Genomic DNA, 57671 nt, shown 5'->3' on the forward strand with positions numbered 1-57671 from the left:
AACATTTTGTAAATATATAAAAAAACATCCGTCAATACAAGCACCAAAATATTTAGAAAAGGTAATGAGGATTTATAATTTAATTTAAATATTGCTGTATTTTTATATTTTTTAAAAGCAATTAAACTTTTTTAAAAATAAAAATTTTTTTGTTGTCTTCTTTTGGAATTTTAAAATGGGAATTTTGAAAGGTAAAAAAATTTTAATAACTGGTATATTAAATGAAAAATCAATTGCTTTTGGTATTGCAAAATCTATGTACAAACAAGAAGCTGAATTAGTTTTCGTTTGTCAAAATAAAAAAATAATTGATAAAGTTAAACATTTAATTGAACCTATCAATCAGAATACTGTTTTTTTTTGTGATGTATCTCATGATGATAATATTAAAAAATTATTTTTTAATTTGAAAAAAGTTTGGAAAAATTTTGATGGACTAGTTCATTCAATTGCTTATTGTCCTAAAAAACAGATGCATGAAGATTTTATTCAAAGTAGTAGTAGACAATCATTTAATATATGTCATGAAATTACATCGTATAGTTTTTTAGGTATAGTAAGAGAATGTAAAAATATGTTAAACGATTTTTCCTCTTTAGTAACATTGTCTTATTTAGGTGCACAAAGAATAGTTCCTCATTATAACATGATGGGTTTAGCCAAATCTTCTTTGGAAGCCAATGTTCGTTATATGGCTCATTCATTAGGTCAAAGAAATATTCGAGTTAATGCAATTTCATCTGGACCTATTAAAACTGTGTCTTCTTATCAAATTAAAAATTTTAATAAAATAAAAAAATTTTATAAGTCATCATCTTTAACAAAAAATCACATTACAAGCGAACAAATAGGTAATATTGCATCTTTTTTATGTTCTAATTTATCAATTGGTATTACCGGTTCAGTGATTAATGTCGATCATGGTTTTAATTTAAATGGAATAAATGCTATAATTTAAAATTATTTCTTATATATAAATTTTTTTTAAAATAAATTTAATAAATATAAATTACTTTTTCACAAGACTTGTGTAATAAAATTTTAGTAAAACTAGTTTATAATATTTTGTGAAAAAATTGTATATAATAAAATTATTTTTACTTATTTTCCTACTATAATAATTAGGTAGTATTATTATGTTTCAAAACAATCCATTGCTTGCACAGTTAAAAAGAAACCTACATGCTAAAATACCCCGGGTTGAAGGAATAGTAAAAAGTACTGAAAGAGGATTCGGATTTTTAGAAGTTGATGCTCAGAAAAGTTATTTTATACCTCCTAAAAACATGAAAAATGTCATGCATGGAGATAAAATTTCCGCTATATTAAAAATTGAAAAAGATCGTGAAATAGTAGAACCTGAAAAATTAATTGAATCTTTTTTAAATCGATTTGTTGGAAAAATTGAAAAAAAAGATAATAAACTGTTTATTTTACCTGATTATCCTTTTTTAAAAGATTTTATAATTTGTAGACTTCATAAAAATTGCATTGATGTTTTTGAGACAGGAGACTGGGCTGTAGCTAAATTAATTCAACACAAACTTAATGGACATCACATTTTTTGTGCCGAATTAGTCGAAGAAATAGTTAAGTCAAGTAGTCCATTTATACCGTGGTGGGTTACTCTATCACGTCATAATATTGAAAAAAAAGCTCCTAAAATAGAAAAAGATGATGTTCTTCTTAAAGAGAATTTTAATAGAAAAGATTTAACATATTTGGATTTTATTACAATAGATAATATCAACACAAAAGATATTGACGATGCTCTTTTTATCGAAGAAAATAATCATGGTAATCTTTGCTTAACTGTAGCTATTGCAGATCCAACTGCGTATATAGAAAAAGGCAGCAAATTAGATGTAATTGCTTTAAAAAGAGGATTTACAAATTATTTTCCCGGTTTTAATATCCCCATGTTACCTCGACGTTTATCTGAAGATATTTGTTCTTTAAATCCAAATGAACGAAGACCAGTTTTAGCCTGTTGTATTACTGTTTTAAATGATGGTAATATTTCTAATACAGTAAATTTTTTTTTAGCATGGATTAAATCAAAAGCAAAATTATCTTATGACAACGTATCAGATTGGATTGAAAAAATAGGCGATTGGACACCAACAAAAAAAACTATTGAAAATCAAATATTACTTTTACATCGCCTATGTTTATTGCGTATGAAATGGAGAAAGTTAAATGCTGTACTATTTCAAGACAGCACCGAATATAGATTTCAATTCTCTGAAGCTGGAATAGTAGAAGATATTGTTATAGAGAAAAGACGTATTGCGCATAAAATTATTGAAGAATCAATGATAATAGCTAACATATCTGCTGCTAAATTTTTATCCAAAAACCTAGGTTATGGGATATATAATATACATGCTGGTTTTGATGCTGTTAATGCTGAAAATGTTGTTACGTTTTTAAAAAATTATAACTTAAAATTTACGGCAAAAGAAATTACTACATTGAAAGGTTTTTGCAATCTTCGACGTGTTTTAAATGTTTTATCTAATAATTATATTAATAGTCGAATTCGACGTTATCAGTCTTTTGGAGATTTTAGTATTACGCCTAGCCCTCATTTTGCATTAGGTTTTTTAGAATATGCCACTTGGACTTCTCCAATTCGCAAATATAGTGATATGATTAATCATCGTTTATTGAAATCTATTATCAATAAAGATCAGAATATTGTAAAACCTACTGAAAATATAAAATTAAAAATTAGTGAAAAAAAACGTCGTAATAGAATTGCAGAAAGAGATATTTCAGATTGGTTATATGTTTTGTTTCTACAAAAAAAAGAATTTAAAAATAAAAAATTTAATGCTGAAATTATAGATATTTCTAGAAGTGGAATAAGAGCTAAATTAATAAAAAATGGAGCAAATGTATTCATCCCAGCTCTCTTTTTACATCCTTGTAGAGAAGATATGATTTTTAATCAAGAAGAGGGAATAGTTTTTATTAAAGGTGCTATATGTTATAAATTATCTGATTTAATAACAGTTATTATATCAGAAGTTCGATTACATACGCGCAGTATTATTGCACGAATTGATAGATAAATATAAATATTAAAAATATTTCAATTATCTTATCAAAAAATTTTTAGATAATATTTTTTCAATATTTTAGTATATTAAAAAATAACTATAATTTTATATAGTTATAAAAATTTTAATACAAATATAAGAGTATAATATGCATATTTCAATATTTGATTTTTCTATATATATAAAATTTTTTGTAAGTTTGTGTGCTTTAGTTAATCCAATTGGAATGATTCCAATATTTACAAGTATGACTAGTCATCAATCTGATATAGATAAGAAAAAAACTAATTTAGTTGCTAATTTTTCTGCATTTCTTATTTTATTTATATCTTTATTTTTAGGTAATAATATTTTAAATGCTTTTGGAATATCTATTAATTCATTTCGTATTGCAGGAGGTATATTAATTATTAGCATTGCATTTTCTATGATCAGCGGAAAATTTACAAGAAACAAAAAAAGAAATATAAGTGAAAAAGAAAACCAAGAAAACATTAGTGTTGTACCTTTAGCTATGCCTCTAATTGCAGGACCAGGAGCTATTAGCTCAACTATTGTTTGGAGTACTTATTATCCCACTTGGATTAATTTATTAGGCTGTAGCATCTCAATTTTTTTCTTTTCTATAGTTTGTTGGCTATGTTTTAGAGCTGCTCCATGTGTAGTTAATATTTTAGGAAAAACAGGCATTAATATTATTACACGTATTATGGGTTTATTGTTGATGTCTTTAGGAATAGAATTTCTTAGTATTGGTATAAAATCTATTTTTTTACACTTGTAAATTAATAGTTGTATTTAATGCTAATTATTTTTCTTGTTTACATGTGAAATTAAAAGATGGATAATTTATTCAATAATAAAATTATTTTTTTTCGAAATTTAGGTTTAAAAAATTGGATAGAAACTTTTAATAAAATGCATTTTTTTACTAAAATACGAGATAATAAAACATTTGATGAAATTTGGTTTTTAGAACACTATCCGATTTTTACTCAAGGTTTATTAAACAAAAAGTATACAAACAAATCGAATCAAAATTTATTATATAAAATACCAATAATAGATGCAGATAGAGGTGGTCAAATCACATATCATGGTCCCGGACAACAAATATTATATTTTTTAATTGATTTAACCCGTCGAAAAATTAATATTCGTACTTTTATAGATATAATGCATAATTCAGTAATATCTACTTTAAGGTTTTTTTCTATTGAATCATATATAAAAAAAAATTTTCCTGGAGTTTATGTAAATGAAAAAAAGATATGTTCTTTAGGATTAAGAATAAAAAAGGGATTTACATTACATGGTTTATCATTAAATGTTGATATGGATTTAACTCCCTTTAATTATATCAATCCTTGTGGAGACGCTAATATAAAAATGACACAAGTCAAAGAATTTAATTCTTTTTTGACATTACAAGACATTCGTTACACTTTGATTAAAACATTATCTCATTTGTTGAATGTTAGAATGATTGAAAAAAAGTCTATATCAAATATTTTTTAGATTAATAGTATGGTACTCATAAAAATTTTAAATTGAAATAGTGTATTTTATGAATAAAAAAAAAGATTCGTTCTTAAAAATTATGAAAAATAATGTAATTTTAAAAAAATTAAATGTTATTCCTATTAAAAAATTTTCTAAAAAAAAAATAATACTTAATAAACCTAATTGGATAAAAGTTAAATTACCTACTAATACATCGCGTATCCACGAAATAAAAAATGCTTTACGAAAAAATAATTTGTACTCTGTTTGTGAAGAAGCATGTTGTCCTAATTTACAAGAATGCTTTAATAATGGTACTGCAACATTTATGATTCTTGGATCAAAATGTACTCGTAACTGCCCATTTTGTGCTGTTAAGCATGGAAAACCAAATCCTATAGATATAGAAGAACCAAAAAAATTAGCACAAACTGTATTGGATATGAACATTGACTATGTTGTTATTACATCAGTTGTACGAGATGATTTATATGATGGAGGTGCACATCATTTTGTGAAATGTATTCAATCAATTAGAAATAAAAAAAACAAAATAAAAATTGAAATATTAGTTCCTGATTTTAGAGGTAGGGTAGAATTAGTTTTAAAGATTTTTAGTTCTGGATTGCCTGATGTCTTTAATCATAATTTAGAAAATGTTCCTCGTCTTTATAAAGAAATACGGCCTGGAGCTAATTATAAAAAATCTTTATTTTTATTAGAAGCATTTAAAAGAAAATATAATGACATTCCTACAAAATCAGGTTTAATGTTAGGATTAGGTGAAAAATATTTAGAAATAGTTCAAGTTATGAAGGATCTTTATTCTAGTGGTGTTACATTATTAACAATAGGACAATATCTTCAACCTAGTCTTAATCATTTGCCAGTAAAGCGTTATATACCACTTTCAGAGTTTGAAAATATAAAAAAAGAAGCATTATCTATTGGTTTTACTAATGCATTTTGTGGCCCTTTTGTACGCTCATCATATCATGCTAGTTTTCAAACAAATTTATCTATTAAAAAATAATAAATATATTAAAACTTAAGTATTTTAAAAACTAATATTTTTATTATCAGGTAATTAGCATGTTTATATTTTAAAAAAATACACATTTTTTCAAGATATTTTTTAATAGAGGTTAAATAGTGTTAAATCCTAATATTTTCAGTATTCCCAAAATTATCATTGCTTTAGATTTTTGTAATAAAAAATCTGCTATGAAATTAGTAGATCTTCTTGATCCATCAATTTTTTATTTAAAAGTTGGTAAAGAAATGTTTACAATTCTAGGTTATAAATTTATCAAGGAATTACATAAATTGGGATTTAATATATTTCTTGACTTAAAATTTCATGATATTCCCAATACTGTATTTAATGCTACAAAAGCAGCTGCTGATTTAGGAATATGGATGCTAAGTATTCATGCATGTGGAGGGAAAAATATGCTTATTTCAGCAAAAAAAGCCGTAAAATATTTTAAAAATGCTCCTTTATTAATTGCTATTACTACCTTGACTAGCCTTAAAGAAAAAGATTTAAGAGAAATTGGTATTAAACTATCATTAAGCGATTATATTTTAGTATTATCACAATTATCTAAGGAATGTGGACTAGATGGAATTGTATGTCCTGGACAAGAAGCAAAAAGAATGAAATTATTATATGGAAAAAAATTTAAAATTGTTACTCCAGGCATTAGATGTTCTACTGATTCTTTATTTGATCAAAAAAACATTATCAGTCCTAAAAAAGCAAAAGAATACCAAATAGATTATATTGTTATAGGTCGTTCCATTACTACTTCAACAAATCCAATTAAAAAATTAAATTCTATCATAAAATCTATGCAATAATAATTTTAAACGAATGTATAATATAAAATATTCATATATCTTTTTATTATTGGCGAATATTTTTTTTAGGTAATTAAAATAATACAATTGGAGAATTTATGCAATTAATTCAAATAGAAAAAGCTATTTTACCAACTCCCTGGGGGGACTTTTTAATATTTGGTTTTGAAGAAAAAAAGAATGGGAAAAATCACATTGCTCTTGTATATGGAAATATAAAGAACAACGATCCTATTCTTTCTAGAATACATTCTGAATGTTTAACAGGAGATGCTTTTTTTAGCTTAAGATGTGATTGTGGAGTTCAATTAGAAATAGCAATGAGAAAAATTGCTTCTGAAGGTAATGGCATATTAATATATCATCGTCAAGAGGGGAGGAATATTGGCCTTCTTAACAAGATTAAAGCATACTCTTTACAAGATCAAGGTTTAGATACTGTAGAGGCTAATCAAAAACTTGGTTTTTCTGCAGATGAACGAGATTTTTCATTATGTGCAGATATTTTTAATATTTTGAATGTAAAAAAAATTCGATTATTAACAAATAATCCATTTAAAGTTGAGATGCTAATGGCATCTGGGATAGAAGTTGTAGAAAGAATACCTATTATTGTAGAAAAAAATGATAAAAATGCATTTTATTTGAAAACTAAAGCTGAAAAAATGGGACATTTATTATTTAAGTAAGAAGTTTTCTAAAAATATATATGTATTTTAATCTTTAAAAATCAAAAATGTTTTATGCAAATATAATTTTTACATGTATATTTTTATAAAATTTTAATTTTATTAAAAATATTAGGGGTTTTTTAAATTAAACCCCATAAAAAAATTTTTTATACTCTATCCTCATCATTTGATAATATTTTTAGATAATGCATAATTATAGTAATGGACTTAGAAAATAAAAAATTTTTTCCACAACTCTTGTCCAAGATGCTCTCATAGACCAAATATTTTTATCTAATAATTGAGAATCAGAAATATATTCTTTTTGTATAGAAGATAGATTATGACCAAATTGAGTATCATCAATCACTAAAGTAATTTCGAAATTTAACCATAAACTTCTCATATCTAAATTTACAGTACCTATTAAACTTAGTTGTCTATCAATTAATATACTTTTACTATGTAACAGTCCTTTTTTAAATTGATAAATTTTAACTCCTGCTTCTAACAATTCACTAAAAAAAACTCTACTTGCCCATTTTACTAAAATAGAATCATGATATAAGGGTATGATAATGCTTACTTTTACACCTCTTTGTGCAGCGGTACAAATAGCATGTAACAAATCATCGCTAGGTACTAAATACGGCGTAGTAATAATTAATTCATATCTAGCTGAGTAAATAGCAGTTAGTAATGCTTGATGTATAACGTTTTTAGGAAAACCTGGTCCTGATGCAATTACTTGAATACTAGAATTTTGGTTACATTTTTTTTTTAGCATTTCTTTATTTGGTAATTTCGGTAAAATTTTTAAACCTGTTTCAATTTCCCAATCGCATGAGTAAATAATACCTATCATAGTAGCTATAGGACCCTCTATTCTTGTCATTAAATCAATCCATTGACCCACTCCTGAAGATTTTTTAAACAAATATGGATCTACAAGATTCATGCTACCAGAATAAGAAATAAAATTATCAATCAATATAATTTTTCTATGTTGTCTCACATCTAAACGTCTTAAAAAAATTCTGATAAAACTCACCTTTAATGCTTCGACAATTTTTATACCCGATCTTTTCATAATTGAAAACCATGGACTTCTAAAAAAATCTACACTTCCCGCAGAATCTAACATTAGTCTACAATTAACTCCACGTTTAGCAGAATGCATTAAAGCAATAGCGACATCATCAGCAATACCACCTGGTTTCCAAATATAAAAAACCATTTCAATGTTTTTACGTGCTGAATAAATATCGCGTATTAAAATTTCCATGGTTTTTTTTGTATTAGTTAAAAGACTAATTTCATTATTTTTAATTCCAGAAATTCCCTGTCGATGTTTACATAATTGAAATAAAGACCTAGCTACCTCACTATTTTTTATTTGAAAGATATATTTACAAGATTTAAGATCATTAATATAAGTATTAGATATTGACCAAATTTTGTTTGCAATTTTTTTTTGTCTTTTCCCTAAGTATAATTCTCCAAAAAAAAACCAGATAGTAATGCCTATAAATGGAAAAATATAAATTGTTAACAGCCAAGACATAGAGGAAGGTATACTACGACGTTTAATTAAAATACGATAGGTAATATTAGCAACTAATAACCAGTATATAAAAAAAACTAGCCATTTTATTAAATCATAGAAAATATCCATTCATTTGAAGGTCCTATTCATACTTTTTTTATAAAAGTTTTTTTATATTTAATTGAATATTTTTATAATTTTTTAAAAAAAATAATTTGTATAAAATGTCAAACAATGAAGTATTTAATTAAAAACTAATGTTTTGTAAAAAATTAAAAAAATAAAATTAATTAATTTAAAAAAAATATATAGTATAATTATTTTTTCAACACTTTAAATAAAGAAAAAATAATTTATTGAATACATTTTTACGTTATTTTGTTTTTAAAGTGCTGATATTTTTTATTTAAAATTTTTATTAAACTATATTTAAATTTTATTTTTTTAGTACAATCAAAAAATACTTGTAGTTTTTTATTTTAAATAAGACTCATAGGTAATAATTCACGAGGTTTTCCTTTTTTATCAATTGCTACATAAATAAAAACAGCCTCTGTAGCACAATAATATTGACCTAACGGTTTAGAATAAATTTTTTTAATCCAGACCTCAACATTAATAGTAATAGAACTTTTTCCAATTTTAATACAGTTTGCATAGCAACTTACAATATCACCGACTGATACAGGTTTGAGAAAGGTAATTCCATCTACGCGTACTGTTACTACCCCCCCACCTGATATTTCTTTAGCTAATATAGCTCCGCCCATGTCCATTTGAGACATGATCCACCCACCAAATATATCACCGTTAGCATTTGTATCTGAAGGCATTGAAAGAGTTTTTAATACTATCTTTCCTTTTGGGAATTTATTTGTTTTTTGCATTATTAACATTTTCACTCTATTATACTGCAATCATTTTTAATTTATTTTTTCTTTAATACTTTAAAATTTATATATAAACTTGTAATTAAAATCGAGAAGAACATTAAAATTGAAAGACCAAAAACTTTAAAACTAACCCAAGTTGTTTCTGATAACCATAATGCTATATAAATATTTAAGAGAGAACAAAATAAAAAGAACAATGCCCAAAAAATATTAATTTTTTTCCAATCTAGTTTAGATAGTTTGATATCTTTTTCTAAAAATCTTTGTAATATCGGTTTTTTTGTACAAAATTGACTAATAAACAAAATTAAGGAAAAAAACATATAAACTATTGTTATTTTCCATTTAATAAATTGGCTATTATGAAAAAATATTGTGAGAGAACCAAAAATTGTAATTGTAATAAAACTAAATAAATTAATTTTATCTATCTCTTTATATATCATCCAATAAATTATACATGTTAAACCTGATGTAACAATTAAAGCTGCTGATGCTACAAAAATATCATAAAATTTATAAAATATGAAGAACGTTAATATTGATAATAAATTTAGTAATTTTTTCATATTACAAACCTAAAAACATTTAATTTTTTTCAGAACGTATACTAAGCATATAAAAACGAAATAAATATATAATTAAAATTGAAAAAAATATGTTCATATTAATATTAAGTATTAAAAAAATAAAATTTTTTCCTATTAAATAATTATTAGACAATATTGTTGTAAAAATAAATTTAATACATATCCAAAATAAAATACTTGTCCCAATAATATTTAGATTTTTATAGGAAACAGAAAAACTTAAACGTATAGAATCTATTAAATTATTGTTTTTAAAAGATAAAATAATAGGTGATAATGATAATAAAATTGATAAAAATATACCTGGTAAGATAAAGAACATAAAACCTATTTGAATAGCTATTATTGTAATAAAATTTAATATAAATAAACTAGGTAAAAATTTAATTAAATAGTATATAGAAGATACAAACGATTCTTTTTTCCCATTAGATAAATATTTAATAAATGTAATTATACTTCCTAATAAAAAAGTTTTATTAATTAAAAATTCAAGCATTTTAAATATAGAATATTTTAATAATTCTTTCTTTTCGTATAAATTCATATTATGAATTAAATCAAAAATTGAATGAGAATTTTCAAAATTTTTATTTTCTATTATCGAAATAATATGTAGATCGGGTTTAATTAATATATTTATTAAAATACTAATAAATGTAGCTAATATAGAAATAAACACTATAGTTTTTATTTCTTTGGACACAAAATGATATGTATCATTACATAATTCACGTATTGTAATAGACATATGTATATTCCTTATAAATATTGTATAAAATTTAAAGATTATACATATTATTTTAAATAAATATTTTTTAAAAAAATATTCATAGAGATAAATTAAATTTAAATATTTTATAAGAAAAAACTAACCAAATTTAGTGGCTTGTTTTAATTGTATAGTTAAATTTTTTATTTTATTTATTAGTTTTTCTTGGTTAGTTAAATTTTTTTCAATTATATCTATAATAGATGAACCACATATAACGCCATTAGTACCAGATAAAAGTGACCTTTTAATTTGTATAGGAGTGTGAATCCCAAATCCTTGTAATAATGGAACAGAATTATATTTCTTAATTTTCTTTATAAATTTTTTTGACAATGATATTGTACTTTTGTCTATACCGGTTACTCCTGATCGAGATAACAAATAAATATATCCCTTTGCATACAAGGATATTTGAGATAAAAAAGTATCATCTGCATCTGGTGGACATAAAAAAATAGAATCAATCTGATATTGGTTCGCTATTTCATAAAAATAATTATATTCCTCTATAGGTACATCTGCTATTAATACAGAATCGATATCACATTTATGACAATTATAATAAAATTTTTTAATTCCCTGATTATATATAAGATTAGCATATATCAATATACCAATAGGTAAATTATAATATTTTTCACGTATTTTTTTAATGAATTGAAAACATTTTAAGAATGTATTTTTCCTGGATAAAGAACGTAAACTTGCTTTTTGAATTGTAGGACCATCTGCCAATGGATCTGAAAAAGGTATTCCTAGCTCTAAAGCATCTGCTCCATTTTGAACTAATGTTTCTACAATTTTTAATGATATTTCTAAAGTAGGATCACCTATAATAACAAATGGGACAAAACATCCTTCTTTGGATAAAGATAATTTTTGAAATATATTTTTGTAACGATTCATTTTTTTATACCTGTTTTTTTAAAAGCTCATGTACTGTAAATATATCTTTATCACCACGTCCAGACAAATTAACAACAAATACTTGTTCCTTATTGGGGGAAAGACGCATTAATTTTAATGCATATGCTAATGCATGAGCAGATTCTAAAGCAGGGATAATACCTTCTTCTCTGGATAAAATTTTAAATGCTTCTAGTGCTTCTTTATCAGTAATAGAAACATATTGAGCACGATTAATACTATTTAACCAAGCATGTTCTGGACCAACAGATGGAAAATCTAAACCAGCCGAAATAGACCAAGATTTTTTTATCTGACCTTCTTGATCTTGCATTAAATAAGATTTCATACCAAAATAAATACCTGTTCTGCCATGACTCAATGGTGCTCCATGTTCTCCCGTTTGTATACCCTTTCCTGCTGGTTCTACACCAATTAATTTTACTTTCTCATCTTTTAAAAAATCAGAAAAAATACCAATTGCATTTGATCCACCTCCTACACATGCAATGATTGCATCTGGTAATTTTTTTTCTTGCTCGAAAATTTGTTTTTTTGTTTCTTCCCCAATTACTTTTTGAAATTCTTTTACTATTGTTGGATAAGGATGTGGACCTGCTGCTGTTCCTATCATGTAATGCGATTTTTTATAATTACTAGACCAATCGCGTAAAGCTTCATTACATGCATCTTTTAATGTTCCTGAACCATTTTTTACTGATACTACCCTTGCGCCCATTAGTTTCATGCGAAAAACATTAGGATTCTGTCTTTCTATATCTTTACAACCCATATAAATCTTGCATTTTAAATTAAATAATGCACAAGCAATAGCAGCAGCAACACCATGTTGTCCAGCTCCAGTTTCAGCAATAATTTCTTTTTTTTTCATTCTCATTGCTAACATGGCTTGTCCTAATACTTGATTAGTTTTATGTGCTCCACCATGTAATAAATCTTCTCTTTTTAGATAAATACGTGTTTTTGTCCCTTTTGTTAAATTACTACATAAGGTTAATGGAGTAGGTCTCCCGGCATAATTTTTCAAAAAATAAGAAAATTTTTTTTTAAAACTTAAATCAGATTGAGCATCAACAAAATGTTTTTCTAATTGATATAGTGCTGGCATTAATATTTGAGGAACGTACATACCTCCAAAACGCCCAAAATAGGGATTGAGTAAAGTCATGTTAAATGTATTCTCTATTATATTTTTTTGAAGAAAAAGATTTATTAAAATATTATTTTTTTAAAAATAGATTTTATTTTTTTATGATCTTTAATTCCAGGGGATTTTTCTACTCCAGAATTTAAATCCAATCCCGAACAGTTGAGTCTAGATGCAATAAGACAGTTATTAATATTAATTCCACCTGCTAAAAGAACATGATCTAAGACACGTCCTTTTAAAAGATTCCAATTAAAACTCGTATTACTACCCCCCGAACTTGAATCAAGAATATATTTGTTTACATTATGCCAATTTAGTAATGGTATTTTTGATTGAATAGAAAAAGCTTTCCAAATTTTTATTTTTTTAGATAATTTTTCTCTTAATATATTAATATAATTTTGATTTTCAGAACCATGTAATTGAATTGCATGTAAAGATATTTTTTTTGTTATTTCAATGATTGTTTCGATATCTTGATTTTGAAAGATTCCTACAAATCTTAATTTGTTTTGAAAAATAATATTTTGTGCTATTTTTGGTGTAATTTTCCGCGATGATTTTTTGACAAAAATTAAGCCTCCATAAACTGCACCACTTTTTTCTGCAATTTTTGCATCAATGATACGTGTTAAACCGCATACTTTGTTGTCACCTATTATTAAAGATTTGACATTTGTTTCTAAATCTTTCTTAGACATTAAACTTGAACCAATTAAAAAACCATTAACTATTGTACTTAATTCTTTTATTTGACGATTATTTTTTATCCCTGATTCACTAATAATTATTCGGTCTTTAATCAAAGATGATAGATTTCGTGTCCGATTTAAATCTATTGATAAATCATGTAAATTGCGATTATTAATCCCAATAACAGAAGATTTTAATTCAATTGCTCTTTTTACCTCTTCAATATTATTAACTTCAGTTAATATACCCATTCTTAATTTTTTTGCTATCTTAGATAACGCAATATATTGCACGTTATTAAGAACAGATAACATCAATAAAATAGCATCTGCATTATAGTATCGAGCTAAATAAATTTGGTATGGATCAATAAAAAAATCTTTACATAAAATTGGTTGAGATACGCATTTTCGTACGATATCTATATATTCCATTTTTCCATGAAAATATTTTTCTTCCGTTAAAACTGAAATAGATGTAGCATATTTTTTGTAAATGTTAGCAATATGAATTAAATTAAAATCTTTTCTTATAATTCCTAAAGAAGGAGAAGATTTTTTGCATTCTAAAATAAAAAATGGCGATTTTTTTTGTAAAGATTTATAAAAATCGCGTGTTTCTTTATTAATCTTTTGCTTAAATATATTTAATGGTTGTTTTTTTTTTCTGTATTTTATCCAATCTATTTTATCTTTTATAATTTTATTTAATATTGTTTCTTGCATATTCATCTTCTTTTGACATATTTGAAACTTTAATTATATGTTTGTAAACGTCTCCACTACGAATTTTTTTTAGTGCCATTTCTGTATTTTCTTTTAAATTTTCATACCCAAAATTTTTTAATAATAATGCAACATTAACTGCAATGAGTTCTTCATGTAATTTTTCTCCCTTTCCTTTCATTGTTTTCTTAATAATATTATAATTCTCTTCTAATGAATACTTTATTATTGTATTTTGTGAATAGGTTTTTAGTCCAAAATCTTCGGGTGTTAATTCATATGAATAAATTTTTTTATTTAATAATTCAGCAATATATGTTGTACCATGTAATGTTACCTCATCTGTTTCATTGCCGTGTAAAACTATAGCACGTTGGTACTTTAATTTTTTTATAATTTGTATTATAGGAACAATTAATTTTTTTTTATATACACCAATTAAAGTGAGTGGAGGTCTCGCGGGGTTAAGTAATGGTCCTAGCAAATTAAAAATAGTTTTAATTTTTAAAATTTTTCGAACATTTTCAGCATATTTGAAACCATTATGATATCTAGGTGCAAATAAAAAACAAATATTTAGTTTATCTAAAATTTTTTTGGAATTTTTTAATGATCCATTTAAATTAATTTTAAATTGATTTAATAAATCAGATGAACCAGATTTACTAGAAACTCCTTTATTACAATGTTTAACAATTTTAAATCCGCATGAAGAAGCAACAAATGCACTGGCGGTAGAAACATTAATAGTATTTTTTCTATCTCCCCCTGTTCCAACAATATCAGAAAAAAGATAATTAGGCTTAGGAAAATACTTCATTTTTTCTAGAAATGCGTATGTTGCACCTAATATTTCTTCAGTTGATTCACCACGTATTTGCATAGCTGTTAAAATAGATGATAATTGTATTTCATTAAATTCTCCAGAGGAGATTGATCTAAATAATTGATAACTTTCTAATTCATTTAAGAAATTCGATTCATAAATTTTCTTTAAAATATTTTTCATTGATTACCTTCAAAAACATCAAAATGAAATATTAATGTTCTTTATTGTTTTTATAATTTTTCACAATAATCTATTGATGAAAAGAATTCAATATTAAATTTTAAAAAAACAATCTTTAATGTTAATAAATATTGAGTTATAAGTTTATAAAAATAATATATAACTATTACTACAGTTTTATACAGTATAAATTTTTTTATTTGGAATTTTAAACATGCATAAGTTAATAGTAATATTATTGTTTTCTATAGTATCTGTTACTTGGGGGACAACTTGGATAGCAATGAAAATTGCAGTAGAGACTATTCCACCATTTTTTGCTACAGGGATAAGATTTTTATCTGCTTCTCCATTATTAATTATATTGTCTTTTTTAACAAAAACACCACTTTTATTTCCATATGGACAAAGGCGTTTTCAAATTTTTATTTCTATTTTTTATTTTTTAATACCTTTTACATTAATGTTATATGGTGGTAGTTATGTTAATTCTTCTATTTCTTCTATGATTTTTGCAAATATGCCTGTTGTAGTTCTTTTAATCTCACATTTTTATTTTAAAAAAAAAATAAATTTTGTTCAAAAAATTGGTATATTAATAGCGTTAGTTACATTAATTTTTGCACTTTTTATAGATTTAGAATCAAAATCTTTTTTTCAATGGAAAGGTGTTTTAGCTTTACTTATAGCTTTATTTAGTCATGCTATAATTTATGTTGAATGTCAAAAAAAATGCTGTAATGTTTCTGTAATTACATTTAATGCGCTACCATCTTTAATATCTGGAATATTTTTAACTATGATATTTTGGTTCATTGAAACTCCTCATATTCACTTTTTTTCTTATAGATCTATTTTAGCAATTTTTTATTTGGGTAATTTTTCTGGAATTTTTGGTATTTTGTCTTATTTTTATTTGCAAAAAATGGTGAATTCATTTTATGCTTCTATTGTGTTTTTAATTTTTCCAGTAATTACAGGTTTATTGGAAATGTATATTTACAGACAAACAAATTTTTTATGTGAATTATCTTTTATTTTGCCATTATCATTAGGAATATTGTTAACTTTAGTTCCTATAAATTTTTTTAAAAATTTTTTAAGGCACTTAAAATGACCGAAAAAATACAAAAATTCTTATCTAATTTAGGATATGGTTCCCGTCGTTTTATAGAACATATGATTAAAGATGGTAATATAGTAGTTAACGGAAAAAAAGCCAAAATTGGAGAATATTTAAATAAAAAAAATCCTGGTGAAATTTTAATTAATAAAAAAAAAATTTTAATTAATAAAAAAAAAATAGAATCTAAAGTTTTAATTTATAATAAACCTACAGGCGAAATTTGTAGTAAAAGAGACAATCAAAAAAGAGCAACTGTATTTGAAAAACTACCTCTTCTTCATTTTAATAGATGGGTTAGTATTGGGAGATTAGATATTAATACTAAAGGATTGCTATTATTTACAAATAATGGAATGTTAGCACATCAACTCATGCATCCGAGAAATCAAATTGAGCGAGAATATTATATTCGAATTTTTGGAGAGATTAATGAAAATAAAATAAATATATTAAAAACAGGCGTTAAAACTATACATGGTCATGTTCATTTTAAAGAAATAAAACCGTTAAATAACAAAAAAAAAGCAAAAAATAAATGGTTTAGAGGTATTTTATGCGAAGGTAAAAATCGCGAAATTAGATTAATGTTAAAAGCTGTAAAATGTCAAGTAAGTCAATTAATTAGAGTTCGATATGGCAATATTACCTTGCCTAACAGTTTAAAAGAAGGTGAATGGGTTATGTTAAATCAAACATTGTTGAAAAATTTATATCAATTAATCATTCCTAAAAAAAATAAGATTTTATTAAAAACACAAAAATAAAATTCTGTTATAAAAATGAATGTAAGTTTAAATTATATATAATTATTCCGTATTTTTATGAGAAGTAAAATCAATACTACTAATATATTTTTTTAATTTAACAGAATTTTAAAAAATTAAATTATATTTAAAATATTAAAATACAATACTCTTTTAAGAAATAATAGATATTTTATATCTGTATTAATTATATTAATTAATTTATTTGTTTAAATATATTCCAAGATCTTATTTCTTAAAAATAAAAATATTTTTATAATATATCTATAATTTTTTAAAGTAAGACAATTTATTAAATGTATTAAAAATATAATTTGTCAGAGAAAATTATATATAAAAAAACAATAAAAATTTGAATTTAGAATTAAATAAAAAAGTTTTAGTAGAAAAACTGAAGTCAATCTATATAAACATTAGACGAAATAACACAAGATGATAAAAAAAATTATTTTTCACTATCACTATATAACAAGATAAACTCTCTCAAAGAAAAAATAATAGCATTACGTATTGCTTCTAGTTTATAGTATATTTTAATATTAGTTTTAAATATACGTAAAAAAAACGATATTTTAAGATAAAAAATTATATAAATAGGGATGTATAACTTATATAAGAACTGATTTCTTTTAAAGAAAAAGAATCAATTAAAAAACTTAGCATGTATATAAAAAAATAGTATATAAGTAATTGTTCTCATGAAAAAAGGGGCATATTTTAAAATAAAAAAATGTTTTTTTAGAATTGTACGAAGCTATTGAATTATCAGATATAAAAATTATCAATATTAATCATTCTTATCAATACACTAAAAAAGATATGAAGTAATTTAAAATTATTTGCATTAAATATTTAATAATTTTTACCATGATTTAGGAAATTATCTTTAGTTTTAGAGTTAAAAAAAGAGCAGTTTGAAAACTTTTTATTTATGTTAATATAAAAAATAAGAAAATAAGAGTATTTATAAGTTAAAAAAAATAATTTTTATACTATATAAAAATACAAATTCTTATAGCTTTGTTGAAAATTTTTATATGTACTAATCATGTATGTAAAAAATATTATAAATATTTTATCTAATGATGAAATATAAAAACTAAAATCAACACCTATTCTATTTTCTTTTTTAATATTATTTATAATTTAATACATAGTTTTTTAAGAAAAAGAATAGAAGGGATATTTTATTTTTTAGATATATTAATTATTTAAAAGTATATTTCTTTTTGCAGAAATCTTTTTTAATTTTAAATATTTATTTAAAAAATATAGTATTGAATGTACAATTTTTAAAAATATAACAGGAGATATAAAATATATAATTTTTTAAAAAAATTAAATAAAAAAATAATAGTTTATTTGAGAGAGTAATATTCACCTATTTTTTCACTAATCAATCTAATTAATTTCGGACTACTCGTTAAACTTGCAATTTTATTATTATTTTTTTCATCATTTTTGTTTTTTTGAGCAAAATTACTTGTTAAACAACCTGATTCTCTAGTTTGTAGTTTTCCTGCAATAAGATCAATCGGTTTTAAATTAAAATCAAGTAATCCATCTATTCTACCAGAAGCTACGTAGGCTAAATCTAATACTGTTGAACCTGTAGATCTAAATGAAATTCCGGATAAAAGCAATTTTTTATATATATTTAAATAAGAAAAATATTCTTGGTGAGTCTTAGAGGGTAAATGAATAGCTATTGTAGTATAATTTAAACTATTAATATCGCTGCATCGAATACGATAACCATTTAATTGTGAACCTTGCCCTTTAACAGATGTAAACAAATCATTTCTAATAGGATCGTATATTACTGAAATTTCTGTATTATTTTTGATTACAACTGCAATAGAGACACAAAAATGAGGAAAATTTTTAAAAAAATTGTTTTTTCCGTTAAGTTCATTAATTACCCATAAGGTATGTTTTTTATTTTTTTCAAAACTATTTTTTTTATTTAAAATAATATGATTGGGGTAAGATTTATAAATGACTAAACTAATAGTTTTATATGTTTTTTGAAGTATATTTTTAATGAATATTTTCTTTTTATCTATATCTTCTTTAATAAATTTTTGAGTATCATAATTTTGTGTAATAATATTACCACCCTTTCGTACCGCACGAATAGCAATATTTAACATTGGATGCATGATATTCTCCTAAAATTTTTAAGAATAGATTTCTATTAAAAAGATGTTAAATATTATTTTAACATAATTTGTACTTGTTTAAAATTTTTAATTGAATTAATTTTATATATATATTCTGTATATAAATACCCTATAATACAGAGTATTATTACGTTACTTAATTAAGGTTTTTTGATGGATAGAAGTATTAATTTTTTAAATATTAACAATTATAAAATTAATCTATTAGATCTAAATCGAAAAGAAATAGAAACCTTTCTTTTCTCTCTTGGAGCAAAAAAATTTGTTACAGAACAGATAATGAAATGGATTTATCATCATAATTGCATCGATTTCAATTTAATGTCAAATCTTAAAAAGGATATAAGAAAGAAGCTGATTAAAAAATCCTATATTTTTTCATCACATTTTATAGAAGAAAAAATATCTTTTGATGGCACTATAAAATGGATTACGTTAATTGATAAACAAAAAATAGAAACTGTTTATATCCCTGAAAAAAAACGTTCTACTCTGTGTGTTTCTTCTCAAATTGGCTGTGCTTTAAAATGTGAATTTTGTGCTACTGGCAAACAAGGTTTTAATAGAAACTTAAGAGTATCAGAAATTGTTTCACAAATTTTGCAAGCAAATAGAGTATTAAAAGAAAAAGGAAATAAAAAACTTATTACGAATATAGTTTTTATGGGGATGGGCGAACCTTTGTTAAATTTAAATAACGTTATTTCTGCAATAAAAATTATCTTAGATAAAGATGGTTTTGGTCTATCGAAACGTCGTATTACTCTTTCTACTTCAGGAATTGTACCAGCATTAGATAAACTAAACAAAAAAATTGATGTTGCTTTAGCAATATCGCTACATGCACCAAATGATGTTATTAGAAATTCTATTATGCCTATTAATAAAAAATATAACATAAAATCTTTTTTAAATGCAGTTTCACGGTATTTAAAATATTCAAATGCTAACAAAGGTGGTGTTACTGTAGAATATGTAATGTTAAATGGCATTAATGATTCAAATAAGAACGCAGAAGAATTAGCTAATATTTTAAAAAAAATACCTAGTAAAATTAATTTGATTCCTTGGAATTTTTTTAAAGATTCACATTTTTTATGCAGTAGTATCAGCAGAATTAACACTTTTGCAAATATTTTAAGAAAGAAAGGATTTAATACTATGATTAGAAAAAATAGAGGTCAAGATATTTCTGCGGCATGTGGTCAACTAACTGGTGAAGTAATTAACCGTTTTAGAACTTTCTTATAGATCTATAAAAGTATTATATTTCTTAAAAAATAAGCATAAAAAAATCATTTATTGAAATGTATTTTTAAATTTTTCTAAGATATAAAAATATTTTCTTAATTTATAAAATGTACATAAAAAATATGAAAGAATATAAAAGTATTAAAAGAAGAAAATCTAATCGTATCTATGTTGGGGATGTCCCCATTGGGGGCGAATCACCTATTTCTATTCAGTCTATGACTAATACACAAACTACAAATATACCAAAAACAATACAACAAATTATGCAGTTAAAAAAGGTAGGAGCAGATATTATTAGAATTTCTATTCCTACCTTGGAAGCAGCTGAATCATTTAAAATTATTAAATCTAATGTTAAAATACCATTAATTGCAGATATACATTTTGATTATAGATTAGCAATTAAATCAATAAAATATGGTGCGGATTGTTTAAGAATCAACCCTGGAAATATTGGTAATAAAAAGAGAATATCTGAAATAATTAATTGTGCAAAAGATAATAATGTACCCATTCGAATTGGTGTTAACGCAGGTTCATTAGAAAGTGATATTTTAAAAAAATATACATCACCTACTCCTGAAGCTTTAGTAGAATCAGCAATTAGACATGTTGAATACTTAGATACTTTAAACTTTTATCAATTTAAAGTTAGTGTCAAAACATCAGATGTATTTTCAGCAGTACAAGCTAATAAAATATTAGCTAAAAAAATTATACAACCAATACATATTGGAATAACTGAGTCAGGTGCTTTACGTAATGGAATAGTTAAATCTTCTATCGGTATTACTTCCTTATTATTATCTGGTATCGGAGATACATTAAGAATTTCACTTGCTGCTGATCCATTAGAAGAAGTGAAAGTAGGATATGATATTTTAAAAACTCTAGGAATTAGATTTAGAGGTGTAAACTTTATTGCTTGTCCTACTTGCTCAAGACAAGAATTTGATGTTATTAGTGTAGTAAATCAATTAGAAAAAAATTTGGAAGATCTTTCCACTCCTATGGATGTTTCTATAATTGGCTGTCTTGTTAATGGAATAGGTGAAGCTAAAGTATCAACTTTAGGAGTTGTTGGAGGATCTAAAAAAAGTGCATATTATAAAGATGGTATACGCCAAAAAAACAAATTAAAAAACGAAAAAATAGTTAAAGATCTTGAAATTCAAATTCGAAAAAAAGCAAAAATTTTAGAAAAATTGCAGAAAAATAAAATTTAATCGCGTTATTGATACTATTAAAAAATATAATAAGAGAAAATAGTGGATAAAAAAATTAGTTCAGTAAGAGGAATGCATGACTATCTTCCTGAAGAATTAAAACTTTGGACAAAAGTGGAAAATATTTTAAAAGAAATATTAAACAGTTATTGTTATGAAGAAATTAGGTTACCTATATTAGAAAAAACTAACATTTTCAAAAGGGCTATTGGAAATGTTACCGATGTAGTACAAAAAGAAATGTATTCCTTTAATGATCGAAAGGGCAATAGTCTAACTTTACGTCCTGAGGGTACCGTAGGTTGTGTACGTGCTATTATAGAAAATAATTTATTTCGTAAAAAAAAACAAAAATTTTGGTATTTAGGTCCTATGTTTCGTTACGAAAGACCGCAAAAAGGGAGACATCGTCAATTTTATCAATTAGGAGTTGAAGTATTTGGTTTAAAAAGCGAAAATATTGATTTGGAAATAATATTATTAATAAATCGTATATGGAAAAATTTGGGTATTCACCTTCATGTAAAATTAGAAATTAATTCAATTGGTTCAAGATCCGATCGTCTTGAATATCAAAAAAGTTTACTTTTTTTTCTCGAAAAAAATAAAAAATTTTTAGATGAGGATTCTAAAAAACGTTTATATACTAATCCATTTCGAATTTTAGATTCAAAAAATCCGAATTTACAAAAAATATTAAAAAATGCTCCATTATTAAATAATTATATCAATTGTTCTGCAATAAATCATTTTAATAATCTTTGCAATATGATGAATTTATATGGAATTAAATATGTACATAATACTAATTTAGTACGAGGATTAGATTATTATAATAATACTGTATTTGAATGGAAAACAAATCAAATAGGAACACAAAATACTATTTGCGCTGGTGGGAGATATGATAGTTTAGTTGAAGAATTAGGTGGTAATAAAACCTCTGCAATCGGATTTGCTATAGGTATCGAACGTTTAATTTTATTAATAAAATCATTAAAAATTATGTCTTCTAAGGAAAGAGAAATTGATGTTTATATTATATTTATAGGAGAATCAAGCAAAATTCAAGCAATAAAATTGTCAGAAGATATAAGAAGCATATATCCCAAATTAAGAGTATTTGTAAATTTTATATCTTGTAATCTTTCAAAGAAATTTAAACACGCTGTAGAATCTCTAGCTAAAATTGCTATATTAATAGGTACAGATGAAATTAAAAAAAGTTGTTTTTTGTTAAAAGATTTAAAAAATAAACAAGAGTATTTTTTAAAAAAAAATGAATTAATATTAAAAATTAAACAATTTTTTTAATAAATAGTTTTAATAATAAATTTATTTCACACAATTTTATCAAATTTGATTACATCTTCTTTTAAATTATAGGAAAATATGTTTAATAAAAAAATAGAATTTGCACAATATGATCCAGAATTATCAGAAGCAATTAATCAAGAAAAAAAAAGACAAGAAAATCATATAGAATTAATTGCATCAGAAAATTATACTAGCAAATACGTTATGTATGCCCAAGGCTCTCAATTAACAAATAAATATGCAGAAGGTTATCCCGGAAAGCGTTATTATGGTGGTTGTGAATACGTAGATTTAGTAGAACAATTAGCTATAAATCGAGCAAAAGAACTTTTTAATGCTGATTATGCTAATGTCCAACCGCATTCAGGATCTCAAGCAAATTTTGCTGTTTATACAGCATTACTAAACCCTGGTGATACAATATTAGGAATGAAATTATCTCATGGAGGACATTTAACACATGGTTCTTCTGTAAATTTTTCAGGAAAAATATACAATGTAATTGCTTATGGCGTAGATAAAAATGGCGAAATTGATTATCAAGAAATATCAAACTTAGCAAAAAAGTATCAACCTAAGATGATTATTGGTGGTTTTTCAGCATATTCTGGTATTTGCAACTGGTCAAAAATGAGAGATATTGCTGATGAAATTAATGCTTATTTCGTAGTTGATATGGCACATATTGCTGGTTTAATAGCTACTAACCTTTATCCTAGTCCAATAAATTATGCACATGTTGTAACAAGTACAACACATAAAACTTTAGCAGGCCCACGTGGTGGATTAATTCTTGCAAAGAATGGAACTGATACCTTGTATAAAAAAATCAATTTATCTGTTTTTCCAGGTACACAAGGTGGGCCGCTTATGCATATTATTGCAGCCAAAGCTATTGCTTTTAAAGAAGCTTTAGAGCCAAGTTTTAAAATATATCAAAAACAAGTAATTAAAAATGCTCAAACTATGGTGAGATATTTTTTAAAAAAAGACTATCAGATTGTATCTGGAAATACTTTCAATCATTTATTTTTAATAAATTTAGCAAATAAGGGAATAACAGGGCAAGAAGCAGATATAGCATTAGGAAAATGTAATATCACTGTTAATAAAAACACTATACCAAATGATCTAAGAAGCCCATTTATTACTTCTGGGATTCGTATTGGAACACCTGCTGTTACAAAAAGGGGGTTTAAAGAAAATGAAGTATTACAAGTAACTGAATGGATAATTACTATTTTAAATAATATAAAAAATAAAAATAACCTTCTTCAAATAAAAAAAGAAGTGCTGGATCTTTGCTTTAAATATCCTGTTTATATTTAAAATAAGGTATTTTAATTATATCCATCTTTGTTAGATATAATATTAATTTTTATTTAAATAAATTTTCATAAGATTAATTATTTATCTTTCTTTCATTCAAGAAACTGAATTTTTATTTTTTTAATATTCACTTTATTTTTATTTTTTAAATAAGGAATTGTTCCTAATAATGGTGACTTAATATAACTTAACAAAGTTTGGATATAATATGGGGTATATTTATTTGGTGGTAATATATTATTAGCAATCCATCCTAAGCATATTAATTTTTCTGAAAGAATTGCTTTTTCGGTTAAAATAGCATGATTTATACATCCCATTTTTATTCCAACTACAAAAATAATTTCTAATTTTTCTTCTTTTATCCAATCTGAAAACAATACTGTTTCAGATAAAGGTGTATACCAACCACCAGCTCCTTCTATTAAAATCCAATTAGATTTTTGAGAAAGATTTTGTAATCCTAAAGATAAATCTTTTTTTTGTATAGTTTTCTTTTTAATTGAACTGATTATGTGAGGAGGAACATTTTCAGAAAATAAAATAGGATTAACCTCTTTAATATCTAACGTGATAGAGCTATTCTTTTGTAAAATCAAAGCATCTTGATTGATAAATTGATATTCTTTATTTTCCTTTTTAAAATTTATAATTTTTTCTTGTTTTATTCCAGAAGATATAGGTTTATATCCTGCTGTTTTATATCCTAGTTTATTTGCTTTTTTTAATAAAATACTGCTGACAACAGTTTTTCCTACATTAGTGTCGGTACCGGTAATAAATATTTTTTTTATCATAGTATCTTTAATTTATATCAAATTGAGAAAAATATTTTATTTTTTTTATAGTTAAGTATTAAATATTTTGCAAAAAAATTTTATATTGGGTAACTCAACACAATTTATTCTATGTATTTCATTCATAAATACAAGAATATAATAGGTTGGTTACTCAAATTAAAAATATTTTTTTTAATCAATTACAATGCTGCATTGTAGTACTGTTTTTTATTTAATTTTGAGGTATTTAAATTATTATTTTTTATTTTTTCTGCATCAATATTTTGTATTTTATAATCAGGATACAAATTTAATTTTTTAAAAAGATTTTGATCTTTTTCTTCACTTGGATTACCTGCAGTTAATAATTTACATCCATAAAAAATAGAATTTGCTCCAGCCATAAAACACAATGCTTGAGTTTGTTCATTCATATTTTCACGTCCAGCTGAAAGTCTAATGTAAGATTGTGGCATCATAATTCTTGTAGCAGCAATAACTCTAATAAATTCGAATGAATCTATATCTTCGGTATTTTCCATTGGTGTCCCCGGTATTTTAACTAACATATTAATTGGAACACTCTCTGGTTGAATAGATAAATTAGATAATGTCATTAAAAGCTCTATTCGATCCTGTATTTTTTCTCCAAGACCCATAATTCCACCCGAACAAATTTTCATACCAGAATTTCGTACTTTTTTTAGAGTATTTAAGCGTTCTTCATATGTTCTAGTTGTGATAATGCTACTATAAAAATTTGAAGATGTATCTAAGTTATGGTTATAAAAATCCAAACCCGCTCCAGCTAATCTTTTTGCCTGAAAATTATTTAAAGTTCCTAAAGTCATACAAGTTTCCAATCCTATTTTTTTTACTTCTTTAATAATCTTCTCTAAATATGGCATATCTTTTTCTTTGGGATTTTTCCATGCTGCACCCATACAGAATCGAGTTGAACCTAAAGATTTAGCTTTTTTTGCAGCTTTTAAAATCTGATCTATTTTTAATAAGGGCTCTTTTTTTAAACCTGTTTTATATCTAGAACTTTGTGGGCAATATTTACAATCTTCTGGACATGCACCAGTTTTAATTGATAGCAATGTACTAATCTGTATTTTATTAGGATTAAAATATTTTCTGTGTTTTTTTTGAGCTTCAAATAAAAGATCAAAAAAGGGTTTTTTAAAAAGTTTTTGTGTATCTTCTAGATTCCATTTTTGATTCATATAAACTCCAAAAAAATATGATTTTGTTTCATTAAAAGTTTATAATAACTTATTTAATATTTTTTATATATAAATTATGATAAGTCAATCCGATATATTATTTGATTATAAACATATTTGGCATCCATATTCTTCTATAGTTAATCCTCTTCCATGTTATTCTATAATATCAGCTAAGGGCGTTTATTTAAAATTAAAAAATGGAAAAAAAATAATAGATGGAATGTCTTCATGGTGGTCTACTATACATGGTTATAATCATCCTATATTAAACAAATCTTTAAAAAAACAAATTAGGAAAATGTCTCATGTGATGTTTGGAGGTATTACACATCCTTCTGCTATTCTGCTTTGTAGAAAATTAATAAAATTAACTCCAAAAAAATTAGATTGTGTATTTCTTTCAGATTCTGGTTCAGTATCAATTGAAGTTGCAATAAAGATGTTAATACAATATTGGGAATCATTAGGACAAAAACGAACCAAAATTTTAACTATCAAAAATGGTTATCATGGTGATACTTTTGCTGCTATGTCTATTTCTGATCCTAATAATTCTATGCATGAAATATATAATAAATTTTTACCGAAAAATTTATTTGCAGATGCCCCTACTTCTTCTTTTCATAAAGAATGGAATCCCTTTGACATAGAGTCTTTCAGAAAGATAATAAAAGAAAATTCTTTAAAAATAGCTGGTGTTGTATTAGAACCTATCGTACAGGGAGTTGGTGGAATGAATTTTTATCACCCTATGTATTTAAAAAATGTGAAAAAATTATGTCAAAATTATTCTATCCCATTAGTTTTTGATGAAATTGCTACTGGTTTTGGCCGAACCGGAAAATTATTTGCTTTCCAACATGCTGATGTTGTACCAGATATATTATGCATAGGAAAAGCGATGACAGGTGGGACTATTACATTAGCTGCTACTTTAGCTTCACGAAATATTGCAGATGCAATTAGTACAAGCAGTAGAAAGTGTTTTATGCATGGACCTACTTATATGGCCAATCCGTTAGCCTGTGCTGCAGCTAATGCTAATATAAAAATTTTAGAAAAAAATGAATGGCAAAAACAAATTAGTAGTATTGAAAAACAACTTCACGAAAATTTATTACCATTAATTCATCATGAAAGGGTAATAGACGTTCGTATATTAGGTGCTATTGGTGTAGTAGAATGTAGGCATTTTGTTAATATGCCGCTCATACAAAGTTTTTTTGTTAAGAATGGTGTTTGGATCCGCCCTTTTAGAAAAATAATTTATATTGTGCCACCATATATCATCAATTCAGATGAAATAAAAAAACTAATTAATGCTATTAAAAAAGCTTTAGATAATGATGTATTTTTTATGTAAAAAAACTATTATTTACTAATTTTAATTAAAAATGGAGTTATCCATAAAGGTCCTAAACCAGTTAAATATTGATTTATTTTTTTTAATTCGCCTGTTTTTTTACATATTTTATATATACTTAATTTATTAGATTTTTGACCAGTTACTATTAAATACTTATTATTTAAATCTATACAAAATGAACGCGGTTGTTCTTCTGTATTATATTCTTTAATAAAAATTAAGGTATTATTATGTTTGTGAATATGAAACAATGAAATAGTATTAAGATGTCTGTCAGATGCATATAAAAATTTACCACAGGAAGTTACATGAATATCTGCAGACCAATATTGTCTTTCAAGATTCTGAATTGATAATTTAATATTTTGTATATTTTTTACTTTTAATATAATATTTTCTTGGCATATTTTCCATACATCAATTGTACCGTTGAGTTCATTAATAGTATAAGCAAAATTTTCATTAGTATCAAATGTAATGTGACGTGGTCCAGATTGACTTTTACTTGAAATAAATTTTTGTTCAGTACTTTTTAATATCCCAAAATCTGTTAAATAGTATAAATAAATACGATTGTTTTTTAATGAAGTAACAAATAAAATTTTGTATTTTTTATTAAATTGAGATGCATGACAGCCCTGAATATTATGAATAATTTGTATTGGATTTTTAGGTATGCCATTTTTGTTTAATGGACTTACACTAATACAATTAGAATGATATGAACTACAAAATAAAAAATTTTTTTCGGTGTTAAAAGAAATATGATTAGGACTCCCAGGAATCATACTTTCTCCCTTCTTTTTAAGTAAACCATTGTTATCTATAAGATAAGTAATAATACGATTATTAGGACGTACTCCAGCATATAATAAATTTTTATCTTTTATTATGGCAATCGGTTGAACGTGACCCATTGTTTCTATTTTTTGTATTAATTCCATATTTCCATCTTCATATAAATTCCATGCTTCTATATTTTTACTTTCTGAATTAGAAATATAAATTATTTGTTTCATATAATTTCCTCAAATATTTTTTAATAAAAATTTAAAAAATGTACTTTATATAATTTTTTTTAAAGAGATTGTTAAAAATGGTGTTCATTTATTTTAAAATATTATATTTTTTAAATAATTTTTATATTTAAATTAATTAATAAATTCTTAATCCATTTAAGGCGTGTGTTATTTTCATCAAATTGATGAAAAAATTTTATTTTTTTTGAATTTTCCATTTTCCAAAGATTAGGTTCTTTTTTAAATAAATTTAATAAATATTCTGTATTAATAGAATTACATGAATTAAATTCTATAATTCCCATTTTTTTATTCGATTTAATTCGCGAAATACCTATTTTTTTTGCTAATAATCTAATTTTAGAAATTAAAATTAGATTTTTTGTAAAAATAGGCAATTTTCCAAATTGATTAACTAGATTAAATTGAATTTTTTCTATTTCTCTTTTAGTTTTAGCATTCGCAATTTTTTTATAAAAAAATAATCTTGTATTTACATCGAAAATATAACTTGAAGGTATTAAAGAAGGAACATGTAATTCGATATTTATATTTTTCACTAATTCATCTAATAAATCTTTTTTTTCGCCCTTTTTGATTATTCTAATTGCTTTTTTTAATAATTTTATATATAAATAAAAACCAATATTTTGTATATGACCGCTTTGTTCTCTGCCTAATATTTCACCTACTCCTCTAATTTCTAAATCTTCATTAGATAAAGTAAAACCACCTCCAAAATTATTTGTTGATGAAATTGCATCTAATCTCTTTTTTGCCTCTAAGGTCATTTTTTTTAAGTTATTAACTAATAAAAGAGCATATGCTTGATGATTCGACCTTCCAATTCTCCCCCTAAGTTGATGTAATTGAGATAAACCAAAATGATCTGCATTTTCAATAATAATTGTATTTGCTTTTGGTATATCAATACCACTTTCAATAATTGTTGTACAAACTAAAACATTAAAATAATAACTTTGAAATTCATACATAATTTTTTTTAAATCAATATTATGCATTTTTCCATGTCCTACTTTAATAATTGCTTCGGGAATTAAATTTGACAAATTCCTTGCTATATTGTCAATATTATTGACTTTATTATAAATATAATATACTTGTCCACCTCGATTAATTTCTCGTAAAATAACCTTTTTAACTAAAATAGGATTATATTCTTCTATAAATGTTTTTATTTGCAATCTTTCTTTTGGTGGTTCAGAAATAATAGAAAAATCTTTAATACCAGTCATCGCCATATGTAAAGTGCGAGGTATCGGCGTAGCTGTTAAAGTTAATATGTCAATATGAGGATAGATTTGTTTTATAATTTCCTTATGATTTACTCCAAATCGATGTTCTTCATCAATAATTAATAGACCAATATCATACCAATTTATTTTTTTAAATAGAATTTTATGTGTCCCTATTAATATATTAATATTCCCATTTTTAATGTTTTTCAAAATTTTTATTTGTTCTCTTTCACTCCTAAATCTAGATAAAATATCAATTTGAATTGGCCAGTTCTGAAAACGTTGTTTAAAATTTTTAAAATGTTGTTGCGCCAACAAAGTTGTTGGAACTAAAACAACGACTTGTTTATGATTTAATATAGATATAAAAGCTGCTCTCATAGCAACTTCTGTTTTTCCAAATCCTACATCTCCGCAAATTAATCTATCCATAGGAATAGATTTTTTCATGTCATTTAGTACAGATATTATTGCATTTTCTTGGTCTAAAGTCGTCTTAAATGGAAACGTTTTACAAAAATTTTGATATTCTTTTTCATTTATTTGAAATGAAAATCCGTTTTTATATATTCTTTTCGAATAAATGTCTAATAGAATTGCTGCGTGATCATATATATTTTTATTAATTTTCGTTTTTTCTTTTTTCCATGTATCACATCCTAGTTTATGCATAGGAATATGTTCTTGTGAAGTACTTACGTAGGGAGAAACAAGATGTAAATTAGAAACAGGTACATATAATTTATTTTCGTCTGCATATAAAATAATCAAATATTCAGATTCGATACTAGAGGTTTCTATAGTAGTTAATCCTTGATATCGTCCTACACCATGTTCAATATGAATAATAGGGTCATTAAATTTTATATTTTCTATATAATTCTTTTTTTTTTGAAAAGTATTTTTTTTTTCTAGCATCAGATATTTTTTAATTGTAAGCAATGAAAATATTTTTTATAGAAATAAAAAAATTGTTTTTTACATCTATAAATTCGTCATGTAAATCTAGCATTATATAAAAATAATTAAACTTTTGATTAATATCAATAATATTTTTTACATATTTTAGATAAATTTTTTTTAATTCTAAAATTTTTAAAAAATTTTTCAAAAACGAAAAAAATTTTATTAAATTTTTTATCATAAAAACAAACAGATAATTTTTTATAATAATTAATTAATAATTTAGTATTAATATTTTATTCTAATGAAATTTTAATAGAGGAGTATTTTTTTAAATATAAACTCAACTCATTTTTTTAACTACATTTTTTTTAATAAATTATATCTCTCTATAATTTTTTTCCAAATATTATTAGTACAGTTTTGATACCCATGTGAATAAACAATTAAAGTATTTTTAGATAAATAGGAAAATAATGTTGATAGAAAATGTTTAAGCAAAAACAGTTGAAAATAATTAATGTTCTTTTTACAAAAAATATTTTATAAAAATATTGAATATAATTTTTTTAAAATATTTTTTAAGTACCTGTATTTATTAAAAATTCGTTACTAGGTATAATAAAAGCTACATTTTTTCTTTAAAATTACAATTTTTTTAAATTAAATGATTGTACATTAATAACTTTGTTTTCTACAATATAGACTCTATATGAAAATTTTTCTCTGGTAAAATAAATATCAGGAAATACTTTTTATACTAAAATTACGCATTTTTTACTTCATTTACTTAAAGGTAACCAATTTTTTTACTTCTTTTATATTAGAATTTATAAAAACAACTATATCTAAATATTCTTCAGAAATATCAGCATATTTAAATATAATTATTAATGAAATTGATTTGTCTAATACAAATATTTTTTATTTTCTTTTATCATATATTATTTTTTAATTAAAAATTTTATTAAATCCTTTAAAATAGATTAAACAGACGATATGAAGACTATTTTTTTATGAAATAGAAATGAGAATAATAATTTATTCATAAATGCTTATATAGACTTTTTAAAAAATTAAAAAATTATGTTAATATACGGTTAAAAAAATTATTAAATATACATCTTAACTATAAAGATATTATTAATGTATAAGCCTATATATATATTTATTGGTTTACGTTACTTATATAATCACAATTTACCCAATTTCAAAAAAATGTTAATTATTTTGTCAATTGTAGGTATAAGCATTAGTATTTCTTCAATTATCATTACTATATCTATAATTAATGGAATTCAAAATAAATTTAAAAATAAAGTTTTATCTTTTATTCCACATATAATTATTACTAATCAATACGAAAAAATGAAAAAATCGGATTTTCCTGAAAAAATGTTAAAGTTAAAAAATATTGAAAATATTACCGATTTTATCAGCAAAAAAGTTATTATTAAAAGTAAAAATGAAATTAATATGGGAGAGATAATTGGGATTAATAAAAAAGATAAAAATATCATAAAAAATTACAATATTAAAAATATTTTCAATACTCTTAATTCAAAAAAAAATAATATAATTATAGGGATAGAATTATTTAAAAAATTAAATATTCATATTAACGATAAAATTACACTTATTCTGTTACCTAAAAAAAAAGAGAATTTTTTAAAAAATCATATTTCTGTTAACTTGTTTCAAGTTACTGGAGTATTTTCAACTAATAGTGAAATTGATAATTATCAGATATTGATGAATCGAAAAAATGCTTTAAATTTTTTTCATTATAATAAAAATTATATTACGGGTTGGAGAATATGGTTAAAAAATCCATTAAAATTAGATACTCAAAAAATAAAAAATTTAAATAAAAATTTTATAATATTAGACTGGAAAATGAAAATAGGTGAGTTATTTCAATCTATAGAAATTGAAAAATATATTATGTTTTTTTTCTTAATATTAATTTTATTAATAGCCACTTTAAATATGGTTATATCTTTAATAATATATGTATTAGAAAAAAAATATAGCATTGTAATTTTTCAATCGCAGGGATTGTCTAATTATAAAATTATGTTAATATTTATTATATTAAGTTCGATTTTATCTATAATTGGCAACTTTTTTGGTACAATACTCAGTATTATTCTAATAATAGAAAGGGATTTTTTGAAATTTTTAATAAATATATTTTTTTTTGATGTCGACATTCCTATAATAATCCTACCTACTCAAATTTTAATAATTAATCTTATATCTATATTAATTACAGTTTTTTCAACTTTATATCCAATTTGGCATATTGTTAATTCTACACCATCTAAAATATTATCGCATGAATAATAATGTAATTTTACAATGTATTAATTTAAAAAAATCTTTTTATATAAAAAAAGAAGAAATAAAAATTTTAAAAAACATATCATTAACAATAAAAAAAGGTGACATAACTATTATTACTGGAAAATCAGGTTCTGGAAAAAGTACATTTTTGAACTTATTAAGCGGACTTGATAAACCATCGTCTGGAAGAATATTATTTAATGGTATATTATTAAATTCTATGTCATCTAATGAAATAGCAGTTTTAAGAAATTTAAAACTGGGATTTATATTTCAATTTCATCATTTACTTTTAGATTTTAATGTTCTTGAAAACGTAGCTATGCCTATGCTAATTGCAAAAAAAAGTATTAAAGAATCAAAAGAAAAATCATATGAAATATTAAAAAAAATTGATTTAGAGAAAAAATTAAATCAATATCCATCTCAATTATCTGGTGGTGAAAGACAACGTGTCGCTATTGCTCGAGCAATGATAAATAAACCTAATTTAATAATTGCAGATGAACCAACAAGTCATTTAGACGAAAAAAACAAAAAAATTATTTTTAATTTAATATTAGAATTGAATAAGGAATTAAATACTTCTTTTTTGATTGTAACACATGATCTTATTTTTATAAAAGAAGCACCTATTTTACTTGAAATGAAAAATGGTCAGTTACTTAATAACAAAAATTAATATAAAAAGAAATATTCAATGAATTTTTTATCTTTTTTAATAGCAAAAAGATTACATCAAAAAAATAATACTACATTATTAATTTCTATTTTATCTAAAATAGGAATTTCTATTAGTATATTTGTTTTAATCTTAAGTTTTAGCGCTTTAAATGGATTTCAAATATTAATTAAAAAAAATATTTTATCAGCTTTGCCTCATGGGATTATTGTGTTGACAAAGAAATCAATATTAAATTGGAAAGATATTACAAAAAAAATAAGATTTATACCTGGGATTATTTATTCTGAGCCCTATATTTTTATGAATAGCATTTTGTTAAAAAACAATGAAATAAAATTTTTTAATATTAAAAGTTTTAAAAATATACAATATATAAAAAAATATTTTTCTTTTCAAAAGAAATTATTTAATTTTTCTAAATTATCTCATATGAATAATAATGAAATTATTCTTTCTTCTGATTTAGCAGAAAGTTTTTCTATTAGAGAAGGAGATTTTATTAATTTAATTATTTTAAATAAAAAAATTAATTTTAATGTTAAAAAAGTAAAAAATTATACTTTTAAAGTAAAATCTATATTTTATGCAAATAAAATATCAAATTCCAATATTGGATTAATACCTTTCACTTTTTTTCAAAAAAAACTAAAAATAGAAAAAAAAATTGATGCAATTGAACTATATATGTTTGATCCATTTCAAGCAGAAGAAATTATTTCTAAAATAAACAAAAAAGTAAAACAACCTCTTTTTTTTTATACATGGATAAACAATTATAAATACATATATCATGATATTAAAATAATTAAAACAATAATATATCTAACAGTATTCTTAATAATAATAATTTCATTTTTTAGCGTGATATCTATTTCTTTAAGATTAATAGATAAAAAGACTAAAGATATAGCTATTTTAAAAAGCATAGGTGCCAGCAATATTTTAATTCAATTGATTTTTTTTTTCTATGGGATGCGTTTTATTTTTGTAGGAAATCTAATCGGTTTAATCACAGGTGTGATAACAGTAGTAAATTTTAAAAAAATTATGTTTTTTTTAGAAAAAATTTTTAAAGACACTTGTTTATTAAAAAATATTTATTTTAAAAATTTTTTATTATTGAAATTAGAATTATTAGATTTAGTTATAATTTTTATAAGCACTTTAATGATTGCTGTAATTACAAACTGGTATCCATCGTACTATGCGTTAAAAATAGGTCCCAATAAAATATTAAAAGAATATTGAAAATGTTATTTTTAAAAAAAGAAAAAAATTTTTCATTAAAATATATAATTAATTATACATAATTAAAAACAACGGTGAAATAATGACTATTAAAGTAGGTATTAATGGATTTGGTCGTATTGGACGTGTTTTATTTCGACTAGCTCAAAAAAGAAAAAATATTGAAATTGTAGCTATAAACGATTTATTAGATCCTAAATATATAGCTTATATGCTTAAATATGATTCAACTCATGGAATTTTTAATGATAAAATTAAAGTTAAAAATAATGATATCATTCTTAATGAGAAAAAAATTAGAATTACTTCAATAAAAGATCCTGAAAAATTAATGTGGGGTGAATTATCAATTGATGTAGTAATTGAATCTACTGGTCTATTTTTAACTCAAGATACAGCTTATAAACATATTTTATCTGGTGCTAAAAAAGTAGTGATAACTGGTCCGTCAAAAGACGATATACCAATGTTTGTAAGAGGTGCTAATTTTAATAAATATAAAGGGGAAAAAATTGTATCAAATGCATCTTGTACAACTAACTGTTTAGCTCCATTAGCAAAGATAATAGATGATAATTTTGGTATTATAGAAGGTTTGATGACTACCGTACACTCTAGTACTGCTACTCAAAAAATTGTTGATGGTGCTTCAAAAAAAGACTGGAGAGGAGGGAGAGGGGCATTACAAAATATTATTCCTTCTTCTACTGGAGCAGCTATCGCTGTAGGGAAGGTATTACCAAATTTACATGGTAAATTAACAGGAATGGCATTTCGAGTGCCTACAGCGAATGTTTCAGTGGTAGATTTAACAGTTCGTTACAAACAATCAGCATCATATAATGAAATTTGCGAAATAATCAAATCAGCTTCTGAAAATGAAATGAAAGGTATTATGGGATATACGAAAGATGAAGTTGTATCAACAGATTTTAATGGTCAAGAGTTAACTTCTATTTTTGATGCAAAAGCAGGTTTATCTCTTAATAAAAATTTTTCTAAATTGATTGCTTGGTATGATAACGAAACAGGTTATTCTAGTAAAGTACTTGATTTAGTTTCATTAATCTCTTCTAAATAAAAAAATTTGTTTTTTATATAAAGTATATTTTATTGTTCTAATATGGCAGTATTAAGATCATACTTAGTACTGCCTTATTAATATTTTATTGTTATTTTATTGTCTAGACAATCTAACAAGAGAAGGTGTGAAAATAGTATTACTACGCCATGGATTTATATCAATTCCACCTCGTCGTGTATATCTTGCATATACACTTAATTTATTAGGTTTACAAATATTTTGTATGTCATTAAAAATTCTTTCAACACATTCTTCATGAAATTCATTGTGCATACGAAAAGAAATTAAATAACGTAATAATGAATTGTGATCAATTTGAAATCCATTGTATGAAATGTATATTGATGCCCAATCAGGTTGTTGAGTAGAAGGACAATTAGATTTAAATAGATTTGTATACAAATTTTCCTGAATTATTTTTTTTTTAGAAGATAGCATAAGAAATGATGGATTATATTTATATGATGTTATTTGAATATCTTTTTTATCTATACAAATACCGTGAAAAGATGCTATTTTTTGATTTCTAATATCATCTACGTCAAATATTTTAACTGTAATATCACCGCAAATACATCTCGTAAGATCAGCAGTTAAAGTATTAATAAAATCAATTTCTTGATTAAATTTAATTTGATTAAAACTATTAATATAAAGTTTAAAACTTTTAGATTCAATAATATTAATACTATTACTATCAAATTCTATTTGAGCAATAGCAATCTTTGGCAATCCATTATAATTTAACCAAGATAATTCATATAAAGTCCATACATCTTTTCCTGAAAAGGGTAAATTAATGTAATTTATTTGAATTTTTTTGCGATGTTTTTTTCTAGATATAGCTTGTAAAAGATTAAAGTGATTATTTTTGAAAATCATATTTTTTATTTAATAGATGTATTATATTTCGATATAAGATTTTTTTAAACGAATTTATCAATTGATAAAAATTTTATTATTCATTGAAATAAGGTAAAATTTCTTTTACCCATGTTTTTATTCTGTCCTTTGTTTTTTCTGATTGACGATCTTCGTCTAATACTAGTCCTACAAAATAATCTTTATTTAAAAGGGATTTTGAAGATTCAAAATTATATTCTATTGTAGGCCATTTTCCAACTATTTTAGCTTGCTTTTTTTTTAATATTTTATATATCAAACCTAATGCATCGCAAAAATATTCTCCATAGTCCTCTTGATCACCACATCCAAATAGTGCTACTGTTTTATTTAAAAAATTTATTTTTTTAAAAAAAGGTAAAAAATCGTCCCAATCACATTGTATTTCTCCATAATACCAAGTTGGTATACCTAGTATTAAATAATCAAAGTTTTCAATATCCTTTTTAGAAACATTACTAATATCATGCAGTATAGCATTATTTTTACCAATTTCTTTGTAAATCAATTTTGCAACTTTTTCTGTGTTTCCAGTATCACTTCCAAAAAAAATACCTATTTTTTTCATATTTCTATGCCTATTTTATCAAAATTTGCCGTCTTTTAATAAAAATATATTTATATTAAAAATAAAAAAAATATTTATCTAAATAAACATTTACTATTTTAAAAAATTGAAATTAAATTTATTTTATATTTAAAATTAGTCAATGAATTAAATTAAAAAATGATTTGTTTTTTTTTATTCATGTTATAAAATATATATAACTTTTTTTATTTTGTTAAAAAAATAAAACTTTAAATTTTTAAAAATTTTTTTTAAAAATATAAAAAACTATAACATATATTTTTTAACATAAAGTAAATATATTTAAAAAAATATGAAAACTAATTTAGTTTGGTTTCGCAATGACTTGCGTGTATATGATAATGCTGCATTATACAATGCTTGTATATCCAATGACGAAAAAGTTATCGGATTATTTATTTCCACTTCAAAGCAATGGAGAGATGATTTTTTTTCCCCAAAAAAAATATCATTTATTTATCATAATTTAATAAGTTTGAAAGAAGAATTGCTTAAATTAAATATTCATTTACACTATCATGATTCTACTGATTTTTTAAGTTCAATTGACTATTTAGTTTATTTTTGTAAAAAATATCAAATAAAAAATTTATTTTATAATTATCAATATGAAATTAATGAAAGTAATCGAGATAATCTAGTAAAAAAAAACTATTTAAAAAAGGCGTTTGTATAAAAGGATTTCACAGTAACCTATTAATTCCATCTAATCAAATAAAAAATACAAACAATCAAGCATATAGAATTTTTTCTTTTTTTAAAAAAAAAGTAGTGTATCATTTATCACAGAATATTCCAGAATGTTTTCCCGCTCCTACCAAGAGAAAAGCTTTTTCTCATTTTTTTTTATCAAAGTTATCATCAAAAAAAATTATTATTAATTTTAATCAAAAACATTTCCCAATAGGAGAAAAACAAGCTATTAATAAATTACATGCTTTTTGCAAAAATAAATTAAAGGCATATTCTTTAAAAAGAAATTTTCCATTTTTAAACAGTACTAGTATGCTGTCTCCATATTTATCTTTAGGAATAATATCTCCTCGATATTGTTTAAAAGTCATATTGAAAAAATATAAAAATATACCATTAAATATTATTTTAAATTCATCTTGGTTAAATGAAATTATATGGCGTGAATTTTATTATCATTTATTAATTAATTTTCCATTATTAGGCCACTCTGAATCATTAATGAAATGGGAAAAAAAAATTAACTGGATAGATAATATAAATCACTTTAATGCTTGGAAAGATGGAAAAACAGGATTTCCAATAATAGATGCAGGAATGAGACAATTAAACAAAACAGGTTGGATGCATAATAGATTAAGAATGATTACATCGAGTTTTTTAATTAAAAACCTTTTAATTAATTGGCGAAGGGGTGAAAAATATTTCATGTCGCGTTTGATTGATGGTGATTTCGCAATAAATAATGGCGGATGGCAATGGTCTGCATCAATAGGGAGTGATTCTGTTCCGTATATACGTATTTTTAATCCCATTAATCAGTCAAAAAATTTTGATAAGTATGGTTTATTTATACGAAAATATTTACCTGAATTAAATATTATTCCAGATAATTATATTCATAATCCACATAATTGGTTAAAAGAAAATAATTATAAAATAAATTATCCTCAACCAATTATAAATTATCAAACTAGCAAGGAAAAGGCATTATCAATATACAAAAAAGCACAATTAGATTCAAAAAATGAAAAGGTTTAAAATATATGGAAAATTTTTTATTAGAAAAAATTATTAATCAAAAATTATTAAGCGACCAATATAATGATATTGTACCAAATGGACTCCAAATAGAAGGTGAAAAAAAAATAAATAAAATTATTACAGGAGTAACTGCATGTCAAGATTTATTAGATAAAGCAGTATTATATAAGGCAAATACTATAATAGTACATCATGGTTATTTCTGGAAAAATGAATCTCAATATATTCATAATATGAAAAGAAATAGATTAAAAACTATATTGTCTAATAATATAAATTTGTATAGTTGGCATTTGCCTTTGGATGCTCATCCTCAATTAGGAAATAATGTACAGATAGCAAAAAAATTAGATATTTCTATAAAGGGTAATATTACACCTTATGTTTTTTGGGGTATTTTGAAAGAACATATAAATATTTTTGATTTTTCTAAAAAAATAGAGGAAAAATTTAAAAGAAAACCTACATATATATGTAAAAATACTTCAAAAAATATTTCACGTCTAGCTTGGTGTAGCGGAAAAGGACAAAATTTTATAAAACAAGCATATGATTTCGGAGTAGATACTTTTTTAACAGGTGAAATCTCAGAAGAAACAACACATATAGCTAAAGAATTAGGTATAAATTTTTTTTCTATGGGACACCATGCTACAGAAAAAGATGGAATTAAATCTTTAGGTGAATGGTTGCATAATAAATATGATCTGGATGTTAATTTTATTGATATTGAAAACCCTGCATAATAAAAAATATAAATATTTGATATATATTTTTAATATTATGATATTTTCAACATAAATAATTTAATTAAAACTATAAATAAAAAAAAATATGAAAAAAAATACACTAAAAAAGTGGGTTAACTCTTCTTGGTTATCTAGTAATAATCAAAATTATGTTGAAAAAATATATGAAAATTATTTATCAAATCCAAAATCTGTTGATATTGAATGGCAAAACACATTCTTAAATTTATCAAAAAAAGATACAAATTATCACAATCAATTAATTAATAATGAAAACAGACTAGAAAAAAAAATAAATAAAATTATTAATGTTTTTCGAAAAAAAGGTTATAAAAAATCTTTAATTAACCCTATTCAATTTGATAAAAATACCGAAAATATACCTTTAATGAATTTTTTTCATGATATAAATGAAAAAGAACTAAATCAAATAGTCTCAGTTAATTTTAAAAATTCTACTCAATATCAAACAAAAATTATAGATTTATATAAAGAATTAAATAAAAAGTACTGTGGATCTATTGGTTTTGAATATATGTATATTGAAAATACAATTGAAAAAGAATGGATTACAAAAAATATAGAATTATATTTTCAAGAAAAATCACTATCAAAAAAGGAGAAAATAAGATTTTTAAAAGAAATTATTTATGCAGAAACATTAGAAAAATATTTAGGAAAAAGATTTTCTGGTGTAAAAAGATTTTCTTTAGAAGGAGCTGAAACATTAGTTACTATATTACATGAAATAATAAGATATTCAAAAGAAAACTCTATATCTGAAATTATTATTGGAATGGCTCATAGAGGAAGATTAAATATATTAGTTAATGTATTAAATAAAAATCCAAAAATATTATTTGATGAATTTTCTGGTATTAATATTTCAAAAAAAAGAAGTGGAGATGTGAAATATCATATGGGTGGTATTGCAAAAATTAAAAACGGGGAAAAACAAATATCTTTAAAGTTAGAATATAATCCATCACATTTAGAAATAGTTAATCCAGTTATTTTAGGTGTTGCACGATCCTCTATAGATCAATTAAAAATCCCAGAAAATAAAATTTTATCAATTAGTATTCATGGTGATGCTTCTATTATTGGACAAGGAGTTACTCAAGAAACACTGAATATGTCTCAAACACAGGCTTATAAAATAGGTGGTACTATTCATATAGTGATTAACAATCAAATTGGATTTACTACCTCTAATCCTAAAAACCTTCGTTCTAGTAAATATTGTACTGATATTGCTAAAATAATTCAATCTCCTATATTTCACGTAAATTCTGATGATGTAGAAGCTTCTATTTTTGCTATTCAACTAGCGTTAAAATTTAAAAAAAAATTTAAGAAAGATGTTTTTCTAGATTTAGTATGTTATAGACGTCACGGACATAATGAAGTTGATGATCCTTTTGTAACTCAACCAATCATGTATCAAAAAATTCAAAATCATCCTACTATAACTAAAATATATTCTGATTTATTAATTTCTAAAAAATTAATTAAGTCTCATGATATTAAAAAAATAATAGAAAAATACAAATCTAATTTAATACAAGGTAAAAATATTTTTTCAAGCAAAAAAAATATAAATTTTCAATATGAAAATGAAAATTTTCTTCAAAAAAAAGAAAAAAAAGATACTGAATTAACTTTTTTAAATATTAAAAATTTATTTTATTCTATTAATAATATCCCTAATTCAATTTCAGTTCATCATCGAGTTCAAAAAATTTACCAAGAAAGAAGAGAAATGTACGAGGAAAAAAGATTAATTGATTGGGGAGCAGCTGAATCTTTAGCATATGCAACAATATTAAGTCAAGGAATTTCATGTCGCCTTTCAGGAGAAGATATAAGCAGAGGGACATTTTTTCATCGTCATGCATTCATTCATGATCAAAAAAATGGTTCTATTTATATTCCCTTACAAAACATAAGTAAAAATCAAGGTAAATTCGAAATTTTTGATTCTGTTTTATCTGAAGAAGCAGTATTAGCATTTGAATATGGATATTCATTATTCCCATCAAATAATTTGACAATTTGGGAAGCACAATTTGGTGATTTTGTGAATGGTGCACAAGTAGTAATTGATCAATTCATTAGTTCTAGCGAACAAAAATGGAATAAAAAATCCAACTTAGTAATTTTTTTACCACATGGTTATGAAGGACAAGGACCTGAGCATTCTTCCGCTAGAATTGAAAGATTTCTTCAACTTTGTGCAGAAGAAAATATGCAAATATGTATACCAACTGTATCTTCTCAAATATTTCATTTATTAAGACGTCAAATATTTAATGAAATTTGTAAACCATTGATTATTTTCACTCCTAAATCTCTTTTAAGAAATAATATGGCGAGTTCTTCCTTAAGAAGCTTAATTAATGGAAAGTTTAAAACTGTAATACATGAAATAGATAAAAACCAAAAACCGAGAAAACGGGTTATCTTTTGTTCTGGTAAAATATATTACGATCTTTTAGAATATTGTAATAATTATCTTATCAATAATATTGCATTAATTCGAATTGAACAATTATATCCTTTTCCTCAAAATAAAATATTAAAAATATTAAAAAATTATTTATATATAAAAGATTTTATTTGGTGTCAAGAAGAACCACAGAATCAAGGTGCATGGTTTTATATAAAGCAATATTTGCATACTCTCTTACCATCTAATTCTTATTTAAATTATATTGGACGTCCACCTTCTGCATCAACTGCAGTTGGTCATATTATAATGCACAGAAAAGAACAGGAAAAAATAATACATAATGCATTAAATATAAAATAGCATAAAAGGATAAAAAGTGAATAAAGTAAATATTCTTGTTCCAGACTTACCTGAATCTGTTAATGACGCAGTGGTTGTCAAGTGGCACAAAAAAATAGGAGAAGAAATTTTCATTGACGACAATATAGTTGATATTGAAACAGATAAAATAATGATAGAAGTTTCATCTCCATGCAATGGGATATTAAATATTATTTTAGAAGAAGAAGGAAAAATTGTAAAATCAAATCAAGTATTAGGAAAAATTGTACAATCAAAAACAAATGTAAATATAATTGAAGAAAAAGTTGAAAATTTGTTACAAGAAGATACTAAACCTTTAATAAAGAATATTAAAAATAATTTTTCCTTTAAAGAAAATGTAAATAATTCTTCACCTTCTATAAGACGTTTAATAAGAATTTATGGAATTAATAAAAATTTAAATATTATAGATGCATATAATAAGTCAATTTTTATTAAAAATGAAAAAAAAATTGAAGAAACTGTTTTAGATCGATCTGAAAAAGCTTCTTTCCTTCATCAAGAAGAAAGTAAAACTTATGAACATCGAATAAAAATGACAAGACTTCGTCAAAAAATTTCTGAAAGATTATTAGAAACTAAAAAAAATACGGCAATGTTAACTACTTTTAATGAAGTTAATATGCAACCAATAATATCATTACGTCAAAAGTATGGTCAATGTTTTGAAAAAAAACATGGTATTCGGATTGGTTTTATGTCTTTTTTTGTTAAATCAGTTGTAGAATCATTAAAAATTTTTCCAGAAATAAATGCCTCTATTGATCACACAGATATTGTATATTATAAGAATTTTGATATTAGTATTGCAGTATCAACTAAAAGAGGAGTAATAACACCAGTTTTAAGAAATGCAGATAAAATGAGCATGTCTGAAATAGAAAGAAAAATAAAAGAATTTTCCATTAAAAGTGCAGAAAATAAAATAAAATTAGAAGAATTAATTGGTGGTAATTTTACTATTACTAATGGCGGCGTATTTGGTTCTTTATTATCCACACCAATTATCAATCCACCTCAAACTGCTATATTGGGAATGCATACTATTAAAGATAGACCTATGGTTGTAAATGGAAAAATAAAAATTCTTCCGATGATGTACTTAGCATTATCTTATGATCATAGATTAGTAGATGGAAAACAATCTATAGAATTTTTAATAAAAATAAAAAATATATTAGAAGATTTTAATCGAATTACAATAAATGTATAATTTTTTTATCAATTATAAAATATAATTAAAAATATGTAATATTTAACATATACTAAAGGTACAGTATTTTTTATAAACTGTACTTTTATTCTAATAGAAATTAGTTGTTTTTTTATTAAAATTTATTATTTATTTTAAAAAAAATTTCAATGAAAAAAAATATTCATTTTTAAAAAAATAATTGTATATATTCTACAAATAGAAGGTAAACATGACAATCAATAAATTAATTTTAATTAGACATGGTGAAAGTAAGTGGAATAAATTAAACCAATTTACTGGATGGTATGATGCAGAATTAAGTGAAAATGGAAAAAAGGAAGCCAAAAATGCAGGTTTTTTATTAAAAAAACAAAAATTTTTTTTCGATTGTGCGTATACTTCGGTTTTAAAAAGAGCAATACATAGTTTGCAATATATATTAGATGTAATCAATCAAAATTGGATACCAGTAAAAAAATCTTGGCGATTAAATGAAAGACATTATGGTGCTCTAGAAGGATTTAATAAATATGAAACAATTAAAAAATATGGTGAGGAAAAAGTTCATTTATGGAGAAGAAGTTTTGATATAATACCTCCTAAAATTAGTTTAAATGATAAACGATTTCCAGGTCATGATATACGTTATGCTAATCTAAAAGTAGACAATATTCCATTAGGTGAAAGTTTAGAATTAACTGTAAAAAGAGTAATTCCTTATTGGAAAAAAACTATTTTTCCGCAGATACAAGAAAAGAAAAGAATTCTTATAGTAGCACACGGAAATTCCCTACGTGCATTAATTCAATATTTAAATAAAATAGATAACGAAAAAATTTTAGAATTAAATATTCCAACTGCAACTCCAATTGTTTTAGAATTCAATGAAAAATACATCCCTATTAAATGGTATTATTTAAAATAAGTTACTAAAAAAATTATTTAAAAAATACGTTTCCATCAATTATCGATATATAAAAAATATTTCATCTCTTATTTTTTAGAGATCGACTTTCTTTTAATAAAAATATTGTTATATTTTTTATAAAAAATCATTAAAAAAAAATATGTAGTTAAAATAGGATTTTTATGATTAAAAAAATTGGAGTATTAACTAGTGGCGGAGATGCTCCTGGAATGAATGCTGCAATTAGGGGAGTAGTAAGAACAGCATTAAGCGAAAACTTAGAAGTATTTGGAATTTATGATGGATATTTAGGACTTTATGAAAATCGTATGAAAAAATTAGATCGATACAGTGTATCTGATATGATTAATCGAGGTGGTACATTTCTAGGATCGGCTAGATTTCCTGACTTTCATAAATATGAAACACGAACTATAGCTATTAATAACCTAAATAAAAGGAATATAGATGCTTTAGTTGTTATTGGAGGAGATGGATCATATATAGGAGCGCAAAAACTAACAAAAATGGGTGTCCCTTGTATTAGTATACCAGGAACTATAGATAATGATGTTGCAGGGACTGATTATACAATAGGTTATTTTACAGCTTTAGAAACAGTTGTCGAAGCAATTGATAGATTACGAGATACTTCTTCTTCGCATCAAAGAATTTCTATTGTAGAAGTAATGGGTAGATACTGTGGAGATTTAACATTAGCCGCTGCAATAGCTGGTGGTTGTGAATTTATTGTTCTTCCAGAAATTAGTTATAAAAAAGAAGAACTAGTGCGCGAAATTAAAGCAGGTATTAAAAAAGGTAAAAAACATGCAATAGTCGCAATAACAGAATATATTTGTGACGTAGAAAAATTAGCTCAATACATTGAAAGAAAAACAAACCGAGAAACACGAGCAACAATATTAGGTCACATACAAAGAGGGGGGGCACCAGTAGTATATGATCGAATATTAGCTTCTAGAATGGGGGCATATGCAGTAGAATTATTAAATAGAGGATATCAAGGGAAATGCGTGGGTGTAAAAAATGAAAAAATGGTATTTAATGATATTACAGAAGCATTAAAAAATATGAAACGGGTTTTTAAAAAAGATTGGTTAATTACAGCCAAAAAGTTATACTAAAATTAAATTAGTGCCGGTTTTTCCGGCGCTCTAATATTTTTTTAAATAGAATTTGTAGGTACGTCGATAATGAATCTTTGTAGTAAAAAAAAACTATTAAAACAATGTTTTTTTGAATTTTTTGGAACAGGTTTGATAGTATTTATCGGATTTATCTTTTTAGGAGCATCAAAATTAACTAATTTTCATTTTAATCATTATGAAATGAGTTTTATTTGGGGGTTAGGAGTATCTATATCAATTTATTTTAATTTTTCAATTTCTGGAGCACATTTAAATCCTGCTATTACTATTTTTCTATGGTTATCTTCGCAGTTTAATAAAAAAAAAGTCATACCTTATCTAATATCACAAATTTTTGGAACTTTTTTCTTTAGTATTATCGTATATATTATATATTACAAATTATTAATTACATTTGAAAATAAATATAATATTATAAGAGGAACAAAAAAAAGTCTTGAATTAGCTTCCATCTTTTGTATTTTCCCTAAAGAAAATAATAATTTTATTTATGATTTTATATTAGAAATAATTATTTCATCTCTTTTTATAGTTTTACTAATGAAAATAAATGAAAAAAATAATTTCTTTCAGTCTTATAATTTTATGAGACCTATTTTAATAGGAATTTTAGTAACATTGCTTAATTTATCCCTAGGAGATTGTAACAATATAACTTTAAATCCAGCACGAGACTTAGGTCCTAGAATATTTTTAAGTTTATTCGGATGGGGTAAGTTGGTATTTATAAATGATCATAAAAATATATTGCCATATTTTTTAATACCGGAAATCGCACCTATCCTAGGTATAAATTTAGGTGGTTGGATATATATAATTATCTTGAAGAGATAATTATTTTTTTTGTAAAATATTGTCAGATATCTCTATGATTTTTAAAAACTCTTCATGTTTTAAAGATGCACTGCCAACTAACAATCCATCTATATCTACTTTTTTTAAAAAATTTTCTGCATTCAACGAGTTTACGGATCCACCATATTGTACAATTAATTTTTCTGCACTAATAGTATCATATTTTTTAATATAATTTTTTATAAATTGATGTATTAATTGTACATCATCTGGATTTGCAGAAACACCTGTCCCAATAGCCCAAATAGGTTCATATGCAATAATCGTATTTCTAAACGCAGTTTCTCCAAAAACAGTTAATATAGACTTGAGTTGTTTTTTTAAAATTTTTTTAGTTTGATTTGATTTTTTTTCTATTTCAGTTTCCCCTATACATAAAATAGGCACTAAATTTAGTTTTTTTACTAAGCCAAACTTTTTTGTAATGATTTCGTCATTTTCATAATGAAATAAACGTCTTTCAGAATGACCAAGTATAACATATTGAACACCAATATCTTTCATCATTAAAACTGAATTTTCACCAGTAAATGCACCATTAATATTTACATCTATATTTTGTGCACTAAGGAAAACGTTTGTATTACGTATATTCTTGTATACTCGCTCTAAGAATACCGTAGGAGGTGCAATTATAATGATATTTTTTCTTGAATAAAGAGGAATTTTTGATTTCAGGAAACTTAAAAAATACGAAATGCTTTTTATGCTACCATTTAACTTCCAATTAGCTACAATAATTTTTTTTTTCATATTCTTATGCCAAGTATATTTTTTTATATCTATAGAAACTAAGTTTTTTAGTAAAATATTTACTTAGTTTCTATTACAAAATTAATAAAATGTGTTATTTATACAAAATATTAGTTCGATCTCTTAGTTTTTTTCCTGGTTTAAAATACGGTACATATTTTTCATTTAACTGTATTTTTTTTCCATTTTTAGGATTCCGACCTATTCGAGAAGATCTATAATGTAAAGAAAAACTACCAAATCCTCGAATTTCAATTCTTTTTCCTAGAGATAATGAAATTGATATATGTTCGAGAATTTCCTTTATAGCATATTTTATTATTTTACTTGAAATATGAGATTTTTTTTCAGCAATTCTTTCGAATAATTCTGATTTCGTCATAAATCCTCTATAAAATTATACATATAATTTACAAAAAAACTTTAAATAACTATTCAGTATTTTTAGCGGCTTTAAAGGCTTCTGCCATAACGTTTGAAAAAGATTCATCATTTAATTTTGCATTTGATTTATTTTTTACATCTTTAATATGTTCATTTTTATCTGAAATATAAAAATTAAGATTAATAATTCTATTTTTTCGATCAAAATTAGATATTTTTACTAAAATAGTATCATCTATTTTTGATTTTTTTATTATTTCTTCATAATGAAGACGAGAAGATTCAGAAAATTTTATATTTCCTTCTATACCTTCTGATAATTTTACTATTATACCTTTTTTATCAAAGAATTTGATTTTTCCTGTAATTATAGCACCTTTTTTATAATTTGAAATATATGTATTTAAAGGATCGTCTTCTAATTGTTTAATTCCTAAAGAAATACGCTCTCGTTCTGCATCTACTTGTAAAACTATAGCTGATATTTCATCACCTTTTTTATAATTTTTAACAGCTTCTTCACCTGGAGTAATCCATGAAATATCTGATAAATGTACTAATCCATCAATACCACCTTTTAGCCCAATGAAAATGCCGAAATCTGTAATAGATTTTATTTTTCCAGCAACACGAATTCCTTTTTTATGAGTTTCAGAAAATTGTTGCCAAGGATTAATTTTACACTGTTTCAAACCAAGAGAAATACGACGACGTTCTTCATCAATATCTAAAACTATAACATCTACCATATCATTGACTGAAACTACCTTAGATGGATGAATATTCTTATTTGTCCAATCCATTTCAGATACATGTACAAGACCTTCTACACCTTCCTCGATTTCTACAAAACAGCCATAATCTGTTAGATTTGTCACACGACCAGTTAACTTAATTCCCTCAGGATAACGATTGGAGATAGCTATCCAAGGATCTTCGCCTAATTGCTTTAATCCTAGAGAAACGCGCGTTCTTTCTCTATCGAATTTTAATATTTTAACATCAATTTCATCACCAACATTTACAATTTCATTTGGATGTTTTACTCTTTTCCAAGCCATATCAGTAATATGTAGTAATCCATCGACTCCGCCTAAATCTACAAAAGCACCATAATCTGTTAAATTTTTTACAATACCTTTAATTTTTATACCTTCCTGTAAATTTTCAAGTAATTGATCTCTTTCGGCACTGTTTTCAGATTCAATTACCGCTCTTCGGGAAACAACAACATTATTTCTTTTTTGATCTAATTTAATTACTTTAAATTCTAGTTCTTTACCTTCAAGATGAATAGTATCTCTAACAGGACGAATATCTACTAAAGATCCCGGTAAAAACGCACGTATATCATTTAGTTCTACAGTAAATCCACCTTTCACTTTTCCATTAATAATACCTATAACTATTTCTGATTTTTCATGAGCTTGTTCTAATATTAACCATGCTTCATGTCGTTTTGCTTTTTCTCGAGATAAAAGTGTTTCTCCGAATCCATCTTCAATAGCATCCAAAGCTACGTCAATTTGGTCTCCAATTTTTATTTCTAGCACTCCTTGGGAGTTTTTAAATTGTTCAGATGGAATAGAAGATTCAGATTTAAGACCAGCGTCAACAAGTACTATATCTTTTTCTATAGAAACAACAACTCCACGAATAATAGAACCTGGACGAGTTTTAATCTCTTTTAGCGATTCTTCAAATAATTGAGCAAAAGATTCATTCATATTAATAATATTTAAAAAAAATTCATTAAATGTTCATTTTAACTTCATGCTAAAATGAGCTTATTTTATATATCTTTTAATAATCCATATTAAAAGCGTACAATTTTACAATAAAAATTTTTGTTTTTTTGTAAAATAAACATTTATTTTTTTATAATATAATTTCATAAAAAAATTCATTACTTCATTAAAATTCATATTTGTTGAATCTAATATTATAGCATTTTCTGATGGGCATAAAGGAGAAATTAATCTATTCTTATCACGTTCATCACGAATTTTCATTTCTTTTGATAATTCTTTGAAATTAACGTAATATCCATTTTTTTTTAATTGTAAAAATCTTCTATAAACTCGAGATTCTAATGTTGCATCTAAAAAAAGTTTAACGATAGCATCAGGAAAAACTATTGTACCCATATCTCGTCCTTCTGCTATCAAACCTGGAAAACAACGAAAACGCCTTTGCTGATTCAGTAAAAGTTTTCTCACTTTGCCTAGTGTTCCTAATTGAGAAGCAATCTCGCTAACTTTTCGAAAAGTTATTTTTTTTGAGTATTTTATTAATCTTTTTTTTAAATAAATATGTCTAACTGTTTCTATAATAGGAATAATATTTTTTTCTACAATAGGAATTTTTTTTTTAACATAAAAAATGCTAAATATCGATATATTATACCTGATTCTAATATATGCCACTTAAGTTTTTGAGCAATTGCTTTAGACAAACAACTTTTTCCAACACCACTGGGTCCATCAATTGTCACAACAGGAATTTTATTATTCATATTTTTCTTAAAAATTAAATAGGTTAAATAAATGCAAAGAAAAAATTAACGAAATTTGCTAATATTTAGGAATTTTTGAAAATAAGAAGGAAAAGTTTTAGAAATACAGCTGGGATTAAGTATATTTACACTTATACCAGATAAACATATCAAAGAAAAACACATAGCCATACGATGATCATTATATGTATTAATTTCTGCAAATTGAAAAGAATTAGGAGGAGTAATTTCTAAAAAATCTCTTCCTTCTTTTACTATAGCTCCAATTTTTTTTAGTTCTTTAGTCATTGCTGATAATCGATCAGTCTCTTTAACACGCCAATTATATATATTTTTGATAATTGAAGTTCCGTTAGCAAAAAGCGATACTATAGCAACAGTCATTGCTGCATCCGGGATATGGTTCATATCTAATTCTATTTTTTCTAATTTATTACGTGTACAAGTAATAAAAGAATCGCCCCAATTAATAATTGCTCCCATTTTTTTAAGAACATCTGCGAATTTTATATCTCCCTGTATGCTTTTTTTACCTATCCCAATAACTTTCACTGAACCGCCTTTGATAGCAGCAGCTGCTAAAAAATAAGATGCTGAAGACGCATCTCCCTCTATTAAATAATTGCCTGGTGATGTATATGTTTGATTACCCTGTATATAAAAAACTTTATACGCATCATTTTTAATATTAACACCAAAAGATTTTATTAGATTTAATGTAATATCAATATAGGGTTTAGAAACTAAATTACCTTTAATAGTAATCTTACTATCCTTTAATGCTAATGGACAAATCATTAGCAATGATGTTAAAAACTGACTAGAAATACGGCCATCTACTACAATAGAACCACCTGTAAAACCACCTCTTGTTAAAATAGGAGGATATCCTATATTTTTTTTATATTCAATAATAGCCCCACCTTGTTTTAAAGCATCAACAAGATGTTTAATTGGTCTTTCATGCATTCTATTATCTCCACTTAATAAAATATTGTTTTTATTTAATGACAATGCTGCAAGAAGAGGACGCATAGCAGTTCCTGCATTTCCTAAAAACAATGAAATTGTGTCAGACAAAAAAAATGCTTTTCCAATACCATAAACATGACATGTTGTATTTTTTTTTGATAAAACAAACTTAACTCCAATTTTTTTTAAACTACTCAACATATACTCAACGTCTTGACTATCTAATAAGTTATTCAAACAAGTAATACCACTAGCCATAGCGGATAATAATAAAACTCTATTTGATATACTTTTTGAACCAGGTAAATGAACTTCTCCCTCTACATAGGATACTGGTTTTAATTTTAAACAATTTTGCATAATAAAAAAATACTCTATTAAAAATCAATTTTTATCCATATCTTTTTTCAAAATACAACATAAATTTTGATAAAGATTGGACACCTTCTAATGGCATTGCATTATAAACAGACGCACGCATCCCCCCGATTGCATAATGTCCTTTTAAAGCATGTAAACCAAATTTTTTAGCTTCTTCTAAAAAAAAATTATTTAACTTAGAATCATGTAAATGAAATACAATATTCATTCTAGATCTATTTTTTTTATCTATGTTGTTAATATAGAAATCACTATCATCTATTATTTGATACAATAAGTTTGATTTTTTTTCATTTAATTTTTCAATGTTTTTTATCCCACCTTTCTTTTTTAACCATTTAAAAACTAATCCAGATAAATACCAAGAAAATGTAGGCGGAGTATTAAACATAGAATTATGTTTTGACAATATATGATAATTAAAAACAGAAGGTAACATTTTACAAGCATATCCTATCAAATCTTTTCTAATAATAACAATTGTGATACCCGATGGACCAATATTTTTTTGAGCACCTGCATAAATTAAACCATAATTTTCAATATTAATTTTTCGGGATAAAATAAATGACGAAAAATCTCCAACTATTATTTTATCTTTAAATTTTGGTTCTTCATAAATTGATGTTCCATCTATAGTTTCATTAGGACAATAATGAATATATGCAGAAGTATCACTTATATTCCATTCAGAAGGTTTTAAAAGAAAAATTTTATCATATTGTACTTGTTTAATTAATATATTATTAGGAATACAGTATTTTTTAGCTTCTATTAGTGCGCAATTTGACCAATATCCGCTGTTAATGTAATCTGCATATTTACAATTTTTTAATAAGTTCATTGGTACAGCAGAAAATTGACCTCGAGCACCTCCTTGACAAAATAATATTTCATAAGAATCAGGTATACTTAATAAGTCTCGTAAGTCTTGTTCTGTTTCTAAACTAACTTGAATAAATTCCTTACTACGATGACTAATTTCCATAATAGAAGAACCTATTTGATTCCAATCACGTAATTCTTTTTCTGCTTGATGAAGTACCTCTTTGGGAAGCATAGCTGGTCCAGCGCTAAAATTATAAATTAAATTCATTATTTCACCGATAATTGTTTATATTTAATCAATTAATAAATTTAATACCTTTCATATATTTATCTTGTAAAATCTTAGGAACTTCTACCTGACCATTGCTTTTTTGGTAGTTTTCTAAAATAGCAGCTAAAGTCCTACCAATGGCTAATCCTGAACCATTTAAGGTATGAACAAAATTCTTATTTTTCTCTGATTTTCTTCGATAACGAGTTTTCATACGACGAGATTGAAAATCACTCATATTAGAACAAGAAGAAATTTCTCTATACCTTTTTTGAGAAGGAAACCATACTTCTAAATCATATGTCTTAGTTGCAGAAAAACTCATTTCGCCTCCACATAAAAGAACTTTTCTATATGGTAATTCTAAAAGTTGTAAAACTTTTTCTGCATGACCAGTTAATTCTTCCAACACATCCATAGAAAAATCAGGTTGAACGATTTGTACAAGCTCAACTTTATCAAATTGATGCAATCGAATTAATCCCTTACTATCTTGTCCATAAGAAAAAGATTCAGATCGAAAACAGGGAGTATGCGCAGTTAACATAATAGGTAATTTTTCTTCATCTAATATTTGATTACGAAATAAGTTTGTCAATGGAACTTCTGATGTTGGAATTAATGCATATTTTTTATTATCAGCATGTATATGAAATAATTCATCGCTGAACTTTGGTAGCTGACCTGTTCCATATAACGCATTATAATTAACTAAATAAGGAACATAGGTTTCTGTATACCCATGTTCTGAAGTATGTAAATCTAACATAAATTGACTTAGCGCACGATGCAAAAGAGCAAAATTTCCCTTTATAACAACAAACCCTGAACCTGATATATTTGCTGAAGATTTCCAGTCTAGTTGATTTAATTTTTTTCCTATTTTTACATGATCTTGTACTAAAAAATCATATTCTTTTTTTTCCCCCCAATATTTTATTATTTTATTTTCATTTGACGAATGCCCTTCTGGGACATCATTAGAAGGAATATTAGGTATAGATATAGAAAAATTATGAATTTTTTCTTGTAATAAAGTAAGTTTTATTTTTAATTCAGATAAAATTTTAGTTAATTCTGTAAGTTCTTTTTTTAAATTTTTATTTATTTTTTCAGAATTTCTTTCTGTTTGAAATAATTTTGATAATTTATTGTGATTATATTGTAAGTTTTCTGTTTTAATTTGTAAATTTTTACGTTTTTTTTCCATGTAGGAAATTAATGAAACATCGAGTTGAAAACCTTTTTTTAATAATTTTTCTGCTATTAAAGATAATTGATTACGTAATAAGTCGGGATTTAACATAGTTTTTTTAGGTCTTTTATTTTTATGGTTAAATTACTCTTAAAAATTATTTTTCAAAATAATTTTATTAATTTAAAGAAAAATAACACATTTACTCATAATAGTATTTAATATACTGTTAATTATATCAATAATTAATACATTAAAAATATAAAATAAAATTTATTATTTATTTTATTTAAATAAATTAATTTAAATTATCAATAACTTAATTCAGAAAAAATATTTATGTAAAAAAACTATATATCTTTAAAATTAACCTTATATTTTATACAAAATTATATTTTTAATAAAATATTTAAACAACATAATTTTTTAATTTATCTTAAGAGAAATATAAAATGGAATTCAATCACAAAAAAATAATTATTTTAGGTTCAGGACCTGCAGGATATACTGCCGCTATATATGCCGCACGTGCCAATTTAAAACCATTATTAATTACTGGAACAAATAAAGGCGGTCAATTAATGAATACAAATGATATTGAAAATTGGCCTGGTGACATTAAAAATATTACTGGATCTGAATTGATGGATCGTATGAATAAACATGCAATTAAATTTAAAACAGAGATTATTTGTGACAGCATTATTTCAGTTCAATTAAAAAAAAGGCCATTTTTTTTGTTAGGAGAAAATTATAAATATACATGTGATGCACTTATTATTGCTACAGGTGCTAATCCTCGTTATCTAGGATTAGCTTCAGAAGAAGAATTTAAAGGAAAGGGCGTATCAACTTGTGCAGTATGCGATGGTTTTTTTTATAAAAACAAAGAAGTCGCAGTAGTAGGTGGCGGAAATACAGCTATAGAAGAAACATTATTTTTATCAAATTTTGTAAAAAAAGTGCATCTTATTCATAGAAGAAGTATTTTTAAAGCTGAAAAAATTTTGATTGATAAATTATTAAAAATTGTAAAAACTAAAAAAGTGAATCTATATTTAAATTTTACTGTAAAAAATATTTTAGGCAATAAACAAGGTGTAACTCACTTATTGATTCAAAATAAAAATTTAAAAGAAAATAAAAAAATAAAAATTATGGTATCTGGAATATTTATTGCAATTGGATATGTTCCAAATACAAATATATTTATTAATCAATTAAAGATGAAAAATGGATATATTCAAGTTAAAAAAGGAAAACATGAAGGTTATACTCAAACAAACATAGAAGGCATATTTGCCGCAGGAGATGTAATGGATCATGTATATAGGCAAGCAATTACGTCTTCTGCTAGTGGATGTATGGCAGCTTTAGATAGCGAACGTTATCTTAATACATTATTACCATAAAATAATTTATAAAATTTATAAAAATATTACCGAATTAAAACATACTAGTCAAAACGACTAGTATAAGATATAATAAAAAGATATAAATAATTTTTAGTAATAATTAATTATAGAGAAAAAAATGGCTAAAGAAGATAACATTGAAATGCAGGGAATAGTTATTGATACATTACCGAATACAATGTTTCGTGTACAATTAGATAATCAACATATCATTACTGCACATATTTCAGGAAAAATGAGAAAAAATTACATACGAATCCTAACAGGAGATAAAGTTACCATTGAATTAACTCCATATGATTTAACAAAAGGCAGAATTATTTTTAGAAGTCGTTAAGTGCTATTAACTTCGAATGTAATTAAATATTAAATAATCTATTATATTTCTTAAAAAATAACTCCCAAGTAGTTTTCTTAAAATTTTTTTTGTTTTAAAGATTTTTAATTTTTTTACATAAAAAATTACCTTTAAAAAATATTTAAAAAATAAATCTTGTAGAGAATGTATGCGTACTAAATATTGTGGAAATATTAAGATAGTTGACTTAAATAAATCAATAGTTTTATGTGGATGGGTGCATAAAATAAGAAACTTTGGTCAATTTATTTTTATAGATATGCGAGATTGGACTGGCATTGTTCAACTAATTTTTGAAATAGAAAATAATGTAGCTTTTAAAAAAGCTTCTACCTTACGAAATGAATCATGCATTAAAATATCAGGCATTGTTAGAAAAAGAAAGAAAAAAAATAAAAATTTAAATACTGGAGATTTAGAAGTCTTAGTAAATAAAATAAATATTTTTAATATCTCAAAAAAATTGCCTTTAGATTATGCTAATAATAGCAACGATGATATAAAATTAAAATATCGCTATTTAGATCTTCGTCGTTCTAAAATATTACAAAATCTTAAAATTAGAAACAACATTACTTATCTAGTAAGAAATTTCATGACAAAAAGAAATTTTTTAGACATTGAAACACCTATTTTAACAAAATCTACACCAGAAGGTGCTAGAGATTATTTAGTTCCTAGTAGAAATTATCCAGGAAAGTTTTATGCATTACCTCAATCACCTCAATTATTTAAACAATTATTAATGATCTCAGGTGTCGATAAATATTATCAAATAGTTAAATGTTTCCGCGATGAGGACTTGCGATCAGATCGACAACCAGAATTCACCCAAATTGATATCGAAGCATCTTTTATAAATTCTAAAAAAATTCAAAAACTTATAGAACAATTAATTAGAAAAATTTGGATTAAAACTATTAATTGTCATTTAACTAAATTTCTTAAAATGTCTTTTCATGATTCTATGCAACGATATGGAACAGATAAACCTGATTTGCGGAATCCAATGCAAATTATTGATGTATCTGATATTTTTATTAAAGAAAAGTTCTTATCATTTTTTAAAATTAATAAAAATAAAAAAAATAAAATAGCATTATTATGTTTTTGTCAAGGTGATAAAATA

The 57671-nt window shown here is 24.2% G+C and carries 49 protein-coding genes and 2 pseudogenes (2 of these 51 only partly in view); 29 read left to right on the top strand and 22 right to left on the bottom strand.

Annotated elements, in window-relative coordinates:
• The 8 genes from AB4W74_RS01355 to ribA form a co-directional block, all read left to right on the top strand.
• A protein-coding gene (locus AB4W74_RS01355; protein ID WP_367682213.1) for a transglycosylase SLT domain-containing protein crosses the window boundary here: on the top strand, positions 1-88 show its 3' end. 527 nt of this gene lie to the left of the window's left edge; the window shows 88 of its 615 coding nt (coding positions 528-615); its start codon lies off the left edge, out of view; the stop codon is at positions 86-88.
• Between the two features lie 87 nt (positions 89-175).
• Positions 176-958: an enoyl-ACP reductase gene (locus AB4W74_RS01360; protein ID WP_367682214.1), complete on the top strand. Its 783-nt coding sequence runs from the start codon at positions 176-178 to the stop codon at positions 956-958.
• 178 nt (positions 959-1136) lie between these two features.
• Entirely contained in the window at positions 1137-3077 is a 1941-nt protein-coding gene (rnb, locus tag AB4W74_RS01365; RefSeq protein WP_367682215.1) for an exoribonuclease II, read from the top strand.
• A 136-nt stretch (positions 3078-3213) separates the two neighbouring features.
• The gene (locus AB4W74_RS01370) at positions 3214-3849 is read left to right on the top strand and encodes a YchE family NAAT transporter (RefSeq protein WP_367682216.1); all 636 of its coding nucleotides are present in this window, start codon (positions 3214-3216) and stop codon (positions 3847-3849) included.
• 56 nt (positions 3850-3905) lie between these two features.
• A complete protein-coding gene (gene lipB, locus AB4W74_RS01375) occupies positions 3906-4583 on the top strand; it encodes a lipoyl(octanoyl) transferase LipB (protein ID WP_367682217.1) in 678 nt (225 codons plus the stop codon).
• A gap of 49 nt (positions 4584-4632) precedes the next feature.
• Positions 4633-5601 carry a lipoyl synthase gene (gene lipA, locus AB4W74_RS01380; protein ID WP_367682218.1) on the top strand — a complete coding sequence of 323 codons (969 nt, stop codon included), beginning with the start codon at positions 4633-4635 and terminating at the stop codon, positions 5599-5601.
• Positions 5602-5720: 119 nt separating this feature from the next.
• A complete protein-coding gene (pyrF, locus tag AB4W74_RS01385; RefSeq protein ID WP_367682219.1) occupies positions 5721-6431 on the top strand; it encodes an orotidine-5'-phosphate decarboxylase in 711 nt (236 codons plus the stop codon).
• Positions 6432-6529: 98 nt separating this feature from the next.
• Positions 6530-7120: a GTP cyclohydrolase II gene (gene ribA / locus AB4W74_RS01390; protein WP_367682220.1), complete on the top strand. Its 591-nt coding sequence runs from the start codon at positions 6530-6532 to the stop codon at positions 7118-7120.
• A gap of 196 nt (positions 7121-7316) precedes the next feature.
• On the opposite strand, the gene cls is transcribed toward ribA, so the two are convergent.
• The 8 genes from cls to trpD form a co-directional block, all read right to left on the bottom strand.
• Positions 7317-8777: a cardiolipin synthase gene (gene cls, locus AB4W74_RS01395; RefSeq protein WP_367682221.1), complete on the bottom strand. Its 1461-nt coding sequence runs from the start codon at positions 8775-8777 to the stop codon at positions 7317-7319.
• A 350-nt stretch (positions 8778-9127) separates the two neighbouring features.
• Positions 9128-9535, bottom strand: a complete 408-nt coding sequence (gene yciA, locus AB4W74_RS01400; RefSeq protein ID WP_367682222.1) for an acyl-CoA thioester hydrolase YciA — start codon at positions 9533-9535, stop codon at positions 9128-9130.
• A gap of 41 nt (positions 9536-9576) precedes the next feature.
• Positions 9577-10110 (bottom strand): septation protein A, encoded by a 534-nt coding sequence (locus AB4W74_RS01405; protein ID WP_367682223.1) that lies wholly within the window; start codon positions 10108-10110, stop codon positions 9577-9579.
• Positions 10111-10129: 19 nt separating this feature from the next.
• Positions 10130-10882, bottom strand: a complete 753-nt coding sequence (locus AB4W74_RS01410; protein ID WP_367682224.1) for a YciC family protein — start codon at positions 10880-10882, stop codon at positions 10130-10132.
• A 120-nt stretch (positions 10883-11002) separates the two neighbouring features.
• Positions 11003-11812: a tryptophan synthase subunit alpha gene (gene trpA / locus AB4W74_RS01415; RefSeq protein ID WP_367682225.1), complete on the bottom strand. Its 810-nt coding sequence runs from the start codon at positions 11810-11812 to the stop codon at positions 11003-11005.
• A gap of 4 nt (positions 11813-11816) precedes the next feature.
• Entirely contained in the window at positions 11817-13001 is a 1185-nt protein-coding gene (gene trpB, locus AB4W74_RS01420) for a tryptophan synthase subunit beta (protein ID WP_367682226.1), read from the bottom strand.
• Positions 13002-13045: 44 nt separating this feature from the next.
• Positions 13046-14401 carry a bifunctional indole-3-glycerol-phosphate synthase TrpC/phosphoribosylanthranilate isomerase TrpF gene (trpCF, locus tag AB4W74_RS01425; RefSeq protein WP_367682227.1) on the bottom strand — a complete coding sequence of 452 codons (1356 nt, stop codon included), beginning with the start codon at positions 14399-14401 and terminating at the stop codon, positions 13046-13048.
• On the bottom strand, positions 14379-15410 hold the full coding sequence (trpD, locus tag AB4W74_RS01430) for an anthranilate phosphoribosyltransferase (protein WP_367682228.1): 1032 nt from the start codon (positions 15408-15410) through the stop codon (positions 14379-14381). The genes trpCF and trpD overlap by 23 nt, the downstream gene beginning before the upstream one ends.
• Before the next feature lie 214 nt (positions 15411-15624).
• On the opposite strand from trpD, the gene AB4W74_RS01435 reads away from it, so the two are divergent.
• Together AB4W74_RS01435 and AB4W74_RS01440 are read left to right on the top strand one after the other, a co-directional pair.
• Positions 15625-16527, top strand: a complete 903-nt coding sequence (locus AB4W74_RS01435) for a DMT family transporter (protein WP_367682229.1) — start codon at positions 15625-15627, stop codon at positions 16525-16527.
• Positions 16524-17300 carry a pseudouridine synthase gene (locus tag AB4W74_RS01440; RefSeq protein ID WP_367682230.1) on the top strand — a complete coding sequence of 259 codons (777 nt, stop codon included), beginning with the start codon at positions 16524-16526 and terminating at the stop codon, positions 17298-17300. The genes AB4W74_RS01435 and AB4W74_RS01440 overlap by 4 nt, the downstream gene beginning before the upstream one ends.
• Before the next feature lie 1358 nt (positions 17301-18658).
• Here the strand turns inward: AB4W74_RS01440 and AB4W74_RS01445 are convergent.
• The gene (locus AB4W74_RS01445; RefSeq protein WP_367682231.1) at positions 18659-19462 is read right to left on the bottom strand and encodes an inositol monophosphatase family protein; all 804 of its coding nucleotides are present in this window, start codon (positions 19460-19462) and stop codon (positions 18659-18661) included.
• A 174-nt stretch (positions 19463-19636) separates the two neighbouring features.
• Between AB4W74_RS01445 and rlmN the strand changes: the two genes are divergently transcribed.
• The 4 genes from rlmN (at position 19637) to glyA (ending at position 24609) form a co-directional block, all read left to right on the top strand.
• The gene (rlmN, locus tag AB4W74_RS01450; RefSeq protein WP_367682232.1) at positions 19637-20734 is read left to right on the top strand and encodes a 23S rRNA (adenine(2503)-C(2))-methyltransferase RlmN; all 1098 of its coding nucleotides are present in this window, start codon (positions 19637-19639) and stop codon (positions 20732-20734) included.
• Positions 20735-20856: 122 nt separating this feature from the next.
• Positions 20857-21963 carry a flavodoxin-dependent (E)-4-hydroxy-3-methylbut-2-enyl-diphosphate synthase gene (gene ispG / locus AB4W74_RS01455; protein WP_367682233.1) on the top strand — a complete coding sequence of 369 codons (1107 nt, stop codon included), beginning with the start codon at positions 20857-20859 and terminating at the stop codon, positions 21961-21963.
• Between the two features lie 42 nt (positions 21964-22005).
• Positions 22006-23277: a histidine--tRNA ligase gene (gene hisS, locus AB4W74_RS01460; protein ID WP_367682234.1), complete on the top strand. Its 1272-nt coding sequence runs from the start codon at positions 22006-22008 to the stop codon at positions 23275-23277.
• A gap of 78 nt (positions 23278-23355) precedes the next feature.
• Positions 23356-24609, top strand: a complete 1254-nt coding sequence (gene glyA / locus AB4W74_RS01465) for a serine hydroxymethyltransferase (protein WP_367682235.1) — start codon at positions 23356-23358, stop codon at positions 24607-24609.
• Positions 24610-24701: 92 nt separating this feature from the next.
• Here the strand turns inward: glyA and bioD are convergent, their stop codons facing one another.
• Together bioD and bioB are read right to left on the bottom strand one after the other, a co-directional pair.
• A complete protein-coding gene (gene bioD, locus AB4W74_RS01470) occupies positions 24702-25406 on the bottom strand; it encodes a dethiobiotin synthase (RefSeq protein WP_367682236.1) in 705 nt (234 codons plus the stop codon).
• Between the two features lie 182 nt (positions 25407-25588).
• Positions 25589-26617, bottom strand: a complete 1029-nt coding sequence (gene bioB, locus AB4W74_RS01475) for a biotin synthase BioB (RefSeq protein ID WP_367682237.1) — start codon at positions 26615-26617, stop codon at positions 25589-25591.
• 79 nt (positions 26618-26696) lie between these two features.
• Here bioB and bioA point away from each other — a divergent pair, with 79 nt between their 5' ends.
• Positions 26697-27983: an adenosylmethionine--8-amino-7-oxononanoate transaminase gene (bioA, locus tag AB4W74_RS01480; protein WP_367682249.1), complete on the top strand. Its 1287-nt coding sequence runs from the start codon at positions 26697-26699 to the stop codon at positions 27981-27983.
• Between the two features lie 8 nt (positions 27984-27991).
• Here bioA and pgl read toward each other — a convergent pair whose 3' ends face one another.
• Positions 27992-29005: a 6-phosphogluconolactonase gene (gene pgl / locus AB4W74_RS01485; RefSeq protein ID WP_367681706.1), complete on the bottom strand. Its 1014-nt coding sequence runs from the start codon at positions 29003-29005 to the stop codon at positions 27992-27994.
• A gap of 110 nt (positions 29006-29115) precedes the next feature.
• Positions 29116-31182 carry a transcription-repair coupling factor gene (gene mfd, locus AB4W74_RS01490; protein WP_367681707.1) on the bottom strand — a complete coding sequence of 689 codons (2067 nt, stop codon included), beginning with the start codon at positions 31180-31182 and terminating at the stop codon, positions 29116-29118.
• A gap of 1131 nt (positions 31183-32313) precedes the next feature.
• On the opposite strand from mfd, the gene AB4W74_RS01495 reads away from it, so the two are divergent.
• From AB4W74_RS01495 to gap, 4 genes are all read left to right on the top strand, one after another.
• Positions 32314-33513 (top strand): FtsX-like permease family protein, encoded by a 1200-nt coding sequence (locus AB4W74_RS01495; protein WP_367681708.1) that lies wholly within the window; start codon positions 32314-32316, stop codon positions 33511-33513.
• Positions 33506-34195: a lipoprotein-releasing ABC transporter ATP-binding protein LolD gene (gene lolD, locus AB4W74_RS01500; RefSeq protein WP_367681709.1), complete on the top strand. Its 690-nt coding sequence runs from the start codon at positions 33506-33508 to the stop codon at positions 34193-34195. Before AB4W74_RS01495 ends, lolD begins: the two co-directional genes overlap by 8 nt.
• 18 nt (positions 34196-34213) lie before the next feature.
• On the top strand, positions 34214-35446 hold the full coding sequence (locus AB4W74_RS01505; protein ID WP_367681710.1) for an FtsX-like permease family protein: 1233 nt from the start codon (positions 34214-34216) through the stop codon (positions 35444-35446).
• An 82-nt stretch (positions 35447-35528) separates the two neighbouring features.
• The gene (gene gap, locus AB4W74_RS01510; protein WP_367681711.1) at positions 35529-36527 is read left to right on the top strand and encodes a type I glyceraldehyde-3-phosphate dehydrogenase; all 999 of its coding nucleotides are present in this window, start codon (positions 35529-35531) and stop codon (positions 36525-36527) included.
• 96 nt (positions 36528-36623) lie between these two features.
• Here gap and queF read toward each other — a convergent pair whose 3' ends face one another.
• Positions 36624-37412 carry an NADPH-dependent 7-cyano-7-deazaguanine reductase QueF gene (gene queF, locus AB4W74_RS01515; protein ID WP_367681712.1) on the bottom strand — a complete coding sequence of 263 codons (789 nt, stop codon included), beginning with the start codon at positions 37410-37412 and terminating at the stop codon, positions 36624-36626.
• A 76-nt stretch (positions 37413-37488) separates the two neighbouring features.
• On the bottom strand, positions 37489-38001 hold the full coding sequence (gene fldA / locus AB4W74_RS01520) for a flavodoxin FldA (RefSeq protein ID WP_367681713.1): 513 nt from the start codon (positions 37999-38001) through the stop codon (positions 37489-37491).
• Positions 38002-38314: 313 nt separating this feature from the next.
• Here fldA and phrB point away from each other — a divergent pair.
• The 7 genes and pseudogenes from phrB to AB4W74_RS01555 all read left to right on the top strand — a co-directional run bounded on the left by phrB (position 38315) and on the right by AB4W74_RS01555 (position 47449).
• A pseudogene (phrB, locus tag AB4W74_RS01525) lies at positions 38315-39756 on the top strand (deoxyribodipyrimidine photo-lyase).
• Between the two features lie 5 nt (positions 39757-39761).
• Positions 39762-40505 carry a Nif3-like dinuclear metal center hexameric protein gene (locus tag AB4W74_RS01530; protein WP_367681714.1) on the top strand — a complete coding sequence of 248 codons (744 nt, stop codon included), beginning with the start codon at positions 39762-39764 and terminating at the stop codon, positions 40503-40505.
• Positions 40506-40593: 88 nt separating this feature from the next.
• Positions 40594-43320, top strand: coding sequence for a 2-oxoglutarate dehydrogenase E1 component (locus AB4W74_RS01535; RefSeq protein ID WP_367681715.1), 2727 nt, complete (start codon positions 40594-40596; stop codon positions 43318-43320).
• Between the two features lie 16 nt (positions 43321-43336).
• The gene (gene sucB, locus AB4W74_RS01540) at positions 43337-44557 is read left to right on the top strand and encodes a dihydrolipoyllysine-residue succinyltransferase (protein ID WP_367681716.1); all 1221 of its coding nucleotides are present in this window, start codon (positions 43337-43339) and stop codon (positions 44555-44557) included.
• Positions 44558-44768: 211 nt separating this feature from the next.
• Complete coding sequence (gpmA, locus tag AB4W74_RS01545) at positions 44769-45464, top strand: 2,3-diphosphoglycerate-dependent phosphoglycerate mutase (protein ID WP_367681717.1); 696 nt, start codon at positions 44769-44771, stop codon at positions 45462-45464.
• Positions 45465-45628: 164 nt separating this feature from the next.
• Positions 45629-46591 (top strand): 6-phosphofructokinase, encoded by a 963-nt coding sequence (pfkA, locus tag AB4W74_RS01550; protein WP_367681718.1) that lies wholly within the window; start codon positions 45629-45631, stop codon positions 46589-46591.
• Positions 46592-46660: 69 nt separating this feature from the next.
• Positions 46661-47449 carry an MIP/aquaporin family protein gene (locus AB4W74_RS01555; protein WP_367681719.1) on the top strand — a complete coding sequence of 263 codons (789 nt, stop codon included), beginning with the start codon at positions 46661-46663 and terminating at the stop codon, positions 47447-47449.
• Here the strand turns inward: AB4W74_RS01555 and tpiA are convergent, their stop codons facing one another.
• The 7 genes and pseudogenes from tpiA to serS form a co-directional block, all read right to left on the bottom strand.
• Positions 47450-48223: a triose-phosphate isomerase gene (gene tpiA / locus AB4W74_RS01560; protein WP_367681720.1), complete on the bottom strand. Its 774-nt coding sequence runs from the start codon at positions 48221-48223 to the stop codon at positions 47450-47452. It abuts the gene before it with no gap.
• 94 nt (positions 48224-48317) lie between these two features.
• Entirely contained in the window at positions 48318-48605 is a 288-nt protein-coding gene (ihfB, locus tag AB4W74_RS01565) for an integration host factor subunit beta (RefSeq protein WP_367681721.1), read from the bottom strand.
• A 49-nt stretch (positions 48606-48654) separates the two neighbouring features.
• A complete protein-coding gene (gene rpsA / locus AB4W74_RS01570; protein WP_367681722.1) occupies positions 48655-50334 on the bottom strand; it encodes a 30S ribosomal protein S1 in 1680 nt (559 codons plus the stop codon).
• Between the two features lie 105 nt (positions 50335-50439).
• Positions 50440-51122 (bottom strand): annotated as a pseudogene (gene cmk / locus AB4W74_RS01575) ((d)CMP kinase).
• Between the two features lie 45 nt (positions 51123-51167).
• Entirely contained in the window at positions 51168-52454 is a 1287-nt protein-coding gene (aroA, locus tag AB4W74_RS01580; RefSeq protein WP_367681723.1) for a 3-phosphoshikimate 1-carboxyvinyltransferase, read from the bottom strand.
• A gap of 31 nt (positions 52455-52485) precedes the next feature.
• Positions 52486-53571 (bottom strand): phosphoserine transaminase, encoded by a 1086-nt coding sequence (gene serC / locus AB4W74_RS01585; protein WP_367681724.1) that lies wholly within the window; start codon positions 53569-53571, stop codon positions 52486-52488.
• A gap of 28 nt (positions 53572-53599) precedes the next feature.
• Entirely contained in the window at positions 53600-54880 is a 1281-nt protein-coding gene (gene serS / locus AB4W74_RS01590; protein WP_367681725.1) for a serine--tRNA ligase, read from the bottom strand.
• Positions 54881-55221: 341 nt separating this feature from the next.
• Here serS and trxB point away from each other — a divergent pair, with 341 nt between their 5' ends.
• From trxB to aspS, 3 genes are all read left to right on the top strand, one after another.
• Positions 55222-56181 (top strand): thioredoxin-disulfide reductase, encoded by a 960-nt coding sequence (gene trxB / locus AB4W74_RS01595; RefSeq protein WP_367681726.1) that lies wholly within the window; start codon positions 55222-55224, stop codon positions 56179-56181.
• A 121-nt stretch (positions 56182-56302) separates the two neighbouring features.
• Positions 56303-56521, top strand: coding sequence for a translation initiation factor IF-1 (gene infA, locus AB4W74_RS01600; protein WP_367681727.1), 219 nt, complete (start codon positions 56303-56305; stop codon positions 56519-56521).
• A 169-nt stretch (positions 56522-56690) separates the two neighbouring features.
• Positions 56691-57671: the 5' portion of an aspartate--tRNA ligase gene (gene aspS / locus AB4W74_RS01605; RefSeq protein ID WP_367681728.1), read on the top strand. Its footprint extends 774 nt past the window's final position; only the first 981 of its 1755 coding nucleotides appear in the window; its start codon is at positions 56691-56693; its stop codon lies beyond the right edge, outside the window.

The sequence above is a fragment of the Buchnera aphidicola (Hyalopterus amygdali) genome (assembly GCF_964059015.1).
GTDB classification, from domain to species: domain Bacteria; phylum Pseudomonadota; class Gammaproteobacteria; order Enterobacterales; family Enterobacteriaceae; genus Buchnera; species Buchnera aphidicola_BN.

What these genes read in the sequence shown, in the direction of transcription:
- trxB (WP_367681726.1), top strand. Translation starts at nt 55,222, where the DNA reads ATGGAATTCAATCACAAAAAAATAATTATTTTAGGTTCAGGACCTGCA.
- AB4W74_RS01555 (WP_367681719.1), top strand. Translation starts at nt 46,661, where the DNA reads ATGAATCTTTGTAGTAAAAAAAAACTATTAAAACAATGTTTTTTTGAA.
- infA (WP_367681727.1), top strand. Translation starts at nt 56,303, where the DNA reads ATGGCTAAAGAAGATAACATTGAAATGCAGGGAATAGTTATTGATACA.
- AB4W74_RS01495 (WP_367681708.1), top strand. Translation starts at nt 32,314, where the DNA reads ATGTATAAGCCTATATATATATTTATTGGTTTACGTTACTTATATAAT.
- serS (WP_367681725.1), bottom strand. Translation starts at nt 54,880, where the DNA reads ATGTTAAATCCCGACTTATTACGTAATCAATTATCTTTAATAGCAGAA.
- AB4W74_RS01360 (WP_367682214.1), top strand. Translation starts at nt 176, where the DNA reads ATGGGAATTTTGAAAGGTAAAAAAATTTTAATAACTGGTATATTAAAT.
- cls (WP_367682221.1), bottom strand. Translation starts at nt 8,777, where the DNA reads ATGGATATTTTCTATGATTTAATAAAATGGCTAGTTTTTTTTATATAC.
- trpB (WP_367682226.1), bottom strand. Translation starts at nt 13,001, where the DNA reads ATGACTTTACTCAATCCCTATTTTGGGCGTTTTGGAGGTATGTACGTT.
- pgl (WP_367681706.1), bottom strand. Translation starts at nt 29,005, where the DNA reads ATGAAACAAATAATTTATATTTCTAATTCAGAAAGTAAAAATATAGAA.
- AB4W74_RS01405 (WP_367682223.1), bottom strand. Translation starts at nt 10,110, where the DNA reads ATGAAAAAATTACTAAATTTATTATCAATATTAACGTTCTTCATATTT.
- lipA (WP_367682218.1), top strand. Translation starts at nt 4,633, where the DNA reads ATGAATAAAAAAAAAGATTCGTTCTTAAAAATTATGAAAAATAATGTA.
- AB4W74_RS01535 (WP_367681715.1), top strand. Translation starts at nt 40,594, where the DNA reads ATGAAAAAAAATACACTAAAAAAGTGGGTTAACTCTTCTTGGTTATCT.
- lolD (WP_367681709.1), top strand. Translation starts at nt 33,506, where the DNA reads ATGAATAATAATGTAATTTTACAATGTATTAATTTAAAAAAATCTTTT.
- queF (WP_367681712.1), bottom strand. Translation starts at nt 37,412, where the DNA reads ATGATTTTCAAAAATAATCACTTTAATCTTTTACAAGCTATATCTAGA.
- AB4W74_RS01410 (WP_367682224.1), bottom strand. Translation starts at nt 10,882, where the DNA reads ATGTCTATTACAATACGTGAATTATGTAATGATACATATCATTTTGTG.
- AB4W74_RS01370 (WP_367682216.1), top strand. Translation starts at nt 3,214, where the DNA reads ATGCATATTTCAATATTTGATTTTTCTATATATATAAAATTTTTTGTA.
- trpD (WP_367682228.1), bottom strand. Translation starts at nt 15,410, where the DNA reads ATGAAAAATATTTTAAAGAAAATTTATGAATCGAATTTCTTAAATGAA.
- AB4W74_RS01445 (WP_367682231.1), bottom strand. Translation starts at nt 19,462, where the DNA reads ATGCATCCAATGTTAAATATTGCTATTCGTGCGGTACGAAAGGGTGGT.
- AB4W74_RS01440 (WP_367682230.1), top strand. Translation starts at nt 16,524, where the DNA reads ATGACCGAAAAAATACAAAAATTCTTATCTAATTTAGGATATGGTTCC.
- rlmN (WP_367682232.1), top strand. Translation starts at nt 19,637, where the DNA reads ATGGATAGAAGTATTAATTTTTTAAATATTAACAATTATAAAATTAAT.
- ihfB (WP_367681721.1), bottom strand. Translation starts at nt 48,605, where the DNA reads ATGACGAAATCAGAATTATTCGAAAGAATTGCTGAAAAAAAATCTCAT.
- trpCF (WP_367682227.1), bottom strand. Translation starts at nt 14,401, where the DNA reads ATGCAAGAAACAATATTAAATAAAATTATAAAAGATAAAATAGATTGG.
- aroA (WP_367681723.1), bottom strand. Translation starts at nt 52,454, where the DNA reads ATGCAAAATTGTTTAAAATTAAAACCAGTATCCTATGTAGAGGGAGAA.
- pfkA (WP_367681718.1), top strand. Translation starts at nt 45,629, where the DNA reads ATGATTAAAAAAATTGGAGTATTAACTAGTGGCGGAGATGCTCCTGGA.
- bioD (WP_367682236.1), bottom strand. Translation starts at nt 25,406, where the DNA reads ATGATAAAAAAAATATTTATTACCGGTACCGACACTAATGTAGGAAAA.
- AB4W74_RS01505 (WP_367681710.1), top strand. Translation starts at nt 34,214, where the DNA reads ATGAATTTTTTATCTTTTTTAATAGCAAAAAGATTACATCAAAAAAAT.
- glyA (WP_367682235.1), top strand. Translation starts at nt 23,356, where the DNA reads ATGTTTAATAAAAAAATAGAATTTGCACAATATGATCCAGAATTATCA.
- lipB (WP_367682217.1), top strand. Translation starts at nt 3,906, where the DNA reads ATGGATAATTTATTCAATAATAAAATTATTTTTTTTCGAAATTTAGGT.
- bioB (WP_367682237.1), bottom strand. Translation starts at nt 26,617, where the DNA reads ATGAATCAAAAATGGAATCTAGAAGATACACAAAAACTTTTTAAAAAA.
- gpmA (WP_367681717.1), top strand. Translation starts at nt 44,769, where the DNA reads ATGACAATCAATAAATTAATTTTAATTAGACATGGTGAAAGTAAGTGG.
- ispG (WP_367682233.1), top strand. Translation starts at nt 20,857, where the DNA reads ATGAAAGAATATAAAAGTATTAAAAGAAGAAAATCTAATCGTATCTAT.
- ribA (WP_367682220.1), top strand. Translation starts at nt 6,530, where the DNA reads ATGCAATTAATTCAAATAGAAAAAGCTATTTTACCAACTCCCTGGGGG.
- trpA (WP_367682225.1), bottom strand. Translation starts at nt 11,812, where the DNA reads ATGAATCGTTACAAAAATATATTTCAAAAATTATCTTTATCCAAAGAA.
- rpsA (WP_367681722.1), bottom strand. Translation starts at nt 50,334, where the DNA reads ATGAATGAATCTTTTGCTCAATTATTTGAAGAATCGCTAAAAGAGATT.
- fldA (WP_367681713.1), bottom strand. Translation starts at nt 38,001, where the DNA reads ATGAAAAAAATAGGTATTTTTTTTGGAAGTGATACTGGAAACACAGAA.
- serC (WP_367681724.1), bottom strand. Translation starts at nt 53,571, where the DNA reads ATGAATTTAATTTATAATTTTAGCGCTGGACCAGCTATGCTTCCCAAA.
- AB4W74_RS01435 (WP_367682229.1), top strand. Translation starts at nt 15,625, where the DNA reads ATGCATAAGTTAATAGTAATATTATTGTTTTCTATAGTATCTGTTACT.
- tpiA (WP_367681720.1), bottom strand. Translation starts at nt 48,223, where the DNA reads ATGAAAAAAAAAATTATTGTAGCTAATTGGAAGTTAAATGGTAGCATA.
- gap (WP_367681711.1), top strand. Translation starts at nt 35,529, where the DNA reads ATGACTATTAAAGTAGGTATTAATGGATTTGGTCGTATTGGACGTGTT.
- AB4W74_RS01530 (WP_367681714.1), top strand. Translation starts at nt 39,762, where the DNA reads ATGGAAAATTTTTTATTAGAAAAAATTATTAATCAAAAATTATTAAGC.
- mfd (WP_367681707.1), bottom strand. Translation starts at nt 31,182, where the DNA reads ATGCTAGAAAAAAAAAATACTTTTCAAAAAAAAAAGAATTATATAGAA.
- yciA (WP_367682222.1), bottom strand. Translation starts at nt 9,535, where the DNA reads ATGCAAAAAACAAATAAATTCCCAAAAGGAAAGATAGTATTAAAAACT.
- rnb (WP_367682215.1), top strand. Translation starts at nt 1,137, where the DNA reads ATGTTTCAAAACAATCCATTGCTTGCACAGTTAAAAAGAAACCTACAT.